The sequence below is a fragment of the Microcoleus sp. B3-A4 genome, assembly GCF_036705385.1.
In the GTDB taxonomy this organism is placed as follows: domain Bacteria; phylum Cyanobacteriota; class Cyanobacteriia; order Cyanobacteriales; family Microcoleaceae; genus Microcoleus.
In genome coordinates this window covers 1-57,671 of record NZ_JAUBUI010000029.1, presented here as the reverse complement: position 1 = coordinate 57,671, position 57,671 = coordinate 1, and the positions used below count along the sequence as shown (strand labels likewise).

The 57,671-nt window shown below is 48.1% G+C and carries 49 protein-coding genes and 2 pseudogenes (1 of these 51 running past the window's edge); 34 read left to right on the top strand and 17 right to left on the bottom strand.

Translation table 11 applies throughout. The features are described 5' to 3' along the window. The 3 genes from QUB33_RS14040 to QUB33_RS14030 form a co-directional block, all read right to left on the bottom strand. Window positions 1-480: the beginning of a DUF6745 domain-containing protein gene (locus QUB33_RS14040; protein WP_333351240.1), read on the bottom strand. It extends 864 nt beyond the left edge of the window; 480 of the gene's 1,344 nt are visible here — the first part of the coding sequence; its start codon is at window positions 478-480; the stop codon falls past the left edge of the window. Window positions 481-603: 123 nt separating this feature from the next. After that, window positions 604-1,644 (bottom strand): ABC transporter permease, encoded by a 1,041-nt coding sequence (locus tag QUB33_RS14035; RefSeq protein WP_333351239.1) that lies wholly within the window; start codon window positions 1,642-1,644, stop codon window positions 604-606. Between the two features lie 225 nt (window positions 1,645-1,869). Then, the gene (locus tag QUB33_RS14030) at window positions 1,870-2,382 is read right to left on the bottom strand and encodes an adenine phosphoribosyltransferase (RefSeq protein ID WP_333284906.1); all 513 of its coding nucleotides are present in this window, start codon (window positions 2,380-2,382) and stop codon (window positions 1,870-1,872) included. Window positions 2,383-2,619: 237 nt separating this feature from the next. Between QUB33_RS14030 and QUB33_RS14025 the strand changes: the two genes are divergently transcribed. Next, complete coding sequence (locus QUB33_RS14025) at window positions 2,620-3,786, top strand: pyridoxal phosphate-dependent aminotransferase (RefSeq protein WP_333351238.1); 1,167 nt, start codon at window positions 2,620-2,622, stop codon at window positions 3,784-3,786. A 92-nt stretch (window positions 3,787-3,878) separates the two neighbouring features. On the opposite strand, the gene QUB33_RS14020 is transcribed toward QUB33_RS14025, so the two are convergent. Continuing rightward, window positions 3,879-4,652, bottom strand: coding sequence for an RNA polymerase sigma factor SigF (locus tag QUB33_RS14020; protein WP_006630983.1), 774 nt, complete (start codon window positions 4,650-4,652; stop codon window positions 3,879-3,881). A gap of 462 nt (window positions 4,653-5,114) precedes the next feature. Beyond that, window positions 5,115-5,957, bottom strand: a complete 843-nt coding sequence (locus tag QUB33_RS14015) for a photosystem II manganese-stabilizing polypeptide (protein WP_333351237.1) — start codon at window positions 5,955-5,957, stop codon at window positions 5,115-5,117. A gap of 401 nt (window positions 5,958-6,358) precedes the next feature. Here QUB33_RS14015 and QUB33_RS14010 point away from each other — a divergent pair, with 401 nt between their 5' ends. After that, window positions 6,359-6,724: a hypothetical protein gene (locus tag QUB33_RS14010; RefSeq protein ID WP_190663272.1), complete on the top strand. Its 366-nt coding sequence runs from the start codon at window positions 6,359-6,361 to the stop codon at window positions 6,722-6,724. Window positions 6,725-6,791: 67 nt separating this feature from the next. Here the strand turns inward: QUB33_RS14010 and QUB33_RS14005 are convergent, their stop codons facing one another. The 3 genes from QUB33_RS14005 to QUB33_RS13995 all read right to left on the bottom strand — a co-directional run bounded on the left by QUB33_RS14005 (window position 6,792) and on the right by QUB33_RS13995 (window position 15,525). Then, window positions 6,792-8,471 carry a calcium-binding protein gene (locus QUB33_RS14005; protein WP_333351236.1) on the bottom strand — a complete coding sequence of 560 codons (1,680 nt, stop codon included), beginning with the start codon at window positions 8,469-8,471 and terminating at the stop codon, window positions 6,792-6,794. Between the two features lie 450 nt (window positions 8,472-8,921). Next, window positions 8,922-14,366 (bottom strand): AAA family ATPase, encoded by a 5,445-nt coding sequence (locus QUB33_RS14000; RefSeq protein ID WP_333351235.1) that lies wholly within the window; start codon window positions 14,364-14,366, stop codon window positions 8,922-8,924. 172 nt (window positions 14,367-14,538) lie between these two features. Further along, window positions 14,539-15,525: an AEC family transporter gene (locus QUB33_RS13995; protein ID WP_333351234.1), complete on the bottom strand. Its 987-nt coding sequence runs from the start codon at window positions 15,523-15,525 to the stop codon at window positions 14,539-14,541. Window positions 15,526-15,738: 213 nt separating this feature from the next. Here QUB33_RS13995 and QUB33_RS13990 point away from each other — a divergent pair, with 213 nt between their 5' ends. Then, complete coding sequence (locus tag QUB33_RS13990; protein ID WP_333351233.1) at window positions 15,739-18,270, top strand: VWA domain-containing protein; 2,532 nt, start codon at window positions 15,739-15,741, stop codon at window positions 18,268-18,270. A 185-nt stretch (window positions 18,271-18,455) separates the two neighbouring features. On the opposite strand, the gene QUB33_RS13985 is transcribed toward QUB33_RS13990, so the two are convergent. Both QUB33_RS13985 and QUB33_RS13980 read right to left on the bottom strand, forming a co-directional pair. Beyond that, window positions 18,456-18,938 carry a GNAT family N-acetyltransferase gene (locus QUB33_RS13985; RefSeq protein ID WP_333351232.1) on the bottom strand — a complete coding sequence of 161 codons (483 nt, stop codon included), beginning with the start codon at window positions 18,936-18,938 and terminating at the stop codon, window positions 18,456-18,458. An 86-nt stretch (window positions 18,939-19,024) separates the two neighbouring features. Then, the gene (locus QUB33_RS13980; protein WP_333351231.1) at window positions 19,025-20,008 is read right to left on the bottom strand and encodes an AraC family transcriptional regulator; all 984 of its coding nucleotides are present in this window, start codon (window positions 20,006-20,008) and stop codon (window positions 19,025-19,027) included. A 288-nt stretch (window positions 20,009-20,296) separates the two neighbouring features. Between QUB33_RS13980 and QUB33_RS13975 the strand changes: the two genes are divergently transcribed. The 14 genes from QUB33_RS13975 (at window position 20,297) to sufU (ending at window position 32,826) form a co-directional block, all read left to right on the top strand. After that, on the top strand, window positions 20,297-20,815 hold the full coding sequence (locus QUB33_RS13975; RefSeq protein WP_333351230.1) for a (R)-mandelonitrile lyase: 519 nt from the start codon (window positions 20,297-20,299) through the stop codon (window positions 20,813-20,815). 15 nt (window positions 20,816-20,830) lie between these two features. Continuing rightward, on the top strand, window positions 20,831-21,754 hold the full coding sequence (locus QUB33_RS13970; protein ID WP_333351229.1) for a macrolide 2'-phosphotransferase: 924 nt from the start codon (window positions 20,831-20,833) through the stop codon (window positions 21,752-21,754). 162 nt (window positions 21,755-21,916) lie between these two features. Beyond that, a complete protein-coding gene (locus tag QUB33_RS13965; protein ID WP_333351228.1) occupies window positions 21,917-22,765 on the top strand; it encodes a 2Fe-2S iron-sulfur cluster-binding protein in 849 nt (282 codons plus the stop codon). Then, complete coding sequence (locus QUB33_RS13960) at window positions 22,752-23,744, top strand: xanthine dehydrogenase family protein subunit M (RefSeq protein ID WP_333351227.1); 993 nt, start codon at window positions 22,752-22,754, stop codon at window positions 23,742-23,744. The genes QUB33_RS13965 and QUB33_RS13960 overlap by 14 nt, the downstream gene beginning before the upstream one ends. An 18-nt stretch (window positions 23,745-23,762) precedes the next feature. Then, a complete protein-coding gene (locus tag QUB33_RS13955) occupies window positions 23,763-25,979 on the top strand; it encodes a xanthine dehydrogenase family protein molybdopterin-binding subunit (RefSeq protein WP_333351226.1) in 2,217 nt (738 codons plus the stop codon). A 13-nt stretch (window positions 25,980-25,992) separates the two neighbouring features. Continuing rightward, complete coding sequence (locus QUB33_RS13950; protein ID WP_333351225.1) at window positions 25,993-26,163, top strand: hypothetical protein; 171 nt, start codon at window positions 25,993-25,995, stop codon at window positions 26,161-26,163. A 46-nt stretch (window positions 26,164-26,209) separates the two neighbouring features. Beyond that, window positions 26,210-26,686 carry a MarR family transcriptional regulator gene (locus QUB33_RS13945; RefSeq protein ID WP_333338210.1) on the top strand — a complete coding sequence of 159 codons (477 nt, stop codon included), beginning with the start codon at window positions 26,210-26,212 and terminating at the stop codon, window positions 26,684-26,686. Window positions 26,687-26,708: 22 nt separating this feature from the next. Beyond that, entirely contained in the window at window positions 26,709-27,437 is a 729-nt protein-coding gene (locus QUB33_RS13940) for a nitroreductase (protein ID WP_333351224.1), read from the top strand. A 222-nt stretch (window positions 27,438-27,659) separates the two neighbouring features. Further along, on the top strand, window positions 27,660-28,406 hold the full coding sequence (locus QUB33_RS13935; protein ID WP_333191207.1) for an NAD(P)-binding domain-containing protein: 747 nt from the start codon (window positions 27,660-27,662) through the stop codon (window positions 28,404-28,406). Between the two features lie 155 nt (window positions 28,407-28,561). Further along, window positions 28,562-29,491, top strand: coding sequence for an NmrA family NAD(P)-binding protein (locus tag QUB33_RS13930; protein WP_333351223.1), 930 nt, complete (start codon window positions 28,562-28,564; stop codon window positions 29,489-29,491). A gap of 30 nt (window positions 29,492-29,521) precedes the next feature. Then, a complete protein-coding gene (locus QUB33_RS13925) occupies window positions 29,522-30,268 on the top strand; it encodes an NAD(P)-binding domain-containing protein (protein WP_333351222.1) in 747 nt (248 codons plus the stop codon). A gap of 304 nt (window positions 30,269-30,572) precedes the next feature. After that, complete coding sequence (locus QUB33_RS13920; RefSeq protein ID WP_333351221.1) at window positions 30,573-31,712, top strand: XdhC/CoxI family protein; 1,140 nt, start codon at window positions 30,573-30,575, stop codon at window positions 31,710-31,712. A gap of 48 nt (window positions 31,713-31,760) precedes the next feature. Further along, window positions 31,761-32,366 carry a nucleotidyltransferase family protein gene (locus QUB33_RS13915; protein ID WP_333351220.1) on the top strand — a complete coding sequence of 202 codons (606 nt, stop codon included), beginning with the start codon at window positions 31,761-31,763 and terminating at the stop codon, window positions 32,364-32,366. A gap of 7 nt (window positions 32,367-32,373) precedes the next feature. Further along, on the top strand, window positions 32,374-32,826 hold the full coding sequence (gene sufU / locus QUB33_RS13910; protein WP_333133461.1) for a Fe-S cluster assembly sulfur transfer protein SufU: 453 nt from the start codon (window positions 32,374-32,376) through the stop codon (window positions 32,824-32,826). Here sufU and QUB33_RS29675 read toward each other — a convergent pair whose 3' ends face one another. Then, the gene (locus QUB33_RS29675; protein ID WP_445299523.1) at window positions 32,827-32,955 is read right to left on the bottom strand and encodes an AraC family transcriptional regulator N-terminal domain-containing protein; all 129 of its coding nucleotides are present in this window, start codon (window positions 32,953-32,955) and stop codon (window positions 32,827-32,829) included. After that, window positions 32,915-33,118 (bottom strand): hypothetical protein, encoded by a 204-nt coding sequence (locus tag QUB33_RS13905; RefSeq protein ID WP_333351219.1) that lies wholly within the window; start codon window positions 33,116-33,118, stop codon window positions 32,915-32,917. Before QUB33_RS13905 ends, QUB33_RS29675 begins: the two co-directional genes overlap by 41 nt. Before the next feature lie 84 nt (window positions 33,119-33,202). On the opposite strand from QUB33_RS13905, the gene QUB33_RS13900 reads away from it, so the two are divergent. The 3 genes from QUB33_RS13900 (at window position 33,203) to QUB33_RS13890 (ending at window position 35,392) form a co-directional block, all read left to right on the top strand. Next, window positions 33,203-33,328 carry a hypothetical protein gene (locus tag QUB33_RS13900; protein WP_333351218.1) on the top strand — a complete coding sequence of 42 codons (126 nt, stop codon included), beginning with the start codon at window positions 33,203-33,205 and terminating at the stop codon, window positions 33,326-33,328. 31 nt (window positions 33,329-33,359) lie between these two features. Beyond that, window positions 33,360-34,136 carry an SDR family oxidoreductase gene (locus QUB33_RS13895; RefSeq protein WP_333351217.1) on the top strand — a complete coding sequence of 259 codons (777 nt, stop codon included), beginning with the start codon at window positions 33,360-33,362 and terminating at the stop codon, window positions 34,134-34,136. Window positions 34,137-34,333: 197 nt separating this feature from the next. Then, entirely contained in the window at window positions 34,334-35,392 is a 1,059-nt protein-coding gene (locus QUB33_RS13890) for an NAD(P)-dependent alcohol dehydrogenase (protein ID WP_333351216.1), read from the top strand. 513 nt (window positions 35,393-35,905) lie between these two features. Here the strand turns inward: QUB33_RS13890 and QUB33_RS13885 are convergent. Then, the gene (locus tag QUB33_RS13885; protein WP_333351215.1) at window positions 35,906-37,198 is read right to left on the bottom strand and encodes a ribonuclease D; all 1,293 of its coding nucleotides are present in this window, start codon (window positions 37,196-37,198) and stop codon (window positions 35,906-35,908) included. Between the two features lie 228 nt (window positions 37,199-37,426). After that, window positions 37,427-40,144, bottom strand: coding sequence for a DNA gyrase subunit A (gene gyrA, locus QUB33_RS13880; RefSeq protein ID WP_333351214.1), 2,718 nt, complete (start codon window positions 40,142-40,144; stop codon window positions 37,427-37,429). 396 nt (window positions 40,145-40,540) lie between these two features. On the opposite strand from gyrA, the gene QUB33_RS13875 reads away from it, so the two are divergent. The 5 genes from QUB33_RS13875 to QUB33_RS13855 all read left to right on the top strand — a co-directional run bounded on the left by QUB33_RS13875 (window position 40,541) and on the right by QUB33_RS13855 (window position 45,923). Further along, entirely contained in the window at window positions 40,541-41,464 is a 924-nt protein-coding gene (locus QUB33_RS13875; RefSeq protein ID WP_333351213.1) for a histone deacetylase, read from the top strand. 338 nt (window positions 41,465-41,802) lie between these two features. Continuing rightward, on the top strand, window positions 41,803-41,991 hold the full coding sequence (locus QUB33_RS13870) for a hypothetical protein (protein ID WP_333351212.1): 189 nt from the start codon (window positions 41,803-41,805) through the stop codon (window positions 41,989-41,991). Between the two features lie 590 nt (window positions 41,992-42,581). Then, on the top strand, window positions 42,582-43,604 hold the full coding sequence (locus tag QUB33_RS13865; RefSeq protein ID WP_333351211.1) for an ATP-binding cassette domain-containing protein: 1,023 nt from the start codon (window positions 42,582-42,584) through the stop codon (window positions 43,602-43,604). Between the two features lie 887 nt (window positions 43,605-44,491). Continuing rightward, a complete protein-coding gene (locus tag QUB33_RS13860; protein WP_333351210.1) occupies window positions 44,492-45,382 on the top strand; it encodes an ABC transporter permease in 891 nt (296 codons plus the stop codon). A 157-nt stretch (window positions 45,383-45,539) separates the two neighbouring features. Beyond that, window positions 45,540-45,923, top strand: coding sequence for a hypothetical protein (locus QUB33_RS13855; RefSeq protein ID WP_333351209.1), 384 nt, complete (start codon window positions 45,540-45,542; stop codon window positions 45,921-45,923). Between the two features lie 117 nt (window positions 45,924-46,040). Here the strand turns inward: QUB33_RS13855 and QUB33_RS13850 are convergent, their stop codons facing one another. Both QUB33_RS13850 and QUB33_RS13845 read right to left on the bottom strand, forming a co-directional pair. Continuing rightward, complete coding sequence (locus tag QUB33_RS13850; RefSeq protein WP_333351208.1) at window positions 46,041-47,399, bottom strand: FAD-binding oxidoreductase; 1,359 nt, start codon at window positions 47,397-47,399, stop codon at window positions 46,041-46,043. Window positions 47,400-47,544: 145 nt separating this feature from the next. After that, a complete protein-coding gene (locus QUB33_RS13845) occupies window positions 47,545-48,294 on the bottom strand; it encodes a class I SAM-dependent methyltransferase (protein ID WP_333351207.1) in 750 nt (249 codons plus the stop codon). Window positions 48,295-48,598: 304 nt separating this feature from the next. On the opposite strand from QUB33_RS13845, the pseudogene QUB33_RS29670 reads away from it, so the two are divergent. From QUB33_RS29670 to QUB33_RS13815, 7 genes and pseudogenes are all read left to right on the top strand, one after another. Further along, window positions 48,599-49,213: pseudogene (locus tag QUB33_RS29670) on the top strand (Tll0287-like domain-containing protein); the annotation flags it as partial. 138 nt (window positions 49,214-49,351) lie between these two features. Beyond that, a pseudogene (locus QUB33_RS29665) lies at window positions 49,352-50,068 on the top strand (adenylate/guanylate cyclase domain-containing protein); the annotation flags it as partial. Window positions 50,069-50,319: 251 nt separating this feature from the next. Beyond that, window positions 50,320-51,729, top strand: a complete 1,410-nt coding sequence (locus QUB33_RS13835) for an adenylate/guanylate cyclase domain-containing protein (protein ID WP_333351205.1) — start codon at window positions 50,320-50,322, stop codon at window positions 51,727-51,729. A 220-nt stretch (window positions 51,730-51,949) separates the two neighbouring features. Then, on the top strand, window positions 51,950-53,254 hold the full coding sequence (gene bioA, locus QUB33_RS13830; protein ID WP_333351204.1) for an adenosylmethionine--8-amino-7-oxononanoate transaminase: 1,305 nt from the start codon (window positions 51,950-51,952) through the stop codon (window positions 53,252-53,254). A gap of 17 nt (window positions 53,255-53,271) precedes the next feature. Continuing rightward, the gene (gene bioB, locus QUB33_RS13825; protein ID WP_333351203.1) at window positions 53,272-54,315 is read left to right on the top strand and encodes a biotin synthase BioB; all 1,044 of its coding nucleotides are present in this window, start codon (window positions 53,272-53,274) and stop codon (window positions 54,313-54,315) included. A gap of 234 nt (window positions 54,316-54,549) precedes the next feature. After that, entirely contained in the window at window positions 54,550-55,161 is a 612-nt protein-coding gene (locus QUB33_RS13820) for a class I SAM-dependent methyltransferase (protein ID WP_333351202.1), read from the top strand. A 177-nt stretch (window positions 55,162-55,338) separates the two neighbouring features. After that, the gene (locus tag QUB33_RS13815) at window positions 55,339-56,013 is read left to right on the top strand and encodes an SDR family oxidoreductase (RefSeq protein ID WP_333351201.1); all 675 of its coding nucleotides are present in this window, start codon (window positions 55,339-55,341) and stop codon (window positions 56,011-56,013) included. A gap of 142 nt (window positions 56,014-56,155) precedes the next feature. On the opposite strand, the gene QUB33_RS13810 is transcribed toward QUB33_RS13815, so the two are convergent. After that, window positions 56,156-56,635 (bottom strand): hypothetical protein, encoded by a 480-nt coding sequence (locus tag QUB33_RS13810; RefSeq protein ID WP_333351200.1) that lies wholly within the window; start codon window positions 56,633-56,635, stop codon window positions 56,156-56,158. Between the two features lie 82 nt (window positions 56,636-56,717). Here QUB33_RS13810 and petN point away from each other — a divergent pair, with 82 nt between their 5' ends. Both petN and QUB33_RS13800 read left to right on the top strand, forming a co-directional pair. Then, window positions 56,718-56,807, top strand: coding sequence for a cytochrome b6-f complex subunit PetN (petN, locus tag QUB33_RS13805; protein ID WP_071883976.1), 90 nt, complete (start codon window positions 56,718-56,720; stop codon window positions 56,805-56,807). Between the two features lie 92 nt (window positions 56,808-56,899). Beyond that, a complete protein-coding gene (locus QUB33_RS13800; RefSeq protein ID WP_333060307.1) occupies window positions 56,900-57,499 on the top strand; it encodes a DJ-1/PfpI family protein in 600 nt (199 codons plus the stop codon). Window positions 57,500-57,671 lie beyond the last annotated feature (172 nt).

Below are 57,671 nucleotides of genomic sequence, written 5' to 3'. Positions count from 1 at the left end.
ACTGCTGTAAATAATCACTTCTGGTTCTTCTAATCCAATAGTGGCATAGGCAAGTTTGACTGCTGCTGTGGCTTTTTGAGCATCAATTGGTCTAGTCGAGAGAGTCAGATGTTTCTGTGCGAGTTCGCCTAACACGCTGAGAGGGGCAACTCGATTGTCGTAGGGGGAGAGAATCAGTTTTGTCAGATTGGTGAGCGATCGCAACGGGCTGATATCGATAATTTCATTGCTGTCGAGATACAATCTTGTCAGATTGGTGAGCGAGCCGAGGATGCTGATGTCGGTAATTTGATTCTCGCTGAGATCCAATTCTGTGATACTTGAAAGTATCCGCTCCGCTGCTTCAGCGTCATCAGTACCAGCCTTTTCTAACAACACTTCAACTGTGTGCCTTGCCTCTTCTGAAAGACTGTCAATATGCCTGCACCAGTCGGCAAAGCTGCTAAAACTCATTAACTCGTTTGGTTGTTGTTCTGACATAAAACACTCCGAGATGGGTAATGGGGCATGGGGCAGGGAGCATGGATAATGGGAATACTGTTGACTGTTGAGTTGACTATTACAAATCGCCCTTGCGTACCTCATATTACTGAGTTAAGTGTGCTATTTCAAATCTTCCAGCTTAATCCGAGGATCGACAGCTTTGAGCAGCAAATCGGCCAACAAATTCCCCACAATCAACATCGTCGCACCCATCATCAAACTTGCCATTACTAAATACAAATCTTGATTGTTAACCGCATCCAAAGTCAGCTTTCCTAAACCCGGCCAATTAAAGAAATATTCGGCAATAAACGCACCGCTCAACAAACTAGCAAACTCAAAACCCAATAGGGTAATCAACGGATTAACTGCATTCCGCAAAGCATGAATGTAAATTACTCGATCGTCCGGCAAACCTTTCGCCCGTGCTGTTCGGATATAATCTTGACGCAGCACGTCCAAAAATTGTCCGCGCATCAATCTTTGCAAACCAGCAAAACCAGTAAGGCTGAGGGCGACTGTTGGCAAAATTAAGTGCCAGCCGTAATCGAGGATTTGACCCCACCAAGGTAAGTCTGCGTGGTCGATACTTGTCATTCCTCCGACGGGAAACAGAGGGGAAGTATTCTGAGCAAAAAATAGCAGCAGCAACGCTGTGATAAAGCTCGGAAATCCCTGTCCCGTGTAGCTGACTACTTGCAGAACTCGATCGACTGTACGGTTTTGATTGACGGCCGCGACAATTCCCAAGGGAATGGCGATCGCCCAAGTTACAATCAAAGATGCGATCGCCATTAATAACGTCGCCGGTACCCGTTCCCACAGCAGCGAAGCTACCGATCGCTGATACACAAAACTCGTGCCAAAATTCCCCCGCGTCACAATTTGTTGCAGCCACAGCCAATACTGCACAATCGCTGGTTTATCTAAGCCGAACTGCTGTTCGAGTTGCTTGAGTGTCTCCGGCGAAATCTTCGGATTTTGGCTCAATGTATCCAAGTAATTTCCCGGTGCTAGCTCAATAATTGCAAAACAAAGAGCCGATGCCAAAAATAGGGTTAAAAGTGCCTGCAACAGTCGCTTGAAAACATAAGTAAATGTCTCGCTGCTAAACAGAGAATTCAACGCTCGCCAATTTCGATTTAACTTAATAGAAGTCATAGGATTTTAGATTTTAGATTTTAGATTTGAAGAATTGTGAATGATATTAATTCCGGTTGCATCGGAATGATTTAACCACAGAGAACGCAGAGATCGCAGAGAAAGAGAAGAGAGAGATGAATAATTCCGATGCAAAGGTCAAGGATATTATTTGTCAGTAGTTTTTACTCAGCAGTCAACTGTCAACAGTCAACAGTCAACAGTCAACAGTCAACAGTTAACTGACTAATACTCCAGTAGCGTGACGATTGGCACATCGGGCAATTTCTGCCTGCCACCCAAAGCCTGCAATTCAATGATAAAAGCAAAACCGACAAGCTCGCAGCCAGCTTGCTCCAACAATTTAGCCGTCGCGGCCGCTGTTCCGCCAGTGGCGATTAAATCGTCCACAATCAGCACCCGGCTGCCCGATGCCATCGCATCTCGGTGCATCTCCAGTCGATCGACACCGTACTCCAACTCGTACTCAGCAAAATGAACCGCACCGGGCAGTTTCCCCGGCTTTCGGACAGGAATAAAGCCTATTCCCATTTTATAAGCCAAAGGCGCGCCAAAGATGAAGCCCCGCGATTCCATGCCCACCACATAGTCAACGGACATTGCAGAGCATTTTTCGGCTAAGCTGTCAATGGTGTAGCTGAGCCCTTGCGGGTCGCGCAGCAAAGTTGTAATGTCTCGAAACAGAATTCCCGGCTTGGGGAAATCAGGAATGTCGCGAATCAGAGATTTGAGATCCATAAGCTTGCAGATCGGCGTTGAGGGTAACGAGACATCAAAAATGCTACAATAATAACGTCAAAATTTAAAAATTTAAAAATAAAAATTAAAACTAAGAGCTTATTTAATTTTTATTCTTTAATTGCTTAATCCTTTACGTACTATGTAAACAAATGTCATAATTCCCTAACAAGAGGGTTGAATATCAACATTTGTCACCCTATGATCTAAAGTCAAAAATCTAATATCTAAAATCCAATGATTAAGTTGGCAGCACGAGTGGGTGAGGTTTCTCCTTCTATAACCTTGGCGATCGCCGCTAAGGCTAAAGCCATGAAGGCCGAAGGGATTGATGTCTGTAGTTTGAGTACGGGAGAACCCGACTTTGATACCCCCGAACACATTAAAGCAGCGGCAAAACAAGCTTTAGACGAGGGGAAGACTAAGTACGGCCCTGTGGCTGGGGAACTGCAGTTAAAAGCTGCGATCGCCCGCAAACTCCGCGATGACAACAATCTCAACTATCAACCGGAAAATATCATTGTCACCAACGGCGGCAAGCATTCTCTCTACAATCTGATGATGGCTCTGATCGAGCCGGGAGAGGAAGTAATTATTCCTGCTCCCTACTGGCTAAGCTACCCTGAAATGGTGAAACTCGCTAGCGGCAAGCCAGTAATTGTACAGACTGATGCTTCTACAGGATATAAAATTACACCGGAACAACTGAGTCGAGCGATTACTCCCAAAACCAAGTTATTTGTACTGAATTCGCCTTCTAACCCGACGGGAATGGTGTATAATCCGGCGGAAATCAAAGCCTTGGCTGAGGTGATAGTCGATCGAGATATTTTAGTCGTTGCTGACGAGATTTACGAAAAAATTATATATGACGACGCCCAACACGTCAGCATCGGTTCCCTAGGCAAAGAAATCTTCGATCGCACCTTGATCAGCAGCGGTTTTGCTAAAGCTTACTCGATGACAGGCTGGCGAATCGGTTATTTGGCCGGGCCGAGCGAATTAATTAAAGCCACCGGCACCATTCAAGGTCACAGTACCTCAAATGTGTGTACTTTTGCACAGTACGGCGCGATCGCAGCTTTGGAAAGCAGCCAAGAATCTGTCGAAAAAATGCGTCAAGCTTTTGCCGAAAGGCGTCAGGTAATATTTGAATTACTCGATGCTATCCCTGGAATTAGCTGCATCAAACCAGACGGTGCTTTCTATATGTTTGTCAACATCAGCAAAACTGGAATGAATTCTTTGGAATTTTGCGACACTTTCTTAGAACAGCAGCAAGTAGCAGTTATTCCGGGGATTGCTTTTGGTGCAGACGACCACATTCGCTTGTCTTACGCCACCGATTTAGGCACAATTAAAAAAGCCGTAGAAAGGCTCGATAATTTTGTCCGCAGCATCTAAAAATTCGTCTGTTGACTGTTGACTGTTAACGGTTGACTGTTAACGGTTAACGGTTGACTGTTAACTGTTCACAACCAACAACTGACTAATAACTAAAGCTGTTTAGTCATAATCTCTTTGAGCAAATCCAGCCCCTTCTTAACTCGCCGAGAAACAGTTACCGCACTGATACCTAAGCGTTCAGCCGTTTCTTTCTGCGTCAAATCGTAGAGAAAAACAAACTCCAATATCTCGCGAGTCCGTTGTTCCAACATAGCCAAAGCTTGCTGTACGCGAATTTGATCCTCTTGCGCCAACTGAAAACTCCGATACTTAGTATCGGGTACCAACTCTCCCAGACAAGTAGCCCCCTCATCCTCATCTTGCATCGGCGCGTCCAAGCTCAGAGGCGATCGGTTGAGATGGGCCAACTTAATTTCTTGCCATTCTTCTAAAGAAACCTCAAGGACTGCTGCTACTTCAGCATCCGTAGGTTTGCGGTTTAACTGCACCTGCAAATCCTTGATCGCTGCTACTGATTTGCGTTCCAGGGACTGCCAGTGGCGGGGAAAGCGCACAGAAGGGCTTTTGTCCCGCAAGTAGTGTTGAATTTCGCCCCGTATGTAGGGAATTGCAAAGGAACTAAAAGCGTGTCCCTTCGCGATATCAAACCGCTCGATCGCCCTGATCAAACCAATACATCCGACTTGCAGCAAATCGTCGTAGCTTTCACCGCACTGGTTGATCCAGTGGTAAACTTCTTTTCTGACCAGTCCAATATTCAGTTTAACTAACTGATTGCGGATTTCATTCGATCCAGAAATTTGGTACTCGCGCAACAATTGCAAATTTTCGCTTTTTAGCTCGTTCGGCACTGTGGTAGACATGGTGACATAAGGGTTGGTAGAGCAGAGGACTGAGGTTGCTTTAGATCTAGCTTCTTATCTAGTCTAAAACAATTCACTTTTAGCTAGTGTAATCCTAGCACTTAATAGGTGTGATACCTGACACACCAGTTTAACTTTCGGAACATGAACGCATTTAGCGGGATTATCAGAAGGTTTTCGGCATAAGGCAGACTTTTAGCAGGTAGAAGGCCTTCAGCACAATCCCCAATTTAACCAGGTTTTTTGAAAAATATATTATAAGCTGAAAGCGCTTTGAATACAATACTTTAATTAATAAAAAATCCAACCTTCATAACTTGCCCATCACCACAATTCAATCATAAATTTAGTCATTAGTCAACAGTCCTAAGTTATGTTGCTCAAGACTGTTGGCTAATGAAGAGCGAGCAGTACCTTTAGGATAAAAAACTACTCAAGTTCGATCGATCCAGAAAGCCAATTTTACGATACAGAAGGCTCAATGCGAGCGTAAAACAAACCCCGAATTTTCACGTCCAGAGCCGGTCTAGCTCCCAAATCAGTATCAGAAGGCTGCGTGCTCTCAAAAATCCCGCCAACTTCGCCAGTGGCGCTGTTGACTTTAGCAACTTGGAGAGAAATTTTGCCAGCTTTGGTGCTGGTGTCAGCTATCTTAACATTAGCCCGCACACGTTTGGAATTGTCAGAAGCCGGAAGCGCTACAGCATTGTCATAGCCAGTCGCTACCCCGCGACCTTTAGGGTCTAAAAAGCCTGCGCTGCGGTAAGAAGGAACGTTAAACTCCCCTCTCAAATCGGTGGAAGTATTGATAGCAACCACTCCGGGCTCGGAACTGGCTACCAGTTCTTTAATAGTGAACAAGAAAGGTACTTGCTCTCCGCCCGGTAATTGAATCGTAATAGCTTGAAAATCCAAGCCGTCTTCTTCTGTGAAAGTCAGAGTTCCGTCAGTACCGACCTTGAGCGTACCTTGAACTTGGTCAATGCTCGACGTGAACCGGGTCAGCAATTTACCAGGCACAAATTCCGCCTCTTGGCGTTTGTTTGCTGGTTCTTCCTTCACAAAATAAGTTGTGGGCTGCAAACACAAACCAGTCAGTTTATAGGTGCCGCCCGCTTCGATGGGGATCGATCCCCGAGAAGTTTCTGCCAAGCTAGGGCAGTTATTAGCCAAGCCAGTACCTCTAATCTCGTCGTAGGTGAGCAACTCAGTAGTCGCCACCGTCGAGTCAGGAGCAGAAGAACAAGCAACCAGCGCACTCATGCAAAATGCTAAAAGTGCAACAATTAAAGCACGATATTTCATTGCCAACCTCAATATCCAACATCGGATTATATTAAGAAAAAGCCCTACTTCGAGCAAAATATAATTGCCCGCCGGCAGGCTAGGCCAGCGCTTAGGGCAGCATTTAGATCCAGATCGCTCGCTTCACAGACACCGGCATTGACTCAAAAAATCAAGCTAGTGCGCCGTGAAAATAAGCATGAACTTATGATTTCTCCATCATGTTCGGATCGCAGCCCAATACACATGGTACGACGGGTTGTGCTCTTTTCCTGACTTGGACTGCAAATTAATATTGCTTAAGTCAACCTACTTAAGTTACTTTGCTTATGACCCCGAATGGCGATCGCGACTAGCTCGATTAGTCGGTTGACCAAAAGGCTGGGGACAAATGCCTTGTAGATTTCAAAGGAAGCAGCGGTATGGACAACGGCAAAGATTTAGAGTCAGAAAAGTTGCAGTCTCAAATGCAATCAGTGACAGAGGCGATTCGGACTTTAGCCGAAAGTTGTCAGGGAGACAGTCTGCTGCTTTTGGCCCTGCTGCGGAGACTGGAAGCTTCGCACCGGGAAATTCGGGACGGTTTGTTTCAAGCGTCTTTTCCCGACAACCGCCAAGCACTTTACAAACTGCTCAGGAATATTGAAGCCAATGGCGGCTGGCCTTACATCCACCGCATGAAACTTCGATCGCTCTTGGGGTACACCCAACAATTATTATCTCCTCTAGAAGATTCTCCAGCCGAGCCGCCAGAAGACTCGGCCGAAACTCCCCAGGACGTTAAATAGTTTTGAGTGATGAGTTTAGTGAGTTTTACATTAACTCATCACTCATCACTGAGCTGCGCGATCGCGCCTAGGAGAAAGGTTTAGGAAAAGGTGTAGGAAAAGGTATCGGGTTCGCCACCGTCGGGAATATCGGCGTCTGCCCGGGCATTGGCAATAGTCCGGAAGTCGGCGTCGGCGTCGGGGGGATCGAACTAATTGATAGCAGAGGCGAATCAGGCACGCTAACTGTCGGCGGAATCGGAATCCTCGGAGTCGGCGTCGGAGTTGGTGCTGCTGTGGGAGTCGGAGTTGGTGCTGCTGTCGGAGTCGGCGTCGGTGCTGCTGTCGGAGTCGGGGTTGGTGCTGCTGTCGGAGTCGGGGTTGGTGCTGCTGTCGGAGTCGGCGTCGGAGTTGGAGTCGGAGTCGGAGTTGGAGTCGGAGTCGGAGTTGGAGTTGGAGTCGGAGTTGGAGTCGGAGTTGGAGTCGGAGTTGGAGTCGGAGTTGGAGTCGGAGTTGGAGTTGGAGTTGGAGTCGGCGTCTCAGTCGGAGTTGGAGTTAGAGTTGGATCTGTAGTTGTGCTGGTAACTGTAGTTGTAGTTGTAGTTGTAATCGTGGTTGGCCTGGGAGTAGCCGTCCCAGTCACAGCGATAAAATCATTCGCCTCGATCAGCGCCGCCGGAGTGTCGATCAAAATTGCTAAAAGCTTGCCGTCGAGCGTCGTAATTACTGTATCCCTGACATTTGCACCGTTACCTTGCCGAACTTGCAGTTGAGCGAAAGATAAATTGCTCGGCAGTCCAAAGAAATCCTCTGTGTCATTGTAATCATTAATTAAAGCCAGACTGCCAGGCCCGGCTCCCAATCCAAAAACATCGCTGCCGCTGCCGCCAGTCAGAGTATCCGAACCCTCACCTCCGATCAGAGAATCATTACCCTCTGCCCCAAATAAATTGTCATTGCCGAAACTGCCCAAAATTGTATCGTCGCCGATACCTCCGGCCAAGGAGTCATCGCCAAAACCGCCGTCGAGACCATCATTACCTTTGCCGCCAAACAGGAAGTCATTACCTTCATCTCCCAGTACCGAGTCGTCGGCTTCATCGCCGCGAAGGGTATCGGAACCGCTGCCGCCAAAAGCTGTATCGTCAGCCTTCCCACCGAATATCTGGTCATTACCAGCATCTCCGAAGAGCGAATCGTTGTCGGCATTGCCGTACAAAGTGTCGTCGCCGTCGCTGGCGCTAAAGTAATCGTTGCCCTCACCGCCCAACAGTTGATCCCTGCCACTACCGCCGTTGAGAGAATCGTTCCCAAAATTCCCGTAGAGAAAGTCATCATCAGCATTCCCGAACACGGAATCGTCGCCGTCATTCCCTGTGAGGGTGTCGTTGCCAGTACCGCCGGCAATCACATCAAAGCCTCCGTTGCCAAAAACTAAGTCGTCCCCAGCGTCTCCCACCACGCTGTCTATCCCGTCGTTGCCTTCGAGGATGTCGTTGCCCAAACCGCCGCGAATCGAGTCGTCGCCGTTCCCGCCGGAAGCAGAATCGCGGCCTTGGTTGCCAATGAGTTCGTCATTTCCTTCACCGCCAAGCAACGAATCTGCTCCGTCAGCTCCAAGAAGCTGGTCGTTGCCGCCGTCGCCCTCTAGGGTGTCATCTCCTCCCGCACCCAGGGGCGTGTCATCGCCATCTAAGCCGCGAATTCGATCGCCCAGCGGAGTTCCTAGAATAAAGTCGTTGCTGTCTGTGCCGATCAGGTTTGCCATACGGGATACACCGGTCCTCAATAAAATAAATTGTTTGAAATTATGTTAATCGCCTTCGTGACAAGGGATTGCTGCTTGCCTAGGTTAGCATAATTGAGATTTTGGCAATCTGGCGCAGGGGCGCTGAAAGTTTTGCCCGTGTCCGCAGTTGCGATCGGGGCTGGTATAATGCCCGATCGGCAATCTAATTTAGTTATTATGGATTTTTTCAAATAGAAATTAGTCGATCGCACTCAAGAAAGTCAAACTCGACAAACGAAATGATGAAGACTGAAAAATGAATAACCTTTTTCCTTCTTGCTCCTCCTCAAACTTTTACTTCAGATACCACTTTAAAAAAAGAATGCAACTGTATGGTCGTGTTCCAAACCAGTATGTCATCTGTCATTCCCACTTCTTCAATCTAAAATCTAAAATCTAAAATGGTATGATGAAGAATGTCTTCTACTTTTATTCGGTAATAGGTAACACTACCTCAAATTCACTTCCTCCCCCCAAGGTAGAATTTACATTAATTGTTCCGCCGTGGGTTTCAACTACAATCTGGCGGGCGATCGCCAATCCTAACCCCGTACCTTTTCCTACTGCCTTCGTTGTGAACAGATGGTCAAAAATTCGCTGTTTCACTGATTCTGTCATGCCCGCACCGTTATCGGCAATCTGAATTTTGATGTGTCGATCGCCCGACAGATTGGTACGAACTGTGATACAGTGTGGATTTGCTTTAATCGCCTCTAAACTGCGTCTTTGGTTTGATTCTTCTAGGGCATCGATCGCGTTAGCAAGCAGGTTCATAAAGACTTGGTTCAGTTGACCGGGAAAGCATTCGATGGGAGGGAGATTGCCGTAGTCTGTGACGACTTCGATCGCAGGATGGTGTTCGTTGGCTTTCAGCCGATGTTTCAAAATTAAGATAGTGCTGTCAATGCCCTCATGGATATTAAACGGAACTTTGTAGTCTTTATCGGCTCTGGAGAAGGTGCGGAGGCTCGTGCTAATGCCACGAATGCGATCGCATCCCACTTTCATCGACAACAGCATCTTTGGCAAATCTTCTAAGGCATACTCTAAATCAATATCCTCAGCATCTTCTTCAATTTCAGGGCCGGGATTGGGCAGTTTTTCTTGATATAATTTTAAGTGGGAAATCACATCTTTAATCGTGGTGGTTGCTTCCTCAATATTGCCGTTAATAAAGCCGACAGGATTATTGATTTCGTGAGCTATTCCTGTGACGAGATTGCCCAAAGCGGACATTTTTTCGCTTTGCACGATATGTAACTGTGCTTGCTGCAACTCAAGGAGCGATCGCTCTAATTCTTGTGCATAAGCTTGAGATTGTTGGTACAGGCGGGCATTTTCTAGAGAGATAGCCGCTTGGGCGCACAAAAGTTGGATGACTTCAGTGCGATCTTCTGTAAATGCACCAATTGTCAAGTTATTTTCTAGATATAACAACCCGATTAATTTACCCTGATTTAAAATCGGGGTACACAGCACACTTTTGGGCTTTTCCTGGAGCAAATACGGATCGGCAATAAAATCGTTTTGTACTGCTGCATTATCCAAAACGACAGTTTTCCAAGTCCGCTTAACATAGTTGACCACACCAGGGGGAAACTCGTCGTTGGCTGACAGCGGTACAGATATTGAGATGACATCTTGATTGAAGGAGGCTACAGCTTCGATGATGAGATTCCCATCCTTAAGCAACAGCAGAACTGCTTTTTTTGCCCCGGCATTTTCCATCACCACAGACATCAGGCCAGCCAGCACTTTTTCTAATTTAATTTCACTGGAGAGAGTTTGGGAGGCTTTGAGAATAGCGGCGAAATCGAGGGTTTCGTAAATACTGTTGCTGCTCGATAGACTTGTTGGGAATCTTTGATGTAAAATTGATGATTTTTTGATTGGGTGGAGGCGGGTTTGGGGGATTACAGAACGATTTTCTCTTGCCTGCAATATGGGAGAAAGAAGTTGGGGATAGCGTTTTTCTAAGTCATCAATTTTGGCTTTCGCACCCCAGCGAGCATAACAGTAGTAGGCTTCTTGCATATAAGCTTGCGCCACTTTTTCTTTGCCCCAGTCGAGGTAGAATTTAGCTGCTAGTTCGTTAGCGAGAGCTTCTTCTTGGATGTATTCGTTTTCTTTCGCTCCGACGATCGCACGATCGTACATTTCAATAGCTTCTGCCCTCTGTCTGGCAACTCGGTATTTCTCTGCTTCTACCAACTGCCACTTATGCAAATAATTCATGGGGGCGTGTTCTGCCCAATGCTGCAACTTACTTTGATTTTCCTGAACTCGTTGCGACTGCGTTTCTAACTCAGCCTCGGACTCAGGAGTGGCCAGGGCTATGAGTGAGTCATAGAAATATAAACCAGCTTCGGAAGTAATTCCTACGCTTCCCGCTAGATACTGTCTTGCTCGATCGACATCTACGGAGGCCCGAGCAATATCTCCCAGCAGGAATCTCAACGTCGCCCTGTACAGATAGAAGATGCAGAGTCGGTACAAATCGTTAGTGGCAAGCGACTGAGAAACCAGCTTCTCCTCATAGCGTTCCTCTTCAAAGGAAATCTCAAAGTTGTTTGGATTACCCAATAAAAACAGCGTTGTTTCCCAATAAATCGAACAATAATTTGCCGTCGTTAGTTGGTTGAGGTCGAGTAATTGCTGACGGTATGCCCGAATTTGGGGATCAAGTTCTGCCAAAGGTTGACCGCACCAGTAGGAATGTAGACAAAATCCATGCCCATTAAACCCGACAAACTCTAAATTTCCTGTTTCTAATGCGGCTTGATAGCCTGCCTGAAAAATGGGGAGGGTTTCCCGCAAATGCGATTTGCGATGGTACAAACAGAGTCCGATCGCAGCAAAAGTTGCAGGGCGAATATTTTTGGCCTCCGCCCTACTGCCAAGACGATAAGCTAATCGGCAAAATTGATCGGCTACCGTCACATCTTGTAGAAAGTTGTTGAGAAACATCCCATAGCAGCTATAGCTATAAGCTGAGGTACGACTGTTGCCATATTGGATAGATAAATTCACCTGTAAGGCAGTCACCAGCGCAAACAAAGACGAACCAGCCAGATAACAAGCTGTCGCAATACTTGCCGCCACTTGCATCGTGGCCAGTTTTTGGGCATCCACCATCGCTGGCAGATCAAATAACTCTTCAATAGGTCGATCGCCGATCGAGCTATTAATTTCCTGCACAGCTTGCTGAATATCTTCTGATGTAGGGGTATCGGGCAATTCTACTCCTAATTCTTTGAGACTCAACAAACCGATAGCAATTCCTTCTAAAAACTTGTTCTGGGACGATAATGCCTGAATTTTGACGATGTAAACGCTCACTCGCTCAAGGGGAGTTCTGGTATGATGAATCACAGTGTCAATCCACTGATTCATCTGGTCAAATTCACCACAGAGTGAAGCCACTTCGGCGGCTATTTCGTGCAAGTTCAAGGTCATCTCGTACTGCCGTTGCCAAGCGCTCTCTCCAAGCAAATTTAGCCCGATCGCACCATACTCGCGAGCAGCTTGATAAGCAGTAGCGGCTCTGGCTTTGCGGCAAGCCGTGAGGTTGAGTTGTGCCAAATCAGATCGTTCTGTTTGGTCTTCAATCAGCGCAATCCCATAATTCAACTGATTGACGACGGAAAAAATTTGCTCTTCTATAGCTGCGGGTGAAATTTGCTGGATCAGCAATTGTCCAATCTGATAGTGAGCACGCGCTCGCTCTTGTTCGGGAATTAAAGAATAGGCAGCTTGCTGAACGCGATCGTGCAAAAACTTGTAATTCACCACCTCCGAATTTTCGGTTTCCTCCCGTCTTTCTCGCCCCATATAAAACTTGTAGACTTCACTTTCAGGCAGGATTAACCCCTCTTGCAAAGCCTTCCACAAATCCGCCGCCGTTTCCGTTTCCAATTGCTGGGAGACAACTGCCAAAGTCCCCAAATCAAACTGATTCCCAACACAAGCAGCCAACTTCAACACATTCTGAGTCCCTGGCGGCAATTTTTGCAACTGCAACGCCATAAACTCGACCACATCATCCGTCAGCGCTGCCTCCCGAACTCGCACAAGATCGCACTGCCAATAACCAGCAACCCGGTCAAACTCAATCAGCCCATCCTGATGCAGTGCTTTGAGAAACTGCGTTGCAAAAAAGGGATTTCCCCGGGTTTTTTGTGCCACCAAATCAGCCAAAGGTCTTGCCCAATATGGATCGCAATTGAGCGTATCAGCAACCAAATGATTTAGACTTTCTGAACTCAAGGGTTCCAGCGTCAGAGTATTCACCGTGGCCCCAGTTTTTGCCATGGCATCCAGTGTCAGCATCAACGGATGTGCTGCCAACACTTCATTATCTCGGTAGGCACCAATTACTAATAAATAGCCGGTTACTGACTCGGTAACCAGCAGTTGCATTAACCCCAGCGAGGCGGAATCAGCCCACTGCAAGTCATCCAAAAACATCACCAGGGGATGTTCTGGTTTTGTGAACACCTTAATAAAGTTTTGAAATAGCAAATTAAACCGATTCTGTGCCGCAGTTCCTGATAATTCGAGTGCGGGCGGTTGTGGTCCAATAATTTTTTCGAGTTCGGGAATTACTTCAATAATGACTTGACCATTATCGCCCAGTGCTTGCAATATTTGAGTTTGCCAATTTTCCAACCTTTCGTCACTTTCGCTCAGCAACTGTCCCATAAAATCTCGAAATGCTTGGACAAAAGCTGAGAAAGGAATATTGCGGTTAAATTGGTCGAATTTGCCTTTGATGAAATAGCCGCGCTGGCGGACAATGGGTTTGTGAACTTCATTTACAATTGCAGTTTTCCCAATCCCCGAAAAACCCGCGACTAACATTAACTCACTGCCTCCGCCTTTCCCTGCTGCGTGGTGGGAAAAACCTGCTACTCGATCGAATGCTGCCAGTAATTCGGCAACTTCGGTTTCGCGACCGTAGAGTTTTTCTGGTATGAGGAAGCGATCGCCCACATCCCTCTGTGCGATCGTAAAACTCTCTATCCTGCCGTTTTCTTCAAGTTGCTTCAAACAAAATTCTAAATCGAATTTCAGTCCCAACGCACTCTGATAGCGGTCTTCGGCATTCTTTGCCATTAATTTGCTGACAATCTCCGAGAGGACGGGCGGGATTGCGGGATTTATTTCATGCAGTGATGGCGGTTGCTTGGCAATATGACAGTGGATCAATTCCATCGCATCGTTGGATTGAAACGGCAATTTTCCCGCCAGCAATCCGTAAAAAGTCACGCCCAAAGAGTAAAAGTCTGTCCGGTAGTCAATCCCCCGATTCATCCTTCCCGTTTGTTCGGGAGACAAATAGCCGAGTGTCCCTTCCAGCACGTTAGGATTCATCAGGGTTTGAGTTTCCCTTGGCAGCAAAGATGCAATACTAAAGTCAATGAGTTTGACTTGTTTTGTATGCGGATTAATTAAAATATTGGCTGGTTTAATGTCTTTGTGAATGATGCGGTGGCGGTAGAGTATATCTAATGTATTGCTCAGGTCGATCGCCACTGGCAAAAACTCGCTCAGGGTCGGCGCAGTTTCCCCTTGTTCCATCCAGTCATTCAGAGAAATTCCCCCAAAGTCTTCCATTACCAGCGCATAGCTGTTTTGGTAGGTTTCCAAGCTGTAGGTTTCGATGATTCCTGGCAAGTTGAGGTTTTTGGCGATCGTGTACTGATTGCGAAATTGCACCAGTTCGCTGAAGCTGGGATACTGGTTCCGCAAGACTTTGATGGCGACGGGCTGTTTGTCGCCACTGCGGAAAGCTCCATAAACTAGGGTGCGAGTTCCTGAGTAAATGCGATTGAGAATTTGATAACCTGTCAATGTAAAATTTATACTTGCCATACTTTTATTCTTCCCGTCCTCAGCGGGCTATTTCCACATTAGCCGCAGCCAATACAGTTTCCAAGTCCCGTGATTGTTATTTTAAATCAATATGACATATATCGCTCCATGTTTGTGATGGGGATCACTGAAGTAAGGCAGTTTAAAAACTGAGCAATTCCTATTTTTATTATTAAAAATTAAATAGTCTCATCCATAGGGGAATAGTGAATAATAAACTAACGCAGCCGAGGCCTATCGCAGTTACGGCTAATTCGCGATCGAGATTGAAAGCTTCTGCCAACAATGTAGTACCAAAAGCAGGAGGCATCGCCATTTGCAGCACTAGCACAAGTCGCGGCGCGCCCGCGATCCCCAAAAACGTTAATCCGGTGCCAATTACCAAGGGAACTAACAGCATTTTAATCGCCAGACAAGCCAAAACTTGTTTGAGGTTGTGCAAGGAATTCAACTTGCTCAACTGCATCCCGATCGTAATTAAAGCTAAAGTAATTACAGTCCAAGCACCTGTTGTTAACAATTCTGCGATTTGTGCCGACAGCGGCAAGCTGCGCGAGACAAACCCTATACCAAAAGCCCAAAGTGCCGGATTCAGAAAAATTGCCCACACCGGACCTAACCAACTCTGAGGGCGATCGCTTTTACCGCAGTGAGAAGCAATAGCAACTCCCAGTATATTGATTCCCATGGTAGTGCCTAGCAAGTCGTAAAACAACGCCCAGGCAAAGTGTTCCGACCCTAATAAGGACAAGGTGACGGGAATGCCTAAAAAACCCGTATTACCCACCATCGTTGCCAATAAGAAGCTGCCTTGAGTGGGCAAACTCCAAGCGCTGGTGTGTTCCGTGCTATTTTGGGCGATCGGATTAAGAGTCTTAAAACGTTCCTCGCCGACACCGAAAATTATCAAAATCCCAGCGAGTCCTCCACCTGCTAGAATTGCCGCCCAAGCTATCAGCGGCGCCATCCAAATAGCGCCCGACAAATTGGCGCTGCGGATAAAAGCAACAATGCTCAATGGCGTGCCAAAGAAGAAAAGAAACTTGGCTAAATATGTAGAATAGCTTCTCGGTAGCAGGCGGCCGAGAAAAAATCCCAACGCCACCCATCCGATCAGATTTAGATAAAGTTTGAGCAGCGGATTTTCTAAATAAAGCATGATTGACTAAATATTTACTAAACGACTTACGCAGATCCACTACTTTTGCCAAAACAGCCCACCTTTAGCCTAGCGCCGCAATTTTCCCTTGCACCGCAGCGCTCAATATTAATGCTTATTCAGTTTCGCAAATAATTTTCCACACAGGCCTTGACATCCACATAAGCGCGTGTCATGATTAAGTTGACGAATAAGTCAACCTTGGTGAAAACTATGGCACGGCAAGCAAAACAATCATCTCAAGTCAAAAGTTCCAGCAGCCAAGCAGCCTCCAATACTCGCACCAAATTTACCCTCTACAATTTTGCCGGAAACGCAAAGGCATTTTATCTAGTCGATCGCATTAATTTAGAAAGAAAGCCCGGTGATATCCCAGAAAAATCCCTCGCTCACAGCATCATCATCATCGACCGTTCCGGCTCAATGTATTATGACTTAAAACCGCTGAAAGAAACCCTAATCAAGCTTTTGACCTTAGACGAGTACAACAATTACCAGCTAATTGTCAGCCTGATTTCCTATGCTGGCAATCGGGACGTAATTTGTCATTTCCAGCGGATTCCCATTCAAGAAGTGCTGAAGTTTGACTCTCAATACATCAAAGAAATTCAAAAAATCCACACGGCTGGCTCTACCTGCATATCGCAGTCGATGCAACTCGCTAAATCTCTGGTTAAAGCGGGAGAAATGACAGCGGTCAATTTGCACACAGACGGCTATGCAAATGACCCCAGTGCCAATTCGGAAGCTGCAAAACTAGGGGAAATTTGCGAAGAACTCAAAGACATGGATGTGTTTGCTAACACGATATCCTATGCCTGTGCTGACTTCAAACTTCTCTCCAAAATCGCCAACACATTATCGGGAAATTGCATCCGCGCTGGCGAAGTCAAAATGGTTTATGATGCTCTTTACGACAGCACAAAACTGTTAGGCAGTTCCGTTGCACCTGCGCTGGAAGAACCGTTAATTAAGGAATATGATTATCAAGTTTTTGTTTCCAAAAGCGGCAAAAAAATCAACGGTTCATCGAGCACGCTAAAAATCTGCGGGCTGAAAGCAGAGGATCGGGGACTGTTTTACAAATATCAGAAAGTCGCCAAAGATGAGTATGACAAGCTAGATGTTCCCGTTGCTCAAACTGATGAGTCGGTGTTTGCTTTTGCGAAAGCTAACCTCGCTGACGGCAATTTAAATACGGCTAAGTATGCGCTGGCGAGCACCTTCGACGCTACTTTGACGGAAAAACACGCTAAAGCTTTGACAAATGCCCAAATAGCGGAGTTTACGGAAGATTTGGAACAGGCTGTTTTTGCGCCTGAGGTGTTGAAAAATCATGAAATTGGCGATCGGGTAAAAGTCAACGATAAAATTTCCCTGCTGGAGTTAATCAAGATATTGGAGGAAAACAGCAACAGCATCATCATCAACTTGAAACACTTGCAAGAAAATTATCAGCGAAAAGGTTTGAAGCGAGTTGAAGGAAAGCGAGACGAAAACGGCAACCTTGTCAAGCCTTGGCTGAAAACTGAATTCTTAGATGGTGGCGAATACGTGCAAATGGGTTCATTTGCCATCAATCAAAATACCGCTACCGTCAATATGCTGATTACCCGAAAAGCTAAGCTGGTAAAAGTTGAGGATGAAACTTTAATCGCAGAAGTGGCGGGAATTCTAGTTACAGACCTCAATACTTTCAACAATTATACCATTGTCAGCGACGGCGAAGTTAATATTAAGTCGCTGCGAACCAAAATCAGCAGCAAACCAGTGTTTGATTTGCTCAAAAAATGCGGTGTCCTTGAAAAAGACGGTTCGCCTGTGCAAGAATTTGACTTCCGTTCAGAGTACGATATTAAGTTAGAGAGTTTGCCCCTCGTGCCTTTTGACGGGCGTTACGGCAGCCTTGACGGAGTGTTTGAGGAACTCGTAGAAATCAAAATTCTCTCCAGCATTCTCTCGGCTCATTTGAAGGAGGAATCCGAGGCTTACACTGCGGAACAATTGGAAGAATTGAAACAGCATTATCTGTCAAAAAGCCTTTACATCAATTTTCCGACGACGACGGAATACACAGATTTAAAAAGTGCGATCGCCAACGGTTCAGTAGATTCGCGAGTCAGCTACAAAATCGACATCGGCAGCAAAAACATCCTCAACTTCGGCAAATTGCACTCGGCCAACAAATTTCTCGATCGCCTTTATGAAGTTTACCACAAAAACACGGGCGAAAAGCTAGCAAAACCGACATTTGACATCACCTTAGATGAGCCTGTTGTCTTCGCACACAAAACGCTGTCATCCCGAACAAAAATCACCAAAGTTGACGACTTGATGAAACTGATTTTCGATGAGTTTCTCGGGTTGGAGGATAACGGAATTGTTAGCGTTACTTTAGCCAAAGTGGGTGCAGATAGTTTGCTGCGCCTTTTGCAAGCGAAATGGCAGGGAGAAGATGTCAAGCGAGAGGAGTTTGTCGCTGCTTTAGCTAATGCGAATGAGCGACTGGAAGCTTATGCCGAAAAAGTGTACAGGGAAAAAGTTTCACCGCTGGTTTTCTATATCGGTTCTACCGGACTTATCCCGGATGAAATGGAGGCAAAAGCGGCAACTGCTGAGGAAATTAATTCTAAGTACGGCAACTTGCAATTTTCTAAAGATGAGCAAGAGGGGATGTTTTTTGAAGTGGGAGACTGCATTATTAGCGTGTATGCTAAGAATGAGTATTTCACGGTAGGGAAGTAGGAATTCTGGTGGGCATTATTTGCCCACCTTGCTCAACTATCGGTGATTGAAATAAACCGCAAAAGCCCAGCAGTGGCGACTAGGAAATAGGTACATGGAACAAGTTTTAGGTTGCCAAGACGAAATGAGCGAGCGCAAATCTTCTATGATGGGAGTAGAACAAGAGTTTGAGTGTGTGCAATTGCTTAGCTTTTAGCTTTATGCCAAGTCATCACTAGATACTTACGATCGTGTTCAACCCCATAACCAGTAGATAAAAACTCGTGTTTATTATAGAAAACAACCGCTATTTTATTCTCCTCATAGACTGGTAACTCAATAGGAGATTTGCAGTTTTGTTTAACCTGCTTCATCAATTTAGTTCCGGAGCCTTTGCGTTTATACTGTTTCAAAATATATAAAGAATTTAATTTTGTCTTATCCTTATACTCACGAGCAAAGGCAAATCCAATTACTACATCACCATCCACTATAACCCATGCTTTAATAGACCATTTCTTATTATTATCTTCACCTTTGCCATTCAATAAATTCTTTTCTAGATCATCTAGTTCTTTCTGTAAAGCATCATCAGGCACCAAGCCTAGTAATTTTTCTTCTGTTTTAAATATTTCTAAAACTTGATTAAGATGAATTGATTTATTATACTTTCTGATTTGTCCAACCATAGTTGATTTGTTCCCAAAATACAGTGAGCGCATTAAATGCCTAATGTTTTAGCGATTTCTGGTCTGATTAGGGCATCTTGAGGAGATCATGTTGAACTAGCAATCTCCCTAGCAGCTTCTCGCAGCCGCTCCATATCGCGCATTGGTGGTATACCAAAGAGCCGCTTGTACTCTCGGTTGAAGTGCGAGGAATCGTCATAACCCACACGGTAGGCAGCACTGGTAGCGTCAAGGTTTTGCCCCAGCATCAGACGGCGAGCTTCCTGGAGCCGCAGTTGCTTCTGGAACTGCAAAGGACTCATGGCAGTGACAGACTTGAAGTGATGGTGGAAGCTCGATACACTCATTCCCAGCTCTCGTGCGATGCTTTCAATCCGAAGCGGCTGGTTAAAGTCTTTACGAAGTCGATCGACTGCTCTAGCAATTTGGTGGGTAGAGCCACCCAGAACAGCAATATGACGCAGCCGACTACCTTGCTCTCCCATCAGCAGTCGGTAAATAATTTCCCGCTTAATCAGTGGTGCCAGAACATTAGCTTCAGCAGGGGAATCTAGAAGCCTGACAAGCCGCACCACAGCGTCCAAAAGATTTGTATCCAACGGACTTACGTTAATCGCTTTCACATTGGCATCCCTTTGTGGTGAGGGATCGCCCGCCTCAACCATGACTGAACCAACGACAGTGGGGTCGAGATCGAGGCGAAGGCCCAGGTACGGTTGCGCCTTGGACGCTTCCAGAATTTGGCTGGCAATCGGCAGTTTTACCGTAGACAGCAAATAATGCAAAGGGTCGTACAGATAGCGATCGCTGCCCAGAAGCACTTCTTTGCTGCCCTGAGCGATCGCACAAAAGGCAGGGATAGAGACACTATGAACGCATTCCGAAGGTGAGGAGGAGCGGTAGAAGTGCAATCCTTTCAGCGGCTCAATCGTCCCATCATGACGGATCGCCTGTGCAATCCGCTCAGTCAGTTCGTCTCTGTGGGCTTGCGCTCTGTCTGTCTCGCGCTTTGCCTGCTGGTCGTTCATTAACGACCTATCGGGCTTTTCACTCGGTTTGGCAGCGTTCATTTCTAAGTTTGCAGGATTGTACAACAATCTTAGACGATCGTTCTATTGCTTGCCGTTGAGGATTCTTAGAATGAAGCTAAAGCAATGAAAAACCATTTCGGCTTCTTGTAAGCATTCTGGATTTTTATACAAGACTAAACTCAGTTTTGATTGGGCAAGAGATTCCCCTACTGACAACCAAAAGGGCATCAAGGCGAACCTTGCTTCTTAAAAAATTCATCCCTATTGATAGAGCAGGCGATCGCGTGCTCGATCTCTACAATTCTGGTAGCCAAAGGAATTCAAACGATGAAACTGCTCACCGCAACGGTCATATCGCTTTCTCTGCTCGCTTCGGCCTCGGTCCAAGCAAATCCGGCAGGAACCGCCGAGGGGTCCGGTGTTCCCCAGACCTCGCCAATGCAAGATTCGCAGACAATCAACATCACGCGAAGCGGCTCTGTGCCCTCGCGGAAGGGGCCAGCCGAAAACTTCACGGGTTCGGTGCGCGTCGATCCTCTGTTCGAGGCGATCGCTCCAGCAAACACGTTTGGCGCCAACGTTACATTTGAGCCTGGTGCTCGATCGGCATGGCACACCCATCCGCTCGGTCAGATATGGATCGTGACAGCAGGTGTCGGGCGGGTGCAGCGCTGGGGTGGACCGATCGAGGAGATCCGGCCAGGAGATGTCGTCCGGATTCCGCCCGGTCAGAAACACTGGCACGGAGCCTCGCCAAACACCGCGATGACGCATATCGCGATCGTGGAACAGCTCGACGGCAAGAGTACCGACTGGATGGAAATAGATGTTAGCCAATGCTCATGAAGGAGCGAATTTAAAATGACTAAATCTGTTAGTGAAGACTACCAAATCAGGACAATACTTAGCATCGCCGACAAAAATGGCTTCATTTTGGACGCAGACAACTTAAATATTAACAAATCCGGAATGGACTTCATAACTACGTTTGCTACTGCCAAAGAGGATAATAGCAAATGGGTATTGCGATTTCCCAGAAGACTTGATGTTCTTGAGCGTATGTATTATGAAAGAGAAGTTCTTGAACTGGTTAAAAGCCAAGTCGATGTGAGCGTTCCCGTCTGGAAAATTGTTTCGGATGAACTGGTTGCCTATCCGCTATTAAAGGGAATTCCTGCCGGAACCATAGATCCAGATATCGGCGATTATGTATGGTACATCGATCCGAAGTCCCCGCCTGCTGTATACATTTCTTCGGTAGCAAAAACACTGGCGCAACTTCACAGAACACACATTGAGGTAGTGAAACAATTCAGTATCCGAGTTCAAACAGTCGATCGAGTGCGGCAATCTATGGCAGAGAATATGGAGAAGACCAGAGAACTGCTTGGTGTTTCTGATACACGCTGGGCACGTTGGCAGGACTGGATTGCCAATGATGCCTTGTGGCCTCAGCATTCGGCTTTGATTCACGGCGACTTTCACCCCGGTCATACGCTTGTGGACAAAGACGGAAATTTGATGGGACTAATCGATTGGACAGAAGCCGCAGTAAGCGATCCTGCCAAGGATTTCGTCTGTTTCTATGCCACCTTCGGCGAGCAAGTTCTCCAGGATGTGCTTGAGCATTACCAAACTGCTGGTGGGCTCGTATGGTCTTATATGAAGGAACACATCATAGAACTCTGGAATGCTCATCCCGTGGAATATGCCTTATTCGCCTTGCTAACTGGAAAGGAAGAACATATAGCCGGGGCGCGATCCTCTTTAGCTTGGAGTGGATGATATTGGTTCAATACGGGTGGCCGCCGAGATACCTGCAAATTGGGACAGGTTGTAAATAAATATTGCACAGAAGCGCCTTCGGTGGGTGCAGAGCGTTAGAAGAGCCGGCGCGAAAAACAAACACTTGTCCAGGGATTGTTTGAGAATTTTGCAAGGAGAATCATGGACGATAATCAAGAACGGAAAGATTTCAGTTCAACCGAGAGCGATTCGCAGCTCAGCGCGGACGAAGAAACACTGCTCGACCAACTCGGTATTACCGGCGCTGCTCGCCGCAAATTCTTGGGGCAAAGCATGGCAGCCCTACTCGGCACCTTCGCCTTCCACCTGCTGGCTAAAGAGGAGGCCTTTTCCACCCTCGCCGCTGCGCCCGACGCGGTGTTCGCCCAGACCGCTGGGGTTGAAAACGCCGTTAAGGTTCTTTTGAAAATCAACGGCTCGACCCAACGCCTGGAAGTGGATTCGCGCATGGCGCTGCTCGATGCCCTGCGCGAAAGACTTGGATTGACCGGCACCAAAAAAGGATGCGATCAAGGACAGTGCGGCGCTTGTACGGTGATCGTTGACGGGCGCCGCGTGCTTTCTTGTCTGACACTTGCCGCGAGTTGCGAGGGGAAAGAGGTGACGACCATCGAAGGGATCGCTGACGGCGACAATCTTCATCCGATGCAGGCGGCGTTCATCAAACACGACGGCTTCCAGTGCGGCTACTGCACGCCGGGGCAGATATGTTCGGCGGTGGCGCTTCTGGAGGAAGCCAAAAACGGCGACGCGAGTCACGTCACTGACAATTTGCGGACGAGCACGCAGAATGTAGCACTCTCTGATGAAGAAATCAGAGAACGCATGAGCGGCAATATTTGCCGTTGCGGCGCGTATCCGGGAATCGTGGCGGCAATCAGAGAAGTTCAGTCCGGGCGCGAAACAGCCCAGGCTTGGCATTTTGCCAGCGATGAAGAAATTGCCGTTGCATTATTAAACGAGGGGGGCAAAACCGATGCAACCGTTTAAATATTCCAGCGCCACCGATGCGGCCAGCGCCGTTGGCACCGTTTCCGCGAATCAAACGGCAAAGTTTCTCGCAGGCGGGACAAATTTGATTGATTTGATGAAAGAATACGTCGAGCGTCCCAGCGAAGTTGTTGACATCTCAGGTTTGAATCTGGCGGAAATTCGATCGACCTCGAACGGAATTTCGATCGGCGCCTTAGCCAAAAATACCGACACGGCCAACCATCCGCTGATCCGGCAAAATTACCCGCTGCTGTCAATGGCGATTTTAGCCGGCGCCTCCGCGCAGCTTCGCAATATGGCGACCAACGGGGGAAATTTAATGCAGCGCACCCGTTGCCAATATTTTTACGACATCGCTATGCCCTGCAACAAACGCGAACCCGGCAGCGGATGCGGAGCGCTTCAGGGGCTCAATCGCATTCATGCCATTTTTGGCTACAGCGACAAATGCGTGGCGACTTACCCGGGCGATATGGCGAATGCGCTTTATGCGCTGGACGCGGTAGTGAGGATTCGCGGCACGAACGGGCAAGAACGCACAATCCCGCTTCAGGATTTTCATCGCTTGCCGGGCAACACGCCTGAAAAAGATAACAATCTTCAGCATGGGGAATTGATCGTCGCGATCGAAATGCCGAAGAATAACTTCGCCAACAAGTCTTATTACTTAAAAGTTCGCGATCGGGCTTCCTATGCTTTCGCACTGCTTTCTGTGGCTGCTGCTTTAGAAACAAGCGGCAACACCATCAAACAGGCACGCGTTGTTTTGGGCAGCGTCGCGCATAAACCTTGGCGTTCGCCCGAAGCCGAAAGAGTTCTGATCGGAAAACCTGCGACCGAAACAACTTTTCAGGCTGCTGCCGAAGCGGCTCTGAAAGATGCGAAACCCCTTGAACATAACGGTTATAAAGTCGAACTCGGAAAACGCGCCATTGTTCTGGCTTTGCAGCAAGCGATGACGAGCGGTGCTACGTAACTAGGGAGGAGAAAAGAAATGGCAAGATACATCGGAAAAGAAATGAGCCGCGTGGACGGCGCAGCCAAAGTTACGGGCAAGGCTAAATACGCGGCGGAATTCCAAGTTCCCAATCTCGCCTACGGTTTTATCGTGCTGGGAACCGTAGCAAAGGGCACGATTAAATCAATCGACACGCGTGAGGCTGAAGGCGCCGCAGGCGTAATTCGCGTCTTCACGCACCTGAACGCACCGAAGCTTGGTCCGAAGTCTTCCACGGAGCAGTCCCCGCCCCGCGCCACCGAGGAGGAAGACAAGTCGTTTCGGGCGCTCCAGTCCGACAAAATCTTCTTCAATATGCAGCCGGTGGCACTCGTCGTCGCCGAGACATACGAGCAGGCACGTTATGCGGCACGTCTCGTTAAAGTGTCCTACAACTCACAGCAGCACATGACCGACACTGAGGCGGGGCGGACGATCGCGCGCGTCCCCACTAAAGAGCCGCCTCCGAAGCGGCGCGGTAATCCCGAAGAGGCGATGCGCGCAGCGGCCGTGAAGGTAGAGGCCGAGTACCGCATCCCGATCGAGCACCACAACCCCATGGAGCCGCACGCGGCGATCGCGGTCTGGGAAGGCGACAAGCTAACGGTCTTCGACAAGACGCAGGCGGTCTATAGCGTGCGTACACATTTGGCTTCGAGTTTCGGTCTGCCCGAGGAAAACGTGAGTGTGGTCTCGCCCTTCGTCGGCGGGGCGTTTGGAGCGTCGCTGCGCCCGAACTATTATCCGGCGCTGACAGCGATGGCAGCCCGCGAACTCAGGCGCCCAGTCAAGGTTGTCTATACGCGCACGCAAATGTTCACTGGCCACGGTTATCGTCCGCACACGATTCAGAAGATCGCGCTCGGCGCGGAGCGATCGGGAAAGCTCTCGGCGATGATTCATGAAGCCGTGCACAACACCTCCACCATCGAGGAGTTCTCAGACAACACCACGGGTTTCACGCGCCAAGTCTATGCGTGCCCGAATCTCTATGCGCCGCTGAAGATTACCAATACGGACCTCGCCACCCCGACCTGGATGCGCGCACCGGGGGCCGTTAGCGGTATGTTCGCGCTCGAATGTGCGATGGACGAGCTGGCCTACGCGCTGCGGATCGACCCGCTCGAACTTCGGCTGATCAACTATGCCGAAGTAGACCCCGAGAGCGGCAAGCCATTTTCGAGTAAGGCGTTGCGGGAGTGCTACCGGCTGGGCGCGGAAAAATTCGGTTGGAAGAATCGCAAGTCCGAGCCCCGATCGATGCGTGACGGACGCCTACTCGTCGGTTGGGGAATGGCGACCGGCGTCTGGGGCGCTTTCCAGATGCCTGCTGCTGCCCTCGTCACGCTGCAGGTGGACGGCACGGCCAAAGTCGCAAGTGCGACCAGCGACATCGGACCTGGCACCTACACGGTGATGACCATGATCGCTGCCGAGTATCTGGGGCTGAAGTTGGAGCAGGTGAAATTTGAACTCGGCGACACAAAGTTCCCTCGGGCACCGTCGCAGGGGGGCTCTTGGACGACGGCGAGCGTCGGCTCGGCGGTGCGCGGGGCGGCTCTGGCGATCGGCACGAAGTTGCTCGCCCTCGCGAACCAGGAACCGAATTCTCCGCTCAAGGGGGCAGCCTCTTCCGATGTCGAGATGCTCGACGGGCAACTGCGACTAATAAGCGACCCGAATCGTTCCGTCAACATCTCCGCAGTGATGAAGCGTAATAATCTCACCGCGATCGCGGAAACATTCGAGTCGCGTCCCTCAGAGGAGCGCGAGAAGTATGCGACGTTGGCGCACGGCGCGCAGTTCATTGAAGTGAAGGTCGATCCGGATGTGGGGACTGTCCACGTTACGCGCGCCATTGAAGTGACTGCCTGCGGCAAGATCATGAATCCGAAGGCCTCGCACAGTCAGGAAATCGGCGGCGTTGTCTGGGGCATTGGTATGGCGCTGCAAGAGGCGACTGAAATCGACCACCGTTACGGGCGGATTATGAATCCGAATTTGCAGCACTATCACGTGCCGGTTAATGCCGATGTCTTGGAGATCGATACGATATTCGTTGAGGAGGAGGATAAAGTCGTCAATCCGCTCGGTGTCAAGGGAATGGGCGAACTCGGCATGGTGGGCATCCCGGCGGCGATCGCCAACGCTGTCTTTCATGCCACGGGCAAACGCATCAGGGATCTGCCGATTACGCCGGAAAAGCTGCTTTGAGTGATGTCCTTGGATGATTGAAGTGCCAGCGGTAGTCGAGGCGATCGCAAACGCGAACCTCAGGGGGAACGGTGCGTGCTGGCAACGGTGGGCAGTGTGGCAGAATCTTCGTTCCCTCGCCTTGGTGCAAGGCATGGGAATGGGTGCAAGACAGGCCCAGAAAAAAGTTAATTATATGTATTGAACTATTATGTAGTGCGCTATATAATAGTGGTTGACTGGATTTTTAAATGGATAACAACTCGAACATCAACCAACGGCGACAGGTGGGGAGGCAGCTTTCGTTTGCCCTCTATAGTGCGTCGAACCGGGTCATTCGGCTTCATAGACCGTTTCTTGAGCCTTTGGGCCTGACCTATCCTCAGTTTCTCGTCATGCTGGCTCTCTACGAGGGCACCCCGCGCACTGTTGGGGAAGTAGGGCAAGAACTCGGTATGGATAACGGAACCTTGACGCCCCTCTTAAAGCGCCTTGAGAGCGCGGGGTTGGTGACGCGCACCCGTGACCTGCAGGACGAACGCCGCGTTCTTATCGATCTGACAGAAGCGGGCGAGGCACTCCGCGAGGCAGCGTGCTCGATCCCTGAAAAGATCGAGACGGCCTGCCGTCTCTCCGATGAAGACCTTGCCGAGCTTCGCGACACCTTGAACGGGCTGGCAATACCCCGTTCAGCCAAGGCTCTCGACCACGAACCACCTTCCAACTGACACCATCTTTTGAGGTTTCACGATGTCAAACGCAACACACCTTTCAAACGGTCTCATTGAATTAGAAAATGAACCATCACAAACGCTCTCTTTTGAAGAGACAGTTCGAGCGCGCCGCTCATTCCGCTCATTTTTACCAACACCCGTCCCTAACGCTCAAATTTTGCAAGTCTTGGAAGATGCACAATATTCTCCATCGAATTGCAACACGCAGCCGTGGAACACACACATCGTTTCGGGCGAAAAGATCAAAGAATTGGGCCGCATTCTAACCGAGCAAAACGAAGCGGAGAATTTCACGCCGGATTTTAGCTTCGATATGGAGTGCTTTTATGGCGCCTATAGTGAACGCCGAATTGAACACGGCAAAACCTTTTATGAGGCGATGGGTGTGGCGCGGGGCGACAAGATCGCGCGTCATAAAGCCGCTGCAAAAAATTACACCTTCTACGGTGCACCTCATGTCGCTCTGCTCTTCATGCCTTCCTTTGGAGATAATGTGCGCGTTGGCGGTGACATTGGAATGTATGGCCAGACGTTTTTGTTGTCTCTGACGGCGCGCGGTTTAGGAGGTATCCCGCAGACCGCCATTGGCTTTTTTGCACAGACCATCCGCGAATATTTGGGTATCTCCGATGAACTTAAGCTGATGTTTGCCATTGCGTTTGGCTATCCAGACTTCACAGCACCAGTCAACAGTGTTCGGATGGGGCGCGTTCCCGTCTCAGAGAGTGTGACCTTTCACCATTAAAAAATGTTCGGATGAGGATGATTGGTCATTTAACAGATGTAACCCACAGGCCAGAAGTAAAAGTCGCGCTGGCGCAGGCTGACGCCGGGCAGATTGCTGGCTACCGCGCGCCCGGCGGACGAGGCCGCGCGCCCCTACTTCGAGAATCACTCGGGCTAAGACCGGCCCAAATGATGTACAGCAGTGGAATGAGACTCTTACCCAGTACAAGGAAATCTTTTTATGAAGATAGGCATTCTTGGCACGGGCCATATCGGCACGACGCTGGTGACAAAACTGAGCGCGGCCGGACACGACGTGAAGGTCGCCAATTCGCGCGGTCCCGAGACAATCGACGTCGACATCCTCAAGAACGGTGCCCGTGCGGTCACCTCCGCGGAGGCGGTCACACGGGTTGATGTGGTGATCATGTCCACGCCGCTTGGCGCCATCCCCCGGATCGCACCACTGTTCGCAGACGTGCCCGCCGAAACGGTGGTCATCGACACGTCCAACTATTATCCCAAGCGTGACGGCGAAATTGCGGCGATCGAAGGCGGGCAGGCCGAGAGCGAGTGGGTCGCCGAGCAGATCGGTCGCCCAATTGCCAAGGCGTGGAACGCGATCACGTCCGCATCCTTCGCCGACAAGGGCGCGCCTGCAGGGGCAGCGGGTCGCATCGCAATCCCCGTCGCCGCCGATGGCGACCGGGAGCGCGACGTGGCGATGACGCTGGTCGACGAAACCGGTCTCGACGCGGTTTATTCAGGCACGCTTGCCGAGTCCTGGCGCCAGCAGCCCGGATCGCCCTGTTACTGCACAGACCTCAGCCGCGAGGAGATGCCTGCCGCGCTCGCCTCGGCGGAACGTGAGCGCTTGCCCAGGCGCCGCGAGCTTGCGATCGAGGCGATCATGGAGCGGGTGGGTGATAGCACTACCAACCCTGATTCTGACTATGCCGTGCGCCTGACCCGCGCGCTGTTCATGTGAAGGCGGTCATGGGCTGGAGAACAACTTCCTCGCCCGTCACGCCGATCGTCCCGACCGACGACAACAGTGAGACGTGACATGGCTCGTCACACGATCATCGAGCCGCGCCACGCCTCTTCCCGTTCGACATCCACACAAACAAGCGGAGAGCAATCATGGCGACCGACAACAGCCCACTCATCTTCCTTATGGGCGTCACCGGCCAGACCGGCCGCTTCATTTTGGAGGATTTCGACCGAAACCCGAGCGACGCACGCATCCGTATCGGGGTGCGTAAGCAGGAGGATCTGGAGCGGTTGCGGAATGAAGGTCGCGACGCGGTGCTGTTCGACCTCGACGATCCGCGCACATTCGGGCCCGCGCTCTGCGGTGTGGATCGGCTCAATATCCTGACCGGCTACACGATCGCCATGACGCACCAGACAAAGACGCTGGTCGACGCCGCCAAGAAGGCGGGGGTGAAGCACATCGTCAATCAGGGCGTCTTTGCCAACGACGACTGCACCGACTCGAAATTCTCCTGGTTCGCGCTGGTCGAGTGCTACATCGAGGCCAGTGGCATACCCTGGACGCATCTGCACCCCAATATGTTCATGGATGGAATGTTGAACGTGTCGCCGCCGACGGGCGGTTCGTTCCCGGTGTTCTGGGGAGAGCAGCGGGTCGGCTACATCGCCGTTACAGATATTGCGGCGGTCACGGCCAAGGTCTTGCGCGACGGACCCGAGAACCACGCCTCGAAGAACTATTATCTCAGCACCGAGACGATGACGGGGCCCGAACTCGCCATCATGTTGAGCGAGGTCATGGGTCGCACGATCACCTGCGACGTGCGCCATCCAGCGGACATGGAAGCCTTGTTCAATGCGGGCGGGTTGAAGGTCGAGGACTGGTACGCCAAGATCTCGATAGAATTCTGCACGCAACTGGCCGACGGGCGGCTGGGCTATTTCGGCACGGTGCGCGACGACATCCCATATCTGCTGGGTCGGCCCGGAACCAGTTTCCGTGCTTGGGCGACAGCACACCGGGCCGAACTGCTCGATCTGGTTGATCGGCGCGCCGACGAAACTCCCACGGAATAACCCTCTTACCCAATACAAGGAAATCGTTTTATGAAGATAGGCATTCTTGGCACTGGCCATATCGGGAAGACTTTGGCAGGCAAACTCAGTGCGGCCGGACATGACGTGAAGGTGGCCAACTCTCGCGGCCCAGAGACGATCGAGGCCGATGTGCTGGCTTTGGGCGCACGCGCGGTCTCGACGGCCCAAGCGGTGGAGGAAGTTGACGTGGTGATCCTCTCGATCCCTCTTAACCGCATTCCCACAATCGCGCCGCTAATCGCCAACCTACCAGCCGAGACAGTCGTCATTGACACGTCGAATTACTATCCCCACCGCGACGACAAGATCGATGCCATCGAGGCCGGGCAGGTTGAGAGCCTTTGGGTTGCCGAACAGCTAGGCCGGCCGATCGCCAAGGCGTGGAACGCGATCGGGTCTGGCTCCTTCGCCACCAAGGGCAAGCCTGCTGGAAGTCCTGACCGTATTGCCCTCCCTGTGGCTGCTGACCGCGAGAACGATCGCTCCGTGGCGATGGCCCTCGTCGAAGACACCGGGCTTGATGCTTTCGACGCGGGCACGATCGCCGATTCGTGGCGTCAGCAACCAGGCACGCCCTGCTATTGCACCGATCTCACGCGCGAACAGATGGCGGCAGCCCTGGCATCTGCCGACGCATCACGATCGCCAAAGCGCCGGGACTTAGCAGTTGCAGTGATGCAAGAGCGTCTTGGAGACGCCACGACAAATCCGGATGCCGATTTCGGGGTTCGTCTGAGCCGTGCGATTTATATGTAACGTGAGTTCGGGATAAGAAAGGGACAAGCAAGTAAGCTAAAAGTCATCACACCAAAGCTTTACACGCTCGTCCCATGATTAGTTTAGAAGAAGAATTTTGCAGGATTGTACAATAACTTGCAAGTATCGTTATATCGTCCCCTATGCTGAAGTCCTTATAATCAAACTTAAACAGTGAGATAAGCTGTTGCGGCATTTAAATTGTAGGTCAAAAAAAATTAAAGTCTTGTGGGGTGGGCGTCCCGCCCGCCCTGAATATACAATTTAAATGCGCTACAGCTTACAAAAATTTTTAGGCTGACCAATGAAAGAACTACACGATATTAAGGCTGCTTTAGAGCAAGTAAAAGACACCACGAAAAAGCTAGCATTGGCAACTTTAGTTAAAGTGGAAGGTTCAACTTATCGCCGTCCTGGTGCGCGAATGTTGATGAGTGCAGATGGCTTGATAGTAGGTGCAATTAGCGGTGGCTGTTTGGAAAGTGATGTATTTGAGAAAGCACAGCAGGTAATGAACACTGGTAGTCCCTGTGTGGTTAAGTATGACTCCACCTCCGAGGAAGATTTAATTTGGGGATTGGGGCTTGGCTGTCAAGGCATTGCTTATGTTTTGATTGAATCGTTGCCAGTAAACGAGCCGAACCAAATTAGTTTTGTTCACAAATGCTTTGATGCTCGGTTTGAGTGTGCTATTGCAACTGTATTTAATATAGAGGGTGAAAGCAAATCTCAAATAGGCGATCGCTTGCTACTAAATTCAGATATCATCAACCACATCAGCGATGAGGAATTAGCAGCAGCGGTTTTAAGGGATACACAAGCAGCACTTCAACACAAAACCTCGGTAGGGAAACAATATCAGTTAACAGGCGGGAAAGTTGAAGTTTTTATTCAAGTCATTGGGCCGCCGCTGTCGCTGGTAATTTTGGGTGCTGGGTATGACGTTCTTCCCGTTGTTCGCTTTGGCAAACAGTTAGGATGGCATATTACTGTAGTCGATCACCGCCAACGGGAAGCAAGCCGAAAGCGTTTTCAAGAAGCCGATCGAGTTAAATTTTGTTCTCCTCAGGATGTATTAAAAAACATCGAGATAGATGAGCGTACTGTTGCTGTAGTTATGACTCATAATTATTTAGACGACCTGGAATTGCTGAGAGTGTTATTGCCTTCTGGCTTAAAATACTTAGGTGTACTTGGCCCTAAGAAAAGAACAGCCCGATTATTGCAAGAACTACAAGAAGAAGGAGTTATCCCGACTCCACAACAGGAACAAAATTTATATAGTCCGGTGGGACTCGACATTGGGGCAGATAATTCCGAAGAGATTGCTCTGGCGATAATCGCCGAAATTCAAGCAGTAACAGCAAAGCATCAAGGCGGTTTTTTAAGAAATCGCACTGTACCAATTCATGATTCAATCAATAGTCAATTATCAAAAAATTAATGGCTAATACGAGTATGTTTTTAATAATCAAAAATCAAAAAATTCGGTATGGTCTTTAAAATTGGTCTAGTTATTCTCGCTGCTGGCTCTGCAACCCGCATGGGAAGACCAAAACAATTGCTTTCTTATCAAGGACGCAGCCTGATACTCCATGCGGTTGAAGTTGCCTTAGCTTCTCTGTGCCAACCTATCATAGTAGTCCTGGGAGCTTATGTAGAACAAATTAAACCGGAACTAATGCCAAAGGCAGTGCAAGTTGTAGAGAACTCCCAATGGCAAGAGGGAATGTCTTCTTCTATCCGCGCTGGTATTAGTATGCTACTGAAAACTAACTCTAAAATTGATGCAGTTATCATCTCACTTGCAGATCAGCCGCTAGTTTCTACCCAAATTTTCAATCAATTGATTCAGTCTTATCAAGAAACAAAAAAAGTAATTATTGCCTCAAAGTATAACGAAACTACAGGCGTACCTGCCCTGTTTAGCAATGCCTTATTTCCCGAACTGATGCAGCTTGAAGGAGATAAAGGTGCAAAAGCGTTAATACAAAAATATATACATACAGGATTGCTTCTGCTAATACCCGAAGCTGCGATTGATATTGATACCCCGGACGATTACAAGCAGTTGCTATTAAATAATTTTAAAGAGTGAAGAGATTATGAAAACTAACGATCGCCAAATTTACCAACAAGTAATTTTGACACACGCCAGAAAACCGCAAAACAAAGGAAAAACTGACCCAGTACACCGTCAACACCGAGGAGAAAATCCCTATTGCGGTGATGTGGTTGATTTAACGCTGCTACTAGATGAAGCAGAAAGTAAAATTGCAGATATTAAATTTGAAGGCGCAGGTTGTGCTTTGTGCCTTGCTTCTGCTGACTTAATGGCGATCGCTATCAAAGGTAAAACTATTTCACAGGTGCTTTTAATGGTAGAACAGTTCCGCGAGATGGCAGCGGGAAATACTCAGTTTGAGCCTCCGTTGGAGAAACTCAATATCATGCAAGGTGTTTCCCGATATCCGATGCGGGTTAAGTGTGCAACTTTGGCTTGGCATACCCTCAAAGCGGCGCTGAGTTCGGTTGAAACTAGGAATGAACAGGTATAGTTAGCATCCAACAGAAGCGCGATCGCTGCCCAGAAGAACTTGTTTGCTGCCCTGGGCGATCGCACAAAAGGCAAGGATAGAGACACTATCAACGCATTCCGAAGGTGAGGAGGAGCGATTGAAGTGCAATCCTTTCAGTCAGCGGCTCAATCGTCCCATCATGACGAATCGCCTGTGCAATCCGCTGGGTCAGTTCGTTTCTGTGGGCTTGTGCTCTATCTGCCTCGCGCTGTGCCTGCTGGTCGTTCATTAACGACCTAGCGGACTTTTCAGTCGTTTTGGCAGCGTTCATTTCTAAGTTTGCAGGATTGTACAACAATCTTAGACGATCGTTCTATTGCTTGCCCTTGAGGATTCTTAGAATGAAGCTAAAGCAATGAAAAACGATTCCGGCGAATTGCAAACGTCTGGATTTTTATACAAGAGAAAACTCTGTTTTGATTGGGCAAGAAACCTGCTGAGTGACAACCAAAATGTCCTCAAAGCTAACCTTGCTTCTTAAAAAATTCATCCCTATTGATAAGGAAAAAATAATGACGATGAAAAAGAATGAAGACTACACAGGAAAGGTGGCGTTTGTGACCGGAGCAGCGAGCGGCATCGGTCGAGCTGCGGCCCTGGCGTTTGCCCGTGAAGGTGCCAGCGTGGTGGTCGCTGACATCTCAGAACAGGCCAATCAAGAAACAGCTCGCACGATCGAAGAACTCGGCGGTCGGGCGATCGCCGTCAGGTGCGATGTGACGCGAACCGAGGACGTGAAGGCGGCTCTGGACAAGACCGTTGAGGCTTTCGGGCGGCTGGACTTCGCCTTCAACAACGCGGGCATCGAGCCGAGGAAGGCAGCTCCGACTGCGGAGTACGAGGAGGAGGAGTGGAACCGGATTATCGACATCAACCTCCGCGGCATTTTCCTGTGCATGAAGCACCAGATCCCGCTGATCCTCAAGCAGGGAGGCGGCGCGATCGTCAACACGTCCTCGGGCGCGGGAATCATCGGCATCAAGGGCAGCCCCGCGTACACCGCCGCGAAACATGGCGTGATCGGACTGACCAAGGCAGCGGCCCTCGACTACGCCGCGCAGAACATCCGCGTCAACGCCGTCTGTCCCGGCTACATCGACACCCCGATGATGGGTCGCTTCACCGGCGACACGGACGAAGGGCGCGCCAAGGTGATTGCCGAGGAGCCGGTCGGACGGATGGGCAAGCCCGAGGAGATCGCGGAGGCAGTTCTCTGGCTGTGCTCAGACGCGGCTGCCTTCATGATCGGCCACGCTATGGTCATCGATGGCGGCCAAACGGTGCAGTGATGTTCGCCGCCAACCCGATCGAACCCTAAACGCACGACGACAACAAAGCATTATCGCCATCGCCACCTTCACCGCCAACGGCGATGACTCATATTGCCACTCAGGACGTACTCGACGGCAAACCCGTGGACTGGCTGGAAAAGGTCAGCGACGAACAATACCAGGCGCCAAAAGTAAACAAATAGGAGCATCAACCCATGTACAACACGAAAGCTTATTCCGCAGCCAGTGCAACATCACCGCTAGCCTCCGACACGATCGCACGGCGCGATCCAACCGAACACGACGTACAGATCGAAATCCTCTTCTGCGGCATCTGTCACTCCGATGTCCATTCGGTGCGTAATGAGTGGAGCGACTTCATGTCTACTACCTACCCCATTGTTCCCGGTCATGAGATGGTGGGACGGGTCACTCAGGTTGGCTCGGCAGTGACGAAGTACAAGCCTGGTGATCTGGCAGGAGTCGGCTGCATGGTTGATTCTGATGGAACCTGTCCCCAGTGCAAAGCTAACCTTGAACAGTTCTGCCCTTCCCTGACCCTCACCTACAACTCCCCAGACAAGCACTTGGGAGGCGTGACCTATGGTGGTTACTCCGATAGCATCGTCGTTGATGAACGCTTCGTTCTGCGCGTTCCAGATAACCTCGATCTCGCCGGGGTTGCGCCGCTCCTCTGCGCCGGTATCACCACCTACTCGCCCCTGCGCCACTGGGGCGTCACTAAGGGCAAGAAGGTCGGCGTAGTCGGTCTTGGCGGGCTGGGTCACATGGGCGTGAAGTTCGCCCGTGCGTTCGGTGCCCACGTCGTCGTCTTCACCACCTCGCCCGGTAAGACGGAAGATGCGCTCCGCCTCGGTGCCCACGAAGTCGTGGTTTCCCGCAATGCCGACGAAATGCAAAAGCACGCTGGCAGCTTCGATTTCATCCTCGATACCGTCTCCGCCAAGCACGATATTAACGTCTATCTCAACCTGCTCCGCCTTGACGGCAACATCACCCTGGTTGGCGCACCGGAGAATCCCCTGGAGGTCTCGGCATTTAGCCTGATCATGGGCCGCCGCAGTCTCTCGGGATCTAACATCGGCGGCATCGCCGAAACCCAAGAGATGCTCGACTTCTGCGGCGAACATAACATCACCGCCGATGTTGAAGTCATCCCCATCCAGAAGGTCAATGAAGCCTACGAAAGACTGCTCAAGTCCGATGTGAAATACCGCTTCTGTATCGATATGGCATCCCTTAAATCTGAATAACCCAGGTGGAACCTCGAAGGACTAATCATGCAAACGCGCCAACTTGGAAACAGCAATTTGGAAGTTTCGGCGATCGAACTTGGCTGCAGGTAGGGCTGTTTCATTCTCAGGGAAATCATCGTTTTGTAGGGGTAGTGCCCCGTGCCTACCCTCTCCACGGACGAGGGAATCACTGTTTCAAATATCGGGGCAACCACCGGGGGTTTGCCCCTAGCTCGAATGAAACAGCCCTGCCCCAAAGCGGGGAAGTTCCACCTAAAGAACAAAGCAAAAAATACCACAGACGGATTACATGGATGCGTTGGCGCAAGATAGAGAGGACTGGGTGAATTATTTGGATAAATATTCTGAATTTGTACAAGAGTTAATGAATTTAACTCATAATAAACGTCGCTTTTATCAACAGGATATACAGGCTGCCACCCTTATTCGGTCTTATTCCTAGACCTTTTTGTCACCCTCCCAGCCCCCAGAGAACACAGAAAAATGAGAGGAAATGTGATATTTTAGTAGTTAAAACGGAATTTCTTCCTCTTCATCTTCCCCCGTCTTAGCCGTCATCCGCCAACTGGTAATATACTCAATTTGCACATCAATTTTGTTAATAGCTTCCCCTAACCGCTTTTGGATGTATTGAGTCAGCGTCACCATAAAATCTAACTCAACTCCCACAGATAGGGCAAGTTTTGTCAATCTAGCAAAATCTACCTTCAAAATCGAGGAACTGGATAACTTAAAATCGGGAGTATTTTCCTTATTGTGCACCAACATTGCTTTTTTAATGCGCTCTTTCAGATGCTCAACTTCTGAATCCAGCAACTTCCATTCAGGCAAAATTTCTTTGTACCTTTCACCCAATGCAGTTAAATCCTCACTCTCCGGTTCCGGCGCAATGTTCTTAGTAGATTTTCGCCGTTGCTGTAGGTTGGAATTCAACCGCAAACTAGCAATCTCCTCAACTTCCAAAGATGGATCGGCGATGAGTTCGCCTAACTGTTTTTGAATTTCTTTCGTCAGCGTTACCGGAAAATTTAACTCAATTCCCTCAGTTTGCGTCAGTCTTGCCAGGGTGAGAAAATCTACTTTCATCGTTAGGGAACTGGAAAGCTCAAAATAAGAACTGTCTTTGAGCTTCTGGGCTAGCATCCCTGCTTTAATCCGTTCTTTCACTTCAGCGATTTCTGAATCTAGCGGCTTCCACTGAGATTCTATTTCCTGATATTTTTCGCCCAATGCTGTCAAGTTTTCTGTTGCGGGCTCTGGGTAACATTGGGCAAGGATTTCTAGCAGGCGGCGATGCACTCCAGCTAAATAAACCGCGTCCATCTTGGCATATTCTAGCTGCTTCTGGGTCAGGGGACGCTTTGCCCAATCGCCGCTTTGTTCTGTTTTATCTACATAAGCAATGCCGCAAAGTGTTTCTATTAAAGTTTTGAGTTGTCGATTAGGTAATGGCAGAATGTAAGCTGGAATTTTTCTCGCCATTTTTAACGTGCAAGTGACATTTTGAGCGTCGTCATTGCCCAGAAATCTGATGTCATAGCTGGCGTTGTGCAAAACTTTTTCAATATCTGGATTGACCATGATTTGGTTGATGAAATCTTTGGTCAATTCAGGTTGATCCAAGACATCTAGTAGAAAAGTGGCATCTCCCGTGGAATCTGTGGAGTCAGCTAACACCTGAATCAGAGATAATCTGGGGTTGGATTTATAGTCAGCGATTTCTGTATCCACCCACAGGATTTTAGCTTGGGCAAATTTAGCAATGAGTGCTTTGATGTCGTTTGCTGCTGTTAAATAAGGCATTTTTACAGACTTTTGCTATTAACTTTTTGATTCTATTATGCTATGGCAATTATCGGACCGATTGTCAACAATAGCATTAAGGACACGGCAATGCCGTGTCCCTACATATATCTTTTCAGAATTAGTATTAAATGTTGACCAGTCTTGGAGGCAGAAACCGGGAATAGACGATCGCATTTTTACAATTCAGCAGTAAGGTACGCAGCGCGCACCTTACAAACTATTAACCTATGACTCTTCTACCGCTTCCTCAGATTCCGATTCTTCGATCGACTCTTCACCAGCAGGCGGCACTAAAGCCACAGCTACGATCGAATCATCCTCGTCCAACCGCTGCACCCGCACACCAGTTGCTGTGCGCGATTGAGTAGAAATTGCACTCACAGCCTGACGGATAATAATACCTCGGTTGGTAATGATCATCAACTCGTCATTTTCGTTTACAATTCGCAGGGCAGCTACCTGATCCTTACCCTTTTTCGACTTGAATTTAGTAGCAGTCAATCCTTTGCCCGCCCGTCTTTGTAGGCGGAATTGAGAAACTGGAACCCGCTTCCCGTAGCCGTTGGTGGTGATTACCAACACCGAAGGAACTTCGCTGCTAACTGTCGAAATTTCTTCGGCATCTTCGCCTTCTATTTCCTCGGCTTGCAGTTCTAATTCTTCGTCTTCCAATTCCGCATCTTCACTTTCCAATTCAACAATTTCTGCTCCTTCAAATTCCGAGTCTTCAGTTTCTAATAGAGCAATATTAGCTCCCTCAAATTCCGAGTCTTCAGTTTCCAAGTCAGCAATTTCGGCAACAATTGAACTCGGCAAAATGTCCATGCTGATCAACTCATCGCCCGATCGCAATTTCATTGATTTTACACCCCGCGTCGCGCGGCCGACTGGGCGCAACTGTTCGTGATTGGTGCGGAAATGAATTGCCATGCCTTGGCGCGTACCGATGATGATGCTATCGCCAACTTTTGCTCTCCGCACCCAGCGCAGTTGGTCGCCTTCTTCTAGAGAAATGGCGATTAATCCATTAGTGCGGATGTTGCCAAAAGCTGAAAGTGCGGTTTTTTTGATGTAGCCGCCGCGAGTCAACATTACCAAGTATTCTTCGCTGGTGAATTCTGTGACTGACACCATAGAAGTGATTTTTTCTTCTATAGGAATCGGCAGCAGTTGCACCACGGGAGTGCCGCGGGCTGTCCGGGAACAGATGGGAATTTGATAAGCTTTGACAGAGTAAACTACGCCCCTGTCGCTGAAGAACAAAACGCTGTCATGATCGCAGCAGGAAAGGAAATGTTCTACTCCGTCGTCTTCTTTCATTTTCGCGCCTGCTTTGCCGCGAGTAGCGCGACTTTGGGCCTCGAAAGTGCTGACAGGCATCCGCTTGATGTAGCCTTGCTCGGTGATCAGAATAATTGCTTGTTCGTTGGCAATTAAATCTCTTTCATCGATTTCTCCTTCGGCGTGTTCGATGACGCTGCGTCTAGGAGTGGCGATTTTGGTTTGGATTTCTACTGCTTCAAATTCGGCGATTTCTAAGATGCGTTCCCGCCGCGCTAAGATATCTTCCAAATCGGAGATTTTTGCTCGCAGTTCTTCGTGTTCTTGCTGAATTTTTTGCGCTTCTAATGCTGTCAAACGCCGGAGCTGCATTTGCAGAATTGCATCGGATTGCTGTTCCGAAAGACCGTAATTATCCATCAATTCCTGTTTGGCTGCTGCGGAGTCTGCAGCGGCGCGAATTAGGTGAATAATTGCATCTAAGTTGTCTAGGGCAATTAATAAGCCTTGCAGAAGGTGGTCGCGTTCTTCTGCTTTGCGGAGCTCATATTGAGTCCGGCGAGTAATTGTCTCAATGCGGAAATCTAGGAAGACATTGAGGAATTGGGAGAGCGTAAGTAGTTGGGGTTCCCCGTTTACTAGCGCTAACATATTGGCTCCAAAGTTGGCTTGGAGGGGTGTTTGTTTATAGAGGTTGTTGAGGACGACGCGGGGATAGGCGTCGCGCTTGAGTTCGATCACGATGCGCATTCCGTCTCTATCGCTTTCGTCGCGAATGTCGGAAATTCCATCTAATCTTTTGTCGTTGACAAGTTCGGCAATTTTCTCAATTAGCGCTGCCTTGTTTGTTTGGTAAGGCAATTCGGTGATAATAATTGCTTCTTTGTCGGGGCGGCCGGGATGTTCGATGGTTTCAATGCCGGCGACTCCGCGCATTGTAATCGAACCGCGCCCGGTGGTGTAAGCATCGCGAATGCCCCCTCTGCCCAGAATTTGCCCTCCGGTGGGAAAGTCCGGGCCGGGGATGTACTGCATCAATTCCAGGTCAGTAATTCCTGGATTGTGAATTAGTGCTACTAAACCGTCAATTATTTCGCCTAAATTGTGCGGCGGAATGTTGGTGGCCATCCCCACAGCAATCCCGGAGGAACCGTTGAGCAAAATTTGGGGGATGCGTGCCGGGAGTACGAGGGGTTCTTGCTGGGAACCGTCGAAGTTGTCGCCGAAATCAACTGTTTCCGAGTCGATGTCGCGCAGCATCGAGTCGCTAGTGAGAGCTGTCAGGCGACACTCGGTGTAACGCATTGCAGCGGGCGGGTCGTTGTCAACGGAGCCGAAGTTGCCGTGGCCGTTGATCAGGCGTTCCCGCATGGAGAAATCCTGAGCCATCCGCACCAGGGCGTCGTAAACCGCTGTATCTCCGTGCGGGTGATACTTGCCCAGCACCTCCCCCACGACGCGGGCGCATTTGCGGAAAGGTCGATCGGGAGTCAAGCCCAATTCGTTCATGGCGTAGAGAATGCGTCGGTGAACGGGCTTGAGACCGTCCCTGGCATCTGGTAGCGCCCGACCGACAATTACGCTCATGGCGTATTCCAAGTACGATCGGGACATCTCATTACCCAGATCCGTCGGGATTATCCGCGACTCAGAGGTGCTCATAGGTTGAAAAACTCCGTTAAAAATTTAAATTTGACGGCTATAAATCTCAAAAATGCGATAAAATCGGTTTGGATTCAGTAGAGCTGCCAAATATTGCAAATTACTCCTGAAATTATATCACAATTTGCCTTTGACTTTATGGGAAAGTTGCCAGAAAAATTAAGGGACGAAACAAGCACAATTGATAATTTGTCAGTTGGTGATTTTGTCAGCAGTTGGCAAAAGCTAAAAAGGTTTTTTTAGGCGGTCGGGTTTCATGCTTTCGTGAGCTTTTTTGACGCTCCTATAAGAAATTAAAATGGTTACTCGATCGAAATTTTAATTTCACAAAGCCGAAGGCCGAATTAAAGCAAACAGAAAATCTAAAATCTCAAATATTAACTCTAAAATCTGCTGATGCTACCCGTCATCTACTCCGACGATTTCTTGCTGCACAAGACTGGAATGCTTCACCCAGAGCGACCAGAACGTTTAACGGCGATCGCCAACGCTCTGAAAGCGGCTCCTTGGGCGACTCAAATTGAGTGGCAACTGCCCACCCCAGTGGCGCACCGCGAACAACAACTGTTCTCGGCTATCAAAAAAGTTCACTCGCAAAGATACATCAAAGAAATCGAACATTTGGCTCATCGGGGAGGCGGCTACCTCGACGGTGATACGCCGATTTCTGCTGAAAGTTACGACGTAGCGCTGCTAGCGGCGAGTGCTTGGCTCGATGGGGTCGATCGAGTGGTGGCTGCGGGGGAACCGGCTTTTGTGCTGGCCAGACCGCCGGGACATCACGCCGAAAACGCCCGCGCGATGGGTTTTTGCTTGTTTTCTAATGCTGCGATCGCCGCTCACTACGCCCTGGAACAGCCGGGAATCAACCGCGTCGCCGTCCTCGACTGGGACGTGCACCACGGCAACGGCACTCAATCTTTGGTGGAAAACTGCCGGCAAATTGCCTACTGTTCCCTGCACCAATCTCCGTGCTATCCGGGAACGGGAGATGCCGAGGAGCGCGGAGCCTACGACAACGTGCTGAACATTCCCCTGTATCCGGGCGGCGGCATAGCTGAATACCTGAGTGCCTTTGAATCTCTTGTCGTGCCGTTTTTGTCAAACTTTGAACCGGATTTGTTGATTGTCAGCGCCGGTTATGACGCTACTGCGTCCGATCCGCTGGCGAGCATGACTCTGATGCCGTCAGATTTCGGTACTTTCACCGGATACTGCCTGCAAATCACCCGCCGCATCGCCTTTGGTTTGGAGGGGGGTTACGCGCTGAAAGAGTTGGCCGAGTCGGTTGTGGCGACTATTGACCGATGCCTCAATTAGCTGCAAAATTGGCATAGGGGAACATGAGGTTTTGAGAAGCCATGAGGAGGGGATGGAGAGCTTTTGAGGGCGATAAGCGAAGCGATTATTTGGCGATCGCGCTTGATGGTCTTTTTCCCTCTGACTTCTGACTTCTTCCTCCTGACTTTAGTGACAAGGATCACCAATTTAAGAGATCCAAGTCACTTGGCATCAAAGTCTTGGTCACAGATTTTTAACCAAAAAATCACACCGTGTCAATGTTTTCGATCGCCTTTGGAGCCACTCCCAGAGTGCATAATACAAATACAACAAGCCTGTTAAAATTTTATCTGTCTCAATCAACAAGGAGGTTTATCATGTCAGTCTCCCAAATGACACTCGAAGAGTTATTTGGTCAGGTCATGTTCTCCAGCGTCGTGACTCGCCACGACCGGAGGCAGCTCAGATCTGCACTCTTAGAAAGAACGCTGAATGAAGATGAGTATGCCATCATCAACCGACTGCTCTACAACGTGCGTCGCGGTTGGATAAAAATTGTCGATTAAACACGCCACAGTCAACTCCGTTTAGGGGAATTAATACCATTTTCGATTTTCGATTAAAGAATGGGGAATGACTGATAACTATCGGGGTTTAGAGCTGCCACACAGTTACATTTTTTTGGGAACTGGTTAAAAGTAAAAATGGCAACCTGATGAAGTTTTCTGTGTTTAATACTTAGCCGGACAGTTTGAGGTGTTTGAGAGCGGTGTGAATTATCAAAATCGCGTTAGACATCAGCCTATAGGTAGAGATAATTATAAAATAACAGGTTTCGGGTGCATCTCTACTTGTTGAACAATTGTGAGTTTTGAGTTACTAACTGAGAAGTTATAATTAACTCAAAACTCATAATTTTTTGGAGCTAAGATTGGAGATGGGAGATTGGGAAAACTGATAAACATCAGGGTTGAGAACCGCTATAAAGTTAATATTTTTTAAACTGGCATTAAGAATCAAAACTATAAGCAGTTTCCGGTTGAGGAGGAGTGTGCGATCGTTACAAGCACAGCCAATCGCATTGGTCGATCGACCATTCCGGCAATTTGAGCCCGGAAGTGTCAAAATATTAACAACCAGTTCATCCCCAAAATATATGGCTCCCGCCGTTTTAATTGAAAATCTTCAGAAACGCTACGGCACTGTAGAAGCCGTTAAAGATGTTTCCTTCAAGGTAGAACCGGGGGAAATATTTGGTTTGCTAGGCCCCAACGGTGCAGGCAAAACCACAACCCTGCGGGTACTTTGTACTTTGAGTGCGCCCGATAGCGGACGCATTGAAGTGTCGGGCATTTCTGCTGTCAGTCAGCCGAGAATTGCCAGACAAAGACTAGGCTATGTCGCCCAAGAAGTGGCTCTCGATAAGGTGCTGACGGGGCGGGAACTCCTGCAACTGCAAGCAGCGCTTTACCATTTGCCGCGCAATACGATTAAAGGGCGGATTGACAAAATGGTGCAACTCCTCGGTTTGGAGGAGTGGGAAAATAAAAAGACGGGCACTTATTCCGGCGGTATCCGCAAACGCCTCGACTTAGCTGCTGGGTTGCTTCACCAGCCGGATGTTTTGGTGTTAGACGAACCGACTGTCGGGCTCGATATTGAAAGCCGGGTGGTAGTGTGGGATTTCCTGCGCCGCTTGCGGGAGGAAGGTACGACGGTTTTGATTACGAGTCACTATCTCGAAGAAGTTGACGCTTTGGCCGATCGCGTGGCGATTATTGACAAGGGTACGGTGATTGCTGAGGGCACGCCGGAGGAGTTGAAAAATCGGGTTGGGGGCGATCGGGTGACTCTGCGGATTCGGGAGTTTTCCCCGATCGAAGAAGCTGAAAAAGCTAAAAATCTGATGCAATCACTGCCTTTTGTGCAGGAAGTAATTGTCAACACGGCTCAAGGAAATTCTCTCAATTTAGTAGTAACACCGCAAAGCGATGCGCTGGTGACAATTCAGCAAGCTTTGAAAGATGCGGGACTTCCTACTTTTGGGATTGCTCAATCTCGACCGAGTTTGGATGATGTGTATTTGGCTGCGACTGGTAAGACGCTGTTGGATGCGGAGTTGGCTGCTGCTAGCAACCGCGATTTGAAGGCGGAGCAAAAACAGGCGATGCGATCGTAAATTATACCCACTGGTGGAAAGCGGCATCTCTAGGGACACGGCACTGCCGTGTCCTTCTAATATGGTAAATTGTCATTATCAGAGCAACCCTTCACGAAGCTCGCAACACTCTCGTTCAGGATGACAATTATAGGACTTACGCAAAGCCTCTATATATACCGTTTTGTATCGGCAATCCCTGTGGTAGCCCGTCTGTGGTGATGTTGCATCCAAGACTGTTTTATATAACATACTGCCCAATGGCATAAGAGTTTATTTTTCAATTATTATCCAGTTTGATAGCTGTGACTCTCTTTCAGAATTTTTTTCACAACGAACTTCCCGGATAAGTTCACAGATTTTATCGAGTGTCATCGGATAGGGATCGCGTGCTAATGAGTCTCTATGTCGCCGCAACTCCTCTCAATCAAAACCTGCTTTTAGGTTCTGAAAAACAGTGCTATCTGCTGTACAACTAACTGTAGATATATCCCCGTGCTTCAGTTGACTTTCAATCTCAGCCGAAATTTATAACTTACTGTCGGGATTCAAATAAACAGTAAGTAATATTAAATTGGCAAACTAATGATTGTAGGTGTTTAAAATTTATATTTTTCACAGTTACCGGCAAAGACTCCATAATTTTGACCAAAGTAGCGATCGCACTTGATGACATCAATTTATCCTCCAATCTTGTTAAGAGTTCCGAAACTAAATTAATATGTAGCGTTTACCCATTTTACTACAATTTTCTCCTTTCATTCCAGCTACTCGATGAAGAGCAATAGCAGCAGCTACCCCGCCCTCTCAACTCCAAATAGCCTATAATCAAAGCATCCTGCCAAAATCGCTTTCAACATATTTCCTGTAAACATAATCACAACAGTCAAAATCAACAACAAGCAATTATGAGCGGTACAGTTACATCCCCCAACAACCTCAACCAGCAGCGGCCACTCTCCACGGCATCCGCTGACACTTCCAGTTCCCTGCTGGGCGACTTCATCCAAGAAACACTCGCCTTAACAAAGCGCTTGTTTATTCAATTGCAGCGCCGCCCCTCGACGCTAGTTGCAGGCATTATTCAGCCCCTGATGTGGTTGGTTTTGTTCGGAGCTCTGTTTGAAAATGCACCCGCAGGCTTGTTCGGCGAAAGCCAGAATTACGGTCAATTTCTCGGCGCTGGTGTAATCGTTTTTACTGCTTTTGCCGGGGCGCTGAATGCTGGTTTGCCGATTATGTTCGATCGCGAGTTCGGATTTCTCAACCGCTTGTTAGTCGCGCCGTTGGCTTCGAGATTTTCGATCGTCCTGGCTTCGGCTATTTTTATCGTCACCCTCAGCTTTATCCAAACCGGCACAATCGTTACAGCGGGCGCGTTTTTGGGCGCGGGATTCCCCGGAATTGCCGGACTAGGGGCGATCGCCCTAATTGTCCTACTATTAGTTTTGGGGGTCACCGGCTTGAGTCTGGGTTTAGCCTTCGCTCTCCCCGGTCACGTAGAATTAATTGCGGTAATTTTTGTTACTAACCTGCCGCTGTTATTTGCCAGCACAGCCCTCGCGCCGCTGTCATTTATGCCAGAGTGGCTGCAAGTGGTGGTGACTCTCAATCCTCTGAGTTACGCGATCGAACCCATCCGCTATTTGTACCTGCACAGCGATTGGTCGCTAGCAAGTGTCGTCATGCAAGCTCCTTGGGGTAATGTTACCTTTGGAGGAGCGCTGTTAGTATTGCTAGCCTTTGATTTGGTGGCGCTGCTGAGCATTCAACCGCTGCTGAAACGCAGGTTTGCTTAGGGCGATATCTGTTCAACTCATTAGTCCTCTTGAGAGGACTTTAGCTATGAGGCAGGGGTTGAAACCCCTGCCGGACTTGGGAGTGGTACAATGTTTAGTCGCAACTCAGAATATTGTTTAGATAGAATTGTTTTTTTGAAAGTTCAACAAATAAATTATGAACACCAAAACTTCCAAATCCGGCAAATTGATGATGGGGATTGCTGCAAGCGCGATCGCATCCTGTACTCTGTTATCGCCTCAAGCAAGCTTCGCTCAAGCCAGCGGTTTAAATAATGCCCAACCGCTGCAAGACTTTCAAACTCAAGACAATACCGACCCATTTTCCGGCCGCAGCAGCGGCAGCGGAATATTTGATTTAATTCACCGATCCAATTTGGGAGGCGGTCGCAGCATGGAAGAATTTAATAGCGAACAGCGCCAAAATTTGAACGATGCGGCCGCAGAATTTCGCAACAAACAGCGCCTATTACTGGAAAAGCAAGCTGTACCTTCAGAAGGGGCGATCGCACCTGCAGAAATTACCGCCCCCGTCCCTTAAATTTACAACTGCTGTTTGCTCATTTCTCAGTCCGCGTGGGCGAAGCCAGCGCTTAGGCGGACTTCGTTTGTCTAGCAGCGATTTCAAGATCCGAATCTTATCTAAAAACCATCCCCCTTAATCCCGTTCCAACCACGCCCGCATTTTACCCGGATTAAGCAAACCGTAAGGATCGACCAACTCTTTAAACTGCAACTGTTCCACATTAATACTTTTCATCCCTCCATCTTCCAATATATAAGTGTGAGGATTAGCAATCATTGCACCTTGCTCTTCGTGATAGCGAATAATTTCATTGAGCCGTGATTCCGTAGTGTAGCGAACTATTTGCAAAGCCGCAGCGATCGCCCTGCCGTTCATCCGCAAAAACTCCAAGTGCATCATCACCTCATCCCCATAATAATTGTACAGTTCCTCAATCAATTTCAAACCTCGATCGGGGGGAAAAATCGTCTGCAAATAAGTCAGAGACGGGTCAGCGCTGCGAGCGTGCAGAGTTGTATGATTCCAAGTAAATTCAGCAAGGGCTGCACCTTTGCTCGCTGCTTGCGCGTTTTTTTGATAGCAAATTATGCCGCCATATTCGCGCACCAAATCTTGCAGCGGTTCCAGACAAGATTCAGCTACCATTAACAAAGCGCAGTGCTTACCTTCAGGAATGTCCTCGCGGAAAGCAGCAAAATAAGCAGGAATCGGCCAAGCACAAACACAAATTAATTTTTTGATAATTCCGTCAGCATCGCCCAAAGCTTGACCGAAGTTTGCCGATGTCATAAAATCGTCAAAAGCGACGATGATTTCCGCCCAAGGATAAGCAGGGGCGAGGGGAATTTCTAACTCAGTAATAATCCCATTTGTGCCGTAAGCGTGATTGACTTTTTGCACTTCATCGCCCCGCAATTCGATGACGCGGGGATCGTCTTCCATTGTAACGACTCGAACGGCATGAAGATTTCCCCGATCGCGCAATTGCCCGTAAGTTATCGAACCAATTCCCCCGCTACCGCCGCCGATAAATCCCCCAATCGTTGCGGTGCGATATGTTGAGGGAACCATCCGCAATTCCCAACCAGTTTCTCGCGCTTGTTTGTCGAAAACCGACATTTTCACCCCTGGTTCTACGCAAGCTAAACCCGATTTAATCCAGCGGATACTGTTCATTTTGCTGGTATCTAAAATGACGCCGCCCTTGAGGGGAATGCACTGCCCGTAATTGCCCGTTCCTGCACCTCTAACAGTTAGCGGAATTTTGGATTTAACGCAGGCTGCAGCAATCCGCAAAACTTCGGCTTCGCTGGCGGGACGCACTACTAAATCTCCTGTTTTATCACTTAAGAGAGGTTGCAAAACTGGACTGAAGTGATAATAGTCTTGAGATAGCTTGACAACTTGCGTGCGATCGCTAATTATTTCAATTCCCGAGAGTTCCGAAGAAAAAGCATCCCAGTCAATACTTTGAATCGCATTTGCAGTCATTTTGTTTCCTCAATTCTGACAGGATTATATATTTTTTCAAACATAACTGAGTAACACAAAATACTAACAGCAATGTTTCTTTAAGCAGTAAGGTGCTTATGCACGCACCCTACATATTGAAGTTCTGCCTCCAAGACTCCTTTCCTCAATTAACAAATCCCCCAAACACTGCCATACCGTAGTATTTCCAAGGCACTGCAACAGTCTCAAATCTAGCATTTACCAGCATTTCCAACTGTGCCGAAAGTGTAGCTAGGCGATCGGGATTAGAATACCCGTAAGAGACACTCTTTCCCACATTTGCGCGAATTTGTGCTAAGGTTTCCCCCTGATTTAGCGCCCAATCTTCTCGCGCCGCTTGATAAATATCTTTCATTGCTGCTGATTCTGCTAAAATAGGATCGCCATTCCAAAAACAGCCGCCAGCATTTAAACTTCCGCGAATGCGTTGAAACAATTTCAACTTCATCTCATCCTCAAGATGATGAATTGCCAGAGATGAAATGCAAGCATTGAATTTATCGCCCAAGCCTGATAAATTTGGATTGTTCGCCCATTCTCCAAAATCCATTTCTATGCCAGTCCACCGGGCTGCGTATCCTGCCGACTCTATTTTGGCGCGGGCAAAATCAAGCATTCGCGGCGAGTAATCGACAGCCACTATTTCCGCAGATGGGTAGCGTTTGAGAACTTTTAAAGTGAGTTCCCCCGTACCGCATCCGAGTTCTAAAATGCGATGATTTGTGTTAGCAATGCAGCCTGCTACTACATCCAGCATTTCGTCATATTTAGGTAAAAGTCGCCGAATGCCCGTATCAAAATCAGCAGTATTGACGAAAACTTCTCCCGGAAAAATTTCCTTGTTAGTAGGTGAGGCAGTAGAGTCAGAATTCACGATCGCCAACCATAGACTACAATTGCTATCCTAACCGAGATAAAGCAAAAAGTGCGTGAAGTAGGGACAGGGCACTGCGGTGTCCTTAACCGAGCATCTGTACTTCACTCAACAGAAAATCCCTATAAAGTTATGGGTATTCTTACGGATAAGCGAAACACTCGCGGTAAACCATAATTAACCCTCCGTTGCACCCAGAGAGTCTTGGTTTACCCCGGACGCCAGCAAAATAGTCTGAACAAGCAGTGTTATGTTAGTAGTGCATAAATTGAAATAGAGATTAAACCTCAGGCTTGAGGATACCATGCGCCAATTGATTTCTCGCAGTCGGGCTGCCATCAGCCAATTAATTTATAAGCGCATTCTCCTTGCGGTGACAATTTTATTTTGTGTAGGTGTAGGAGTAGCGATGGCAAATATGTCTCGTCTTTCCTCCACCCTAATCGAATCGCAAGCCCTCCAAAATGCCACCCTCTATGCCCAAGCTGTTAAAGAAGCCCGCACCCTTTACAGTTCCAATGTTGTTAGTCCTCTAAACACCGCTGAAGCAATTAACTTTACCCACGACTACAACCCGACAAAAGTAACAGTTCCCGTACCAGCCAGTTTCTTAATAGAACTAGGCAACAATATCACAAAAAAAAATCCCGAAGTATCACTTCGTCTCTATAGCAACTACCCGTTTCCCTGGCGACAAAAAGAAGGCGGAGCCCGAGACGAGTTTGAACAGCAAGCTATTACCTATTTGACGCAAAATCCGACAGAAAAATTTTTCCGCGTTGATGATGTTCGCGGCAAACCCGCCTTTCGATATGCCGAGGCAGATATTCTAAGTTCTAGCTGCGTGAACTGTCACAATAGTCACCGTGACAGTCCTAAAACTGATTGGAAAGTGGGAGATGTGCGGGGGATATTAGAAATTACTCAACCTCTCGATACCATCACTCAACATACTCAAAGTGAACTTAAAAACCTGTTTTTACTGTTAGTAGGACTTTCCGTTTTAGGAGTTACAGGCTTAACTGTATCTATCAGCAGGTTGCGCCAAAATGCTAAACAATTAGAACAGCGCGTCTGGGAACGCACGGCACAATTGCAAGAAACTAATGTAGAATTGGTAAAAGAACAAGAAAAGAGCGATCGCCTGCTGCTCAATATTTTACCCCAATCCATTGCTACCAAGTTAAAAGACGGTCAAAGCAGTATTGCTGACGGCTTCGCAGAAGTCACGATTTTGTTTGCAGATATCGTGGGCTTTACCGTGCTTTCAGCACAAATATCTCCCGAAGAACTGCTCAAGTTTCTAAACGAAATTTTTTCAGCCTTCGATAGCTTAACGGAAAAGTACGGCTTGGAAAAAATCAAAACAATTGGAGATGCTTACATGGTAGTGGGAGGTTTGCCAAATCCCAGCACCAACCACGCCGAAAGCATTGCGGAAATGGCTTTAGATATGCAGGAGGAATTAGCAAAATTTAATGCCAAACATCATGCAGGAATTAACATTCGCATCGGCATCAATACCGGGCCGGCAATTGCGGGGGTTATTGGCACTAAAAAATTTATTTACGACCTCTGGGGCGATGCCGTCAATACCGCAGCGCGCATGGAATCCCACGGAATTGCCGGCGCGATTCAAGTCACACAATCAACTTACGATATCTTGCAAAATAAGTATCTGTTTGAAGACAGAGGAATTATCCACATCAAAGGCAAGGGCGATATGAATACTTATCTGCTTGCAGGCAGGCTAGTCAGCGCAGTTTCGGTTTGATTTGTTTATTATATTATGAAGGGGTCTGCTAGTTAGTCCGGAGTCATCAGTCATTAGTTGTTAGCCCTTAGCCAAGAACTAACAGTTAATGCCTGCTGGCTTTTGACTGCTGACAATTACAGGAATTACACAGGGGATGTGAGAACCAGGTTTCTGCGCGGTTGCTTCGTTGACAAACCAAAAATTTATTACGAGAAACCGGGTTTATTTTCCTATGTCCTACATTAGCCATTGGCAAAATAGTAAGTTTTATGTTATCGCGGATTTTATCATTTTTGAAATTTTTCAAATCTCGCTTGTCTAGGCAAATAGCTTTGTGGGTATTTGCTAGCATTCTTGTCATAGAGGGAATTATTTTAGTTCCCTCTTATTTTCGGCGAGAAAATGAACTTTTAAGTCAACTGGAACAGGTATCTCGGGCGACTGTTGATTCCCTAGAGTTTTTGCTACAAAAAGATATTTCCGATCGCACTTTCTTGGAAGAAGAAGTAAAAAATATTACTCAGGATTCTCAAGTAGTGTTAGGACTATCTATTTACCAAGCTAACGGTCAGCTAATATATACACTTGGCGAAGCGCCAGAAATCAGTTTACAGCAACTAAAAAAATCTCGTATAGTTCACCATCACAATTTCGATGGCAAGCGCTACGATATTGCTTGGACGGAGCGACATTTTGGAGGCGATTACATCTTAATCGTTCGCCACGATGCTTCCACGGTTCAGCCGGAGCTCTACGCATTTATCGAACGCGTTGCTATTCTAGTCATCATTATATCAGCCTTTGTCACTTCTGTGACTATGTTCTTTTTAGGGGTGACAGTAATTGCACCTCTCTTGAGATTGCGCGATGACTTGATCGCTGCTGGAGACGCTTTGAGCAAAGATCGAGAACAACCTGATTTCTACTCTCTGTCTGTCAAGCGCGATGACGAGTTGGGAGAACTCATGGTCGCATTCAATCAAATGTTTCACCGAGTATACAAGGAAATCGCACAGCGGAAACAAGCTGAGGAAGTATTGCGCGCCGAACAAGAAAAGTCGGAACGTTTATTACTAAATATTTTACCGGCCATGATTGCCGATCGCCTAAAACAAGGTCATATAAATATTGCAGACGGATTTGCCGATGTTACGGTTTTGTTTGCTGATATTGTCGGCTTTACAGAAATATCTTCGCGCACGTCTCCTGAAGAATTAGTCGAATTGCTTAACAAAATATTTTCAGCTTTCGATCGCTTGAGCGAGCAATACGGGTTAGAAAAAATTAAGACGATAGGCGACAATTATATGGTAGCAGGCGGTTTGCCGCTTCCCTGTACGAATCACGCCGAATCTATGGCCGAAATGGCCCTGGAAATGCAGCAAGAAATTATGAAATTCCGCGAATGCGATAAACCTCTCAATATCCGCATTGGCATTAATACTGGGTCTGTTGTAGCAGGTGTCATCGGCACTAAAAAGTTTATTTACGATTTGTGGGGAGATGCTGTGAATACAGCAAGTCGCATGGAATCTCAGGGACTGCCGGGTAAAATTCAAGTTAGTCGCTCAACTTATGAACTGCTGTCCGATAAGTATTTGTTGGAAAAGCGCGGTAAAATTAACGTTAAAGGCAAAGGAGCAATGACGACTTATTGGCTGAAAGGCAGAAAATTATGACTGACCAATTTAACCATCGGCTTGGAATACTTGATATGGCAGCAGACGTTGCAGGGCAGCAGCCCTCAACACCAAACTAGATTTTTTTAATCAACCGCGAAGACGCTAAGGGCACGAAGGAAGAGATGAAGCAAGAAGAAAGAAGAAAAAATAAAAAGTTCACAATTGAGTTAAAATTGCTATATTAAGATGCGAATTGGTATTAGTTAGATGGGTAAAAATGACGGCAAATAAAAAGCATAATTCTTCAAGCTCACCGATTTGGCAGCCCTTCACGCAAATGAAAACGGCTGCCCCGCCGCTGAAGGTAATTCGCGGCAAAGGATCGGTGCTGGAATTAGCAGACGGGCGGCAAATTCTCGACTGCATTTCTAGTTGGTGGGTGACTGTTCACGGGCACAGCCATCCGGTTCTCGCCGAGGCTCTTTACGAACAAGCCCAAAAGTTAGAACACGTAATCTTTGCGGGATTTACTCACGAACCAGCCCAGAAACTTGCTAATAAATTGCTGGCTCATACGCCTGCTTCTTTAACGCGGATTTTCTTTTCTGATAACGGATCGACTGCTGTTGAAGTTGCTCTAAAAATGGCATTTCAATATTGGCGCAATCTCGGAGAAACTAACCGCACTAGCTTTATTAGTTTTGAGGGAGGTTATCACGGCGATACTGTGGGCGCGATGTCTGCTGGCAGAAGTTCGCTGTGGTGGGAATCTTTTGCACCTTTAATGTTTGCTGGGGATGTTGTTCCTTTTCCGGCGACTTTTGACGGCGATGAGGAGGTGGAAAGCAAAGAGGCGGCGAGTTTAGAGAAATTGGAGTTTTTCTTAAAGCAGGGCGGCTATGCGGGAATCTTTATCGAACCTTTGGTGCAAGGTGCCGGGGGAATGCGAATGTGTCGCCCTGAGTTTTTGCAGGCGATCGCACAACTTGCCCGCCAGTTTAATGTATTGTTGATTTACGATGAAGTAATGACGGGTTTTGGTCGCACGGGCGAACTGTTTGCCTCTGTTAAATCTGCAACGAAGCCAGATATCCTGTGTTTGTCTAAAGGATTGTCTGGCGGCTGTTTGCCAATTGCTGTCACAATGGCATCGGAGGATATTTATCAAGCTTTCTGGCGAGATGAATCGGACAAAGCTTTTTATCACGGTCATTCTTATACCGGAAATCCCTTAGCTTGTGCGGTGAGTGTAGCATCTATGGAGCTTTTGGAGCAAAACCCAAATGTTTATCAAGGGATGGAAAAACTGCACCGCAAATATCTGAATCAATGGCTGAGAAATCATCCTAAACTCGAACGGATTCGGACTTGCGGCACTATCGCAGCAATGGATGTGAAAACGGAAAGCGTTTCCGGTTATTTTAATGACATCGCTCCTCTATTGAAAGCCAAATTTCTCGAAGCGGGGTTTTTGCTCCGACCCTTGGGAAATACGCTTTACTTGATGCCTCCCTACTGCATTTCTCCTGATGAACTAGAATCGATTTATCGGGTGATTCGTCAGGTTTTGGATACTCTGTAAACCCTTTAATTTTAGTAATGAATTTACCCAATTGGAACGATTTGGCTGACGACGCGCTGGCGGGCAAATGTATCTCTCGCGAGCAATCTTTAGCCGTATTGCGCGCACCGGATGAGGTTTTGCTGGAACAACTAAACGCAGCTTATCGGGTGCGCCGCCACTACTGGGGAAACCGAGTCAGGCTGCACTATTTGTTAAATGCTCAAAGTGGCCTTTGTCCTGAAGATTGCCATTATTGTTCTCAGTCCAAAATTTCGACTGCGGAAATTGAGAAATATCCGCTTTTAGCTAAGGAGAAAATTCTGGATGCCGCCCAACGCGCCGCAGATTTAAAAGCAGGTACGTTTTGTTTGGTGATTTCGGGTCGCCAACCTAACGCATCTACTTTCGATCGCGTTTTGGATGCTGTTGAGACTGTGAAGGCAAATTATAACCTGAAAATTTGCGCTTGTTTGGGATTGTTGAGCGAGGAGCAAACTCATCGCTTGGCAAAAGCGGGAGTCGATCGCGTAAATCACAATCTCAATACTTCCGAATCATATCACTCGGACATTTGCACGACTCACACTTTTGGCGATCGGGTTGAAACCGTCGAACACGTAAAAGCAGCGGGAATCACAACTTGTTCCGGCGGAATTTTGGGGATGGGCGAATCGGATGATGATGCGATCGATTTAGCGCTTTCGCTTCGCAAGTTGGGCGTTACTAGCGTGCCGATCAACTTTTTCATTCCGATTCCCGGTACGCCATTTGCAGATGTGAACAGGTTAACTCCCCGCCAATGTTTGCGAATTCTCTGTTTGTTCCGATTTTTGCTTCCCAGTCAAGAAATTCGGATTGCTGGGGGACGGGAGGTGCATTTGCGATCGCTGCAACCTCTCGGACTCTACCCTGCTAATTCTATCTTTGTTGGCGATTATCTCACAACTCCCGGACAAGCTGCCCATCAAGATTGGGACATGATTCGAGATGCAGGGTTTGCGATCGAATCCCCCGAAGGTTCTCTCTTAGAAGTTGATTCAGCAGTTACCAAAGCTGAACAAAAAACCCTGGCTGTTTAACTCTTATACCAGTTTTCAATCGGATGAAATAGAGTAGGACACGGCCGTGCCGTGTCCCTACCCAATATCTATATTTTACGTTTACGCATGGGGAAGAAAAACCGGGTTTCTGAGGTAGCAAATGGGTAAGCCGTAAGTTCTTAACTTGTAGCCAGAAACCCTTATTCTACGGTTGACATTTTTCAATCTCAAATCTCAAATCTCAAATCTCAAATAATACAAGAGGGGGAAATTGTGGACAAACGCGAAGAAACTACGATCGCAGAATACCAGCTAACTGCCGAATCCTTCCGAGAAGGAACTTGGCATCACGACGTATCCCAAAATCGATCCGCACTGACGGATGCTATGCCGCGCAATCCCGGTAAAATTCTCGATATAGGATGCGGGCCGGGACGAGATTTAGTAGCGTTCAAGAGCCAAGGGCACACAGTTGTAGGCTTAGATGCAACTCCGGCTTTTGTAGAAATAGCAAAAGAGTTGTCAGGATGCGAAGTTTGGCAGCAATCTTTTCTGAATCTCGATTTGCCCGAGGCAGAATTTGACGGTATTTTTGCGAATGCTTCCCTGATTCACGTTCCCAGCGACGAGATGGTGAAAGTGCTGCAAAACTTGCACAAAGCCTTAGTTGTTAGCGGTGCAATTGTCATGTCAATGTGCCGGGGAAACTGGGAGGGATACGACGAGCGGCCAACCGGAAAACGCTATACTGCCGGATGGGAATATCATACTTTAGCGCCTTGTTTAGAACAAGCGGGATTTGCAATTGTCAATCACTACTATCGCCCCCCCGGCTTACCGCGCGAAGCTCAATCTTGGGTAGTAATAGTGGGCAGAAAAATCTAACGTAAATGGGAAATTGGAAATGGTAATTGCGAATCATTCCCCTCTCTTACTCTGCGTACTCTGCGCCCTCTGCGGTTAAATAAAAAAACTACTTCACCAACCAATTGACAGAAAATTGTTGTATAATAACTCCCAGTCAAACAAACAAAGTTTTGCACCCCTTAAATCAAAATTGATATGGCAGAGAAATTCCACATTTTTTTAGCTGGTGCTAGTCGAGGAGTCGGCTTAGAAATCGCGAAATGTCTGACAGCACAAAAGATGCAACTAACAGCACTTTTGCGATCGTCCGCCACCAGCACCGAATTAGAAGCAATGGGCATCAAAGTCCTGACTGGCGATGCTTTGGATGCAGCAGCTATGGAAGCTGCGATGGCTGGCGGCGATCCAATTCATGCCGTAATCAGCACAATTGGCGGCTTGCCAAAAGATGGAGAAAGATCCGATTATTTGGGCAACAAAAACTTGATTGATGCGGCTGTCAAAGCAGGCGTGCCAAAATTTATTTTAGTTTCATCCATCGGTAGCGGTAACAGTGCCGCTGCTTTGCAACCGCAAGTTTTGGAAACTTTGGGTCCGGTCTTAATTGAGAAAGAAAAAGCCGAAAATCATTTGATAGCAAGCGGGATGATTTATACAGTGATTCGTCCGGGCGGACTCAAATCGGAACCTGCAACAGGCAACGGTATTTTAACAGAAGATTGTCTAGTTGCTGGAACTATTCACCGGGCGGATGTAGCGAAGCTAGTTTGTCAGTGTTTAGTTTCTGATGCTGCTAGCAATAAAGTTTTGTCGGCGGTAGACAGGCAAATGCTTTACGGCAATCCACAATTTGAGGTATTAAATCTTTAGGGGCGGGTTTAGTGCAAAAATAAGCTGTATCGCATCTAAATTGTATTTTTTGGGCGGGCTAGGAGCAACGGCCCACAGGAAAATTGAACTTTTGTGGAACAGGCATCTTGCCTGTTCTTAAAAATGCTGCAAGATTTGGCACTTAAGAATCGAAAGGCTTAATCCACGATCGCCCCATCGCCCAATCCAAAACCAAACCCGCGATCGCAAACAATACTACACTCTCGGCACCGCGAACAGCAAACGGCAATAACTCCTGTAGGGCGGGCATCTTCCCGGGTTCAAAAAACAATCCAGCATCCAACTGTCCAAAAGCCCGGACCAACCCAAAAGCCAACACCGCACCAGATTTAAGCTGCGGGTTAACATCTTGGCGAATCGCATAGCGGTAAGTCACGCCGAACAAAAAACCGCCCAAAAGTGCGATCGCCCCTCTGAAGGCAAAATTTAGGTCAATTTCCCTTACCTGCAAACTCGCCAGAGAATCCAACCTATCCGCTAGAATTAAGCTATTACCAAGGGCGATCGCCCCAAAACCCAGCAAACAAGACAAAGCAGCAACACTCCCTGCCTTCAAAGATTCTACCCGTTCAGCGGCACTAAAATTTGACGAGTCCTTCACGGCGCCCTCATTCTTAAAATGGCTCAAATTGACTTATCATAAGGTTTGGAGTCACTTTGTACAGTTTGTTCAATAAATAGCTATGGATATTTTGTCACTCGGTTGGGTTTCGGTGCTAGTTCTGTTCTCCTTCTCAATTTCAATGGTCATTTGGGGACGCAACGGTTTCTAGATACCAGAATAGCTTGCGGGGCAAGCTTTTTAACGGCCCCGCATTTTTTGGAAATCCTATTTAACCAAATCAAAATAACAGGAGTTGTAAACATGACAGCCAAAAAAATATTAATGCTAGTCGGCGACTTTGTAGAAGACTACGAAGTAATGGTTCCCTTCCAAGCACTGCAAATGGTAGGTCACACCGTCCACGCCATCTGCCCGGACAAAGCAGCAGGCCAAACAATTCGCACCGCTATTCACGACTTTGAAGGCGATCAAACCTACAGCGAAAAACCCGGTCACAACTTCACTTTAAACGCGACTTTTGACGAAATCAACCCGGCCGACTACGACGCTTTGATTATCCCGGGAGGACGCGCCCCAGAATACATCCGCCTCAACGAACAAGTGCTGCAAATTACCCGCTACTTTGCCAACAGCAAAAAGCCGATCGCATCTATTTGTCACGGCTTACAGGTTCTAACTGCAGCAGGCGTACTCGAAGGCAAACGCTGCACCGCATACCCCGCTTGCAGCCCCGACGTACTCCGGGCCGGCGGCAAATATACAGAAGTTCCAGTTACCGAAGCCGTAGTCGATGGCAATTTAGTCACCGCCCCCGCGTGGCCAGCACATCCTAACTGGCTGGCCGAATTCCTAAAAGTTTTGGGAACGAAGATCGAACATTTAGAGAAAGTCGAAGTGTGACTATTTTCACAGTCAAAGTTAAACCTACAGCCTATTCCAGGTTTATGAAGTACAGTAGCAGCAGCTTGTAAACCAGTTTTTCAAGTGCTGTGGATGGCGTTGCTGAATCAAGGTATGAATACTGCCGGAACGGGAACATCCTGAAATTTTAGGTAATGTATTAATAATTTAA

Excerpts from the sequence above, each read along its gene's own strand:
- QUB33_RS13885 (WP_333351215.1), bottom strand. The coding sequence starts at position 37,198 with ATGCCTTATTTAACAGCAGCAAACGACATCAAAGCACTCATTGCTAAA.
- QUB33_RS13965 (WP_333351228.1), top strand. The coding sequence starts at position 21,917 with ATGGACGATAATCAAGAACGGAAAGATTTCAGTTCAACCGAGAGCGAT.
- QUB33_RS13800 (WP_333060307.1), top strand. The coding sequence starts at position 56,900 with ATGACAGCCAAAAAAATATTAATGCTAGTCGGCGACTTTGTAGAAGAC.
- QUB33_RS14010 (WP_190663272.1), top strand. The coding sequence starts at position 6,359 with ATGGACAACGGCAAAGATTTAGAGTCAGAAAAGTTGCAGTCTCAAATG.
- QUB33_RS13905 (WP_333351219.1), bottom strand. The coding sequence starts at position 33,118 with ATGAACGCTGCCAAAACGACTGAAAAGTCCGCTAGGTCGTTAATGAAC.
- QUB33_RS13850 (WP_333351208.1), bottom strand. The coding sequence starts at position 47,399 with ATGACTGCAAATGCGATTCAAAGTATTGACTGGGATGCTTTTTCTTCG.
- QUB33_RS13865 (WP_333351211.1), top strand. The coding sequence starts at position 42,582 with ATGGCTCCCGCCGTTTTAATTGAAAATCTTCAGAAACGCTACGGCACT.
- gyrA (WP_333351214.1), bottom strand. The coding sequence starts at position 40,144 with ATGAGCACCTCTGAGTCGCGGATAATCCCGACGGATCTGGGTAATGAG.
- bioB (WP_333351203.1), top strand. The coding sequence starts at position 53,272 with ATGAATTTACCCAATTGGAACGATTTGGCTGACGACGCGCTGGCGGGC.
- QUB33_RS14005 (WP_333351236.1), bottom strand. The coding sequence starts at position 8,471 with ATGGCAAACCTGATCGGCACAGACAGCAACGACTTTATTCTAGGAACT.
- QUB33_RS13955 (WP_333351226.1), top strand. The coding sequence starts at position 23,763 with ATGGCAAGATACATCGGAAAAGAAATGAGCCGCGTGGACGGCGCAGCC.
- QUB33_RS13855 (WP_333351209.1), top strand. The coding sequence starts at position 45,540 with ATGAACACCAAAACTTCCAAATCCGGCAAATTGATGATGGGGATTGCT.
- QUB33_RS14000 (WP_333351235.1), bottom strand. The coding sequence starts at position 14,366 with ATGGCAAGTATAAATTTTACATTGACAGGTTATCAAATTCTCAATCGC.
- QUB33_RS13895 (WP_333351217.1), top strand. The coding sequence starts at position 33,360 with ATGACGATGAAAAAGAATGAAGACTACACAGGAAAGGTGGCGTTTGTG.
- petN (WP_071883976.1), top strand. The coding sequence starts at position 56,718 with ATGGATATTTTGTCACTCGGTTGGGTTTCGGTGCTAGTTCTGTTCTCC.
- QUB33_RS13925 (WP_333351222.1), top strand. The coding sequence starts at position 29,522 with ATGAAGATAGGCATTCTTGGCACTGGCCATATCGGGAAGACTTTGGCA.
- QUB33_RS13950 (WP_333351225.1), top strand. The coding sequence starts at position 25,993 with ATGATTGAAGTGCCAGCGGTAGTCGAGGCGATCGCAAACGCGAACCTC.
- QUB33_RS14020 (WP_006630983.1), bottom strand. The coding sequence starts at position 4,652 with ATGTCTACCACAGTGCCGAACGAGCTAAAAAGCGAAAATTTGCAATTG.
- QUB33_RS13835 (WP_333351205.1), top strand. The coding sequence starts at position 50,320 with ATGTTATCGCGGATTTTATCATTTTTGAAATTTTTCAAATCTCGCTTG.
- QUB33_RS13860 (WP_333351210.1), top strand. The coding sequence starts at position 44,492 with ATGAGCGGTACAGTTACATCCCCCAACAACCTCAACCAGCAGCGGCCA.
- QUB33_RS13875 (WP_333351213.1), top strand. The coding sequence starts at position 40,541 with ATGCTACCCGTCATCTACTCCGACGATTTCTTGCTGCACAAGACTGGA.
- QUB33_RS13985 (WP_333351232.1), bottom strand. The coding sequence starts at position 18,938 with ATGGTTGGACAAATCAGAAAGTATAATAAATCAATTCATCTTAATCAA.
- QUB33_RS13815 (WP_333351201.1), top strand. The coding sequence starts at position 55,339 with ATGGCAGAGAAATTCCACATTTTTTTAGCTGGTGCTAGTCGAGGAGTC.
- QUB33_RS13995 (WP_333351234.1), bottom strand. The coding sequence starts at position 15,525 with ATGCTTTATTTAGAAAATCCGCTGCTCAAACTTTATCTAAATCTGATC.
- bioA (WP_333351204.1), top strand. The coding sequence starts at position 51,950 with ATGACGGCAAATAAAAAGCATAATTCTTCAAGCTCACCGATTTGGCAG.
- QUB33_RS14025 (WP_333351238.1), top strand. The coding sequence starts at position 2,620 with ATGATTAAGTTGGCAGCACGAGTGGGTGAGGTTTCTCCTTCTATAACC.
- QUB33_RS13920 (WP_333351221.1), top strand. The coding sequence starts at position 30,573 with ATGAAAGAACTACACGATATTAAGGCTGCTTTAGAGCAAGTAAAAGAC.
- QUB33_RS14035 (WP_333351239.1), bottom strand. The coding sequence starts at position 1,644 with ATGACTTCTATTAAGTTAAATCGAAATTGGCGAGCGTTGAATTCTCTG.
- QUB33_RS14015 (WP_333351237.1), bottom strand. The coding sequence starts at position 5,957 with ATGAAATATCGTGCTTTAATTGTTGCACTTTTAGCATTTTGCATGAGT.
- QUB33_RS13970 (WP_333351229.1), top strand. The coding sequence starts at position 20,831 with ATGACTAAATCTGTTAGTGAAGACTACCAAATCAGGACAATACTTAGC.
- QUB33_RS13940 (WP_333351224.1), top strand. The coding sequence starts at position 26,709 with ATGTCAAACGCAACACACCTTTCAAACGGTCTCATTGAATTAGAAAAT.
- QUB33_RS13960 (WP_333351227.1), top strand. The coding sequence starts at position 22,752 with ATGCAACCGTTTAAATATTCCAGCGCCACCGATGCGGCCAGCGCCGTT.
- QUB33_RS13930 (WP_333351223.1), top strand. The coding sequence starts at position 28,562 with ATGGCGACCGACAACAGCCCACTCATCTTCCTTATGGGCGTCACCGGC.
- sufU (WP_333133461.1), top strand. The coding sequence starts at position 32,374 with ATGAAAACTAACGATCGCCAAATTTACCAACAAGTAATTTTGACACAC.
- QUB33_RS13945 (WP_333338210.1), top strand. The coding sequence starts at position 26,210 with ATGGATAACAACTCGAACATCAACCAACGGCGACAGGTGGGGAGGCAG.
- QUB33_RS13890 (WP_333351216.1), top strand. The coding sequence starts at position 34,334 with ATGTACAACACGAAAGCTTATTCCGCAGCCAGTGCAACATCACCGCTA.
- QUB33_RS13870 (WP_333351212.1), top strand. The coding sequence starts at position 41,803 with ATGTCAGTCTCCCAAATGACACTCGAAGAGTTATTTGGTCAGGTCATG.
- QUB33_RS13975 (WP_333351230.1), top strand. The coding sequence starts at position 20,297 with ATGAAACTGCTCACCGCAACGGTCATATCGCTTTCTCTGCTCGCTTCG.
- QUB33_RS13935 (WP_333191207.1), top strand. The coding sequence starts at position 27,660 with ATGAAGATAGGCATTCTTGGCACGGGCCATATCGGCACGACGCTGGTG.
- QUB33_RS13980 (WP_333351231.1), bottom strand. The coding sequence starts at position 20,008 with ATGAACGCTGCCAAACCGAGTGAAAAGCCCGATAGGTCGTTAATGAAC.
- QUB33_RS13915 (WP_333351220.1), top strand. The coding sequence starts at position 31,761 with ATGGTCTTTAAAATTGGTCTAGTTATTCTCGCTGCTGGCTCTGCAACC.
- QUB33_RS13900 (WP_333351218.1), top strand. The coding sequence starts at position 33,203 with ATGAAAAACGATTCCGGCGAATTGCAAACGTCTGGATTTTTATACAAG.
- QUB33_RS14030 (WP_333284906.1), bottom strand. The coding sequence starts at position 2,382 with ATGGATCTCAAATCTCTGATTCGCGACATTCCTGATTTCCCCAAGCCG.
- QUB33_RS13990 (WP_333351233.1), top strand. The coding sequence starts at position 15,739 with ATGGCACGGCAAGCAAAACAATCATCTCAAGTCAAAAGTTCCAGCAGC.